We start from the raw sequence: 55,269 nt of genomic DNA, 5'->3' as shown, positions 1-55,269 counted from the left end.
GGTGGCGCGGGCCCGCGGCGAGGAGCGCGAGCGTGCCTTCCATGACCTCGTCCGCCTCCTCGCGGTGCACGAGACCGTCGAGGAGGAGGTCGTCCATCCGTTCGCGCGCGAGCACATCGACGGCGGCGAGCTCGTCGTCGAGGACCGGATCGAGGAGGAGCGGCGGGCCAGGCGGGCCCTCGCCCGCCTCGACGACATGGATCCTGACTCACCCGAGTTCCTCGACCTGCTCGCGGCCCTGCGCCAGGACGTGCTGGCGCATGCCGAGAACGAGGAGCGGTACGAGTTCGCGCACTTCGACCGGGTCGCGGACCGCGGCAGGCTGGAAACGCTGGCCCGCGGCGTGCGGGCGGCCGAGGCCCTCGCCCCCACCCGGCCCCATCCCGGTCCCGACACCGCCGCGAAGGAGCCGGTGGCGGGTCCCGTCGGGGCCGTGGTCGACCGCACGCGGGACGCCGTCCGCAAGGCGATGGGCTGAGCGGGCGTGCGCCGGGGGTGGCCGGGGGGATCGGGTGAAGGGTCCTCCTCTGCCCCTGCCGCCCCAACTAGGCTCGCTCCCATGGACATTCTGGGTACCACGCTGCGTGTCTGCGTCGACGATCTCGAAGCCGCCGTCCCCTTCTACGAGCGCCTCGCCGGCACCCCGGCCCTGCGGTTCGGACGCGGCGGTGTGCAGGTGGCGGCGGTCGGCTGCTTCCTGCTGATGAGCGGGCCCGAGAGCGAGCTGGAGGTGCTGCGCAAGGTCGCGGCGACGATCGCCGTAGCGGACGTCGACGAGGCGTACAAGACGCTCACCGAGCTGGGCGCGGACGTGATCGCGGGCCCGGTGCCGACGCCGGTGGGCCGCAACCTGATCGCCCGGCATCCGGACGGGTCGGAGTACGAATACGCCGAACAGACCGACCGCCGTCAGCCGTGACGCGGGCGCCCGTCAGCCGCGGCCGAGGGCGCAGACGACGATGTCGGTGAGGAGCGCGCCCGCGGTGCCGTCCGGGTCCAGATCGGGGTCGTAGATGGTGACGTCGAGGCCGACGCAGTGCGGGGAGGCGAGCAACGGCCGAAGGAGTGCGACGAGTTCGTCGGGGAAAAGGCCGTCGGGGTCGGGGCTGTCGACGGCCGGCATGACGGTGGGGTCGAGGACGTCGGCGTCCAAGTGAACCCAGAATCCGTCGAGTTCGGGAATCTCGAAGGCCCGGGCGGTGGCCAGCGCGAGTGCCTCGGGGCCCCACTCGCGCAGCTCCCCGACCGTGACGACGGGCATCTTCAGGGCGACGAGTTCGGCGCGGTCGTCCGTGAACTCGTCACGGATGCCGAAGAACCGCACGTCCTCGTCGCGCAGATACGGCCGCAGCCCTTCCAGGTCGGTGAGGTCCTCCTGCCCGCGCCCGGTGGCGAGCGCGACCTCCTCCCCGCCCGCCGCGCCGACCCGGTCGGAATTGCCGGGATGCCGGAAGTCGGGGGACGCTCCCCCACTGCCTGAAGGGCGTGGGAGGTACCCCCATCCGCGGCCGGCCCGTAGCGGCCGATGCGGCGCAGGGCGAGGGAGGCGCCGAGCCCGATCGAGCAGTCCCCGCCGGGGACGACGAGGAAGTCACCGGCGCGCACGTGCCGCTCGATCCCGGTCGGCCGGCTTGCGCGTGTACCCGGCGAGGGCGGCCGCGTTGAAGACGCCGTCGCCCTCCTTCCCGTCCCCGCGGTCGTAGCGCGGCGGGACGACGACCCCGCCCTCGCGGGCGCCCAGCCTCTGCAGGATCCGCTGTTCCCGCAGGGCTCCGGCGAGCTTGTGGCAGCCGGGCACGGTGCCGGGGGCGGGCGGGCGCAGGCCCGGGTCGGAGGGAGCGTCGACCACCACGAAATTCCGCATGCGAGGCATCCTCGCCGACGTAGAGTCGGCCGTTCAACGGATTTCACGAGGGAGCGGGGAGCGCGCGTGAGTGAGCGGCACACCTACCGGGTCATCGTCCGGGGCACCTGGGACGGCCTCACCGACGGGGCCCGTGCGCGGCTGCTCGCCGAGGCGGCCGACCACGGCCTGACCAGCATGCGGTTCACCGAGGAGGGCACGTTGTCGTACGAGCCGTCGCCGCTGAAGCACTTCTCGATGCGGTACGCGGTGGTGTCGGACTCGGCGGACGGCGAGGAGATGGCGGGCGCGCTCGCCGAGGACCGCGCGGAGTCGACGCTGAGGGAGCTCGGCTACGGCTTCACCGGGCTGAGGTCGACCGTCACCGACCTCGACACGATGAAGATCAACCGGAAGGGCGCAAGGAGCGCATCTCGACGGTGAGCGCCCACCGCTCGTGGTCGCGCCAGGCCCCGTCGATGAAGATCATGTTCGGGGAGAAGCCCTCCAGGCGGAATCCGCAAGCACGGGCGAGGGCGATCGAGGCGGCGTTGCCGGGCTGCGCGTTGATCTCCAGCCGGTGCAGCCGCATCGGCCCGAACGCGTACGCCACCACCAGCTCGAGCCCCTCCCGCATCAGTCCGCGTCCGGCCGCGTGCGCGAAGGCGCCATAACCCAGCGCACCGCACTGGAAGCCGCCCTCGACGATGTTGTTGATGTTGATGAACCCGGCGACGGCCCCGTCGTCCAGGGTGCACACGAGGAAGCCGGCCTTCGTGGGGTCCTCGATCAGCCGGCCCGCGTACGCGGTGTACGCCTGGGCGGTGTCCGGCGGGAACAGCCAGGGGTGGTGCAGGTCCTTGCTCTCCCGCACACGTGCGGTGAACTCGGCCCCGTCCGCGTAGGTGAAGTGCCGTATGCCCACGCGGGGGCCCTCGGCGAGGTAGCGGGATGCGGTGTGCGGCATCCGCCCAGCGTACGACGGGGTCGGCGGCGGCGTGCCGGAAAGCCGGACGCCCCCTGAGCGGTCCCGGCCGCGCCGCCTCCTCCCGTGCGCGCCGATGATCCCCGTGGCGCGGAGTGCCGTCCGCAACGGCGTGGTCGCCCCGCACGGCGGGCTCTGCCCTCCGGGTGACCGGCCCGGCCGTCACCGCAGGGCGGGCGCGTCCAGGGTCAGCGTGCCGGCGTCGGCGTCCAGCTCGGCGCTCACGCCGAACGGCACGGTCGACGCGCCTTCGCAGTGCCCGAAGCCGAGTTCCTCGACGACGGGCACCCCGAGCCCACCGAGCCGGTCGGCGAACACGGGCCGCAGCTCCTCGTAGGGCCCGCACCGGTCCCAGGAGCCGAGTGCGACACCCGCGACGCCGTCGAGCCAGCCGGTGCGCAGCAGCTGGGTGAGCGCCCGGTCCACGCTGTACGGCGGCTCCCCCACGTCCTCCAGCAGGAGCAGCCCGCCGCGGGCGCCGGCCCGGGTGTGCGGGGTGCCGTGGCCGGTGGAGAGCAGGGTGAGGCAGCCACCGAGGGTGACGCCCCGCGCCCGGCCCGGGGCGAGGGCGGCGCCGGAGGCGGTGAGGGTGCGCACGCTCTCCGGGGCGAACAGGGTGGCCTTCAGGTGCTCCTGCGCCCGGGTGCTCTTGACGAAGTCGACACCGGCGGCGACGGGCCCGTACAGCGTGACCAGACCGAGGCGGACGGCGAACGCCTCGTGGAGCGTGGTGGCGTCGCTGAAGCCGACGAACACCTTCGGTCCGGCCGCCCGCATCGCGTCCCAGTCGAGCAGGTCCACCATGCGCTGGGCGCCGTAGCCGCCCCGCGCGCAGATCACCGCGTCGACGGCCGGGTCGCACCAGGCCCGCTGGAGGTCGGCGGCCCGGTCGGCGTCCGTGCCCGCCAGATGGCCCAACTCGGCGTGCCGGTCCAGCACATGAGGTGCGGGCACCGGGTCGAGGTCCCAGCCGCGCAGGAGGTCGAGACCGGCCTGGAGCCGCTCCTCGGCCACCGGTCCGCTGGGCGCGACGACCGCGACCCGGGCGCCGGGGGCGAGCCGGGCGGGCCGTACGAGGTCCTTCACGTCACGAGCTCCAGGGTGGGGATGCGGGGCGGGCGCGGCCCGGGACCCGAGCGTACAGGGACAGCCCGGCCACCCGGTCCCGCACCGTCGCCTCCGCCCGCCCGCACCTGCGCCTAGGCGGTGCGCAGGAAGCGGTCGAGGACGTCGACCCCGAAGCGGAGGGCCTCGACGGGGACGCGTTCGTCGACGCCGTGGAAGAGGGCCTGGTAGTCCAGGTCCGCCGGCAGCTTCAGCGGCGCGAAGCCGTAGCCGGTGATCCCGAGCCGCGAGAACTGCTTGGCGTCCGTGCCGCCGGACATGCAGTACGGCACCACGTACCCCTCGGGTGCGAACTCCTCCACGGCGGCCCGCATCTTCGCGAACGTCGGCGCGTCGACCGGCGCCTGGAGGGCGACCTCGCGGTGCTGGTACTCCCAGTCCACCTCGGGGCCGGTGAGCTCGTCGAGGGTCGCGCGGAACTCCTCCTCGCAGCCCGCCAGATAGCGCCCGTCGACATACGCGACGGCCTCGCCCGGAATCACGTTGATCTTGTAACCGGCGTCCAGCATCGTCGGGTTGGCGCTGTTGCGGACGGTCGCCTCGACCAGCCTGGCCGCCGGGCCGAGCTTCTCCAGGAGGCCGTCCACGTCCTCGAGGCCGGTCTCGATGCCGTACACGGCGGCGAGTTCGGTGAGCGCGGCCCGTACGGTCGGCGTCAGCCGCAGCGGCCACTCGTGGTCGCCGATCCGCGCGATGGCGGCGGCGAGGCGGGTCACCGCGTTCTCCTTGTTGACCTTGGAGCCGTGCCCGGCCCGCCCGCGCGCGGTCAGCTTGAGCCAGCCGGTGCCGCGCTCGCCCGCCGCGATCGGGTAGATCTCGCGCCCGCCGCCGTCGTGGAAGGTGAACGCGCCGGACTCGCCGACGGCCTCCGTACAGCCGTCGAAGAGGTGGGGATGCTCGTCGGCGAGGAAGCCCGCGCCGTCCTCGGCGCTGGCCTCCTCGTCGGCGGTGAAGGCGATCACCAGGTCCCGCCGGGGCCGGATCCCCTGGCGGGCCCAGGCGCGGACGACGGCGAGGATCATCGCGTCCATGTTCTTCATGTCGACGGCGCCCCGGCCCCACACCACCCCGTCGCGCACCTCCCCGGAGAAGGGGTGCACGCTCCAGTCGGCGGCCTCGGCGGGGACGACGTCCAGGTGACCGTGGACGAGCAGCGCGTCCGCGGACGGGTCGGTGCCCTCGACACGGGCGACGACGTTGGTCCGTCCCGGGGTGCGCTCCAGGAGCACCGGCTCCAGGCCCGCCCCCGCCAGCAGTTCGGCCGCGTACTCGGCGGCGGGCCGCTCCCGGCAGTCCCCGCCGCCCCGGTTGGTGGTGTCGATCCGGATGAGGTCGGAGGTGAACCTCACGACCTCGTCCCTCGCCTGCTCGTCAGCCATGCCGCTCCTCAGCCGTACTGCTCTTCGATCGCGGACGCGACGATCGTCGTGACCGCCTTGAACGTCCGGATGCCCTCGTACATGGTGCCGCTGGTGTAGGCGACCTTCCGCTCCCCGATCCGCGCCACGCCCGGGACGACGGTCGCGGCCATCGCCAGATGCTCGGCGTCGAACTCCACGGCGACGGTGAACGGCCCGCCCACCACGGGTTCCTGACGGACCGCCAGGCGGGCTGCCGCCTTCGCCGCGGCCCGGATGTCGGCGGCGGTCCGGGCGGGCGTGCGGCAGACGGCCGCGTACCGTGAGACGTGGTCCTTGACGGCCACCTTCAGCGCCTCGGGCGCGTACCCGAGGGCGTCCTCGCAGGCCACGTCGTCCCCGGTGACCAGCACCACCGGCACCCCGTACTCGACGACCACATGGGCGTTGAGCAGCCCCTCGCTCGCCCGTACGTCGTTCAGCCACACCCCGGTGACGGAGTTGGCGAGGTAGGTGTGGGCGAGGACGCCCTCCATGCCGGCGCCGGCGTGGTAGCCGACGAAGGCGATGCCGTCGACGTCGCCGTACTGGACGCCCTCCACCATGGACAGCGACTTGTGCCGCCCGGTGAGCATCTCCGCCCGCTCGTCGAGCTGTTCGAGGAGCAGGTTGCGCATGGTCCAGTGGGCCTCGTTGATCAGGACCTGGTCGGCGCCGCCGTCGAAGAAGCCGAGGACGGCGGCGTTGACGTCGGAGGTGAACATGGCACGGCACCGTTCCCACTCCGGCGTCCCCGGCAGCACGTCGGCCGGCCAGGTGACGCCGGTGGCGCCCTCCATGTCGGCGCTGATGAGGATCTTCATGCCCGGTTCTCGCCCTCTCCAGGAAATCGTCTGAGCTTAACGGCCGCCCACCGGGCGCCCGGACCACGACTCCGGCCGGTCGTCCGGCCGCGCCGGCCGGTGGACGGTCCCGCCTCGAACGCGGGGTTCGGTCGGCCGGCGGGGGGCCGTGACCCGCGGGCCACGGCCCCCGTGGGTTCAGGCCGCGAGCACGGCCTGCTCGTCCGCCTCCGTGAGCCGGCCGGCCAGCGTGGCGCGGGCACGGGCCACGCGCGAGCGCACGGTGCCGACGGGGCAGTCGGCGCGCGCCGCGGCCTCGTCGTACGGCAGACCGAGGATCTGCGTCAGCACGAACGCCTCGCGCCGGTCCCGCGGCAGCGCGGCCAGCAGGTCCAGCAGGACGACGCCGTCGTCGAAGCCCGGCAGACCGTGCGGCTGGGCCAGCTCGGCGGCCTGCTGCCAGTCCGGCACATGGGCGCTCCGGGGCCGGGTGGCGGCGTACCGGTAGCTGTCCATGACCGCCCGGCGCGCGATCGCCAGCAGCCACGCGCGCGCGGAGGAGCGGCCCTCGAACCGGTGCAGGCTGCCGAGCGCGCGCAGGAACGTGTCCTGGGTGAGATCGTCCACCGCCTGCGGATCGGCGCACAGATGGGCGACGTAGCGCAGGACGTCACGGTGCAGGGCGCGCACGAACCGCTCGACGGCGTCCGCGTCACCTCCGCGGGCGGCCAGTGCCAGCGCGGTGACCGGCTCGTCGGCGCAGGCCTGTCCGGCGGACGCGCGGCGGACGGTGGTCGGGGAAGGGTCCATCACCTGGTGTCCTTCTCGGGTCAGGGATCCGGACCGGCGGCGCGCGAGGGCGCGGCCGGTCCGGTGAACGGGAGACGGCCCTACGGCGATCGTGCGGCGCCCGAGGCGCCCCGTGTCGGCGTACGGCCGTGACCCGAGGCGCACAGGGGCGGCCTCGGGGGCACCGGCTGTCGTCAGAGGACAGCGGTCTCCGCGGGCGGACCCCGAGAAGTGATCGCGTGGACGAGGAGCAGCAGCCGCGGCGCCCGCTCGGCACCGCGGCGCCGTACGGGCACGCGGGGGCGCTCCGGCGCGACCGGCCGGGCGAACAGCAGCCGCAGCGGCGCCGCCAGCCATCCGGCGACGGCCCGCAGGATGCGGAACGCGGCCCGCTCCCCGTACGCCAGCCACAGTCCGCACAGCAGCGCGGCGAGCAGGTGGGCGGCGAGCATGCCGTACGACGAGGCGCCGAGGCCGGTCGGGGAGTGCGGGGCGTGCCCCATGGAGGCCATGTCCATGGCGTCCATGGACATGGAGCCCATGCCCATGCCCCTGCCCGTGCCCGTGCCCGGGTGCGTGTCGATGTTCATGAGGCGGGTGTCGCCGGCGGCCGTGGTCCCGGTCGCCGTCGACTGCGCGAGCGAGAACGCCGAGTGCAGGACGGTCTGCGCGGCGACCACGACGGTCACGATCAGCGGCAGTCCGCGCTCACGCCCGGCCAGGCACCAGCCCGCGGCGCCGGTCACGGCCACGCCGGCCCCCAGCGCCCACCAGGGCACGCCGCCGCCGGACATCAGGACGTGGCCCAGGGCGGCGAGCAGCACGCACACGGCCGCGAACACCGCGGCCCGTAAGGTGCGAGAACACCGCCCTGCTGTCATGGCGCCTCATCCTCGCATCCTGGCTCCGCCTCTCGGCCCTGGGTACGGAAATCGGCCCGGTTCCCCACTCAATCCCGGCCATGTGGCGCGCGTCACGCTCCGAGTCCGGGACATCCCCGAGGTCCCGGAGATCCGTTTCTGCTCTGATCTCCCAGGTGGAGTGCTTCCGCCCTTCGCCGAAGAAATGAACAGCGACCTGAACGGGGACCCCGGCCATGACCACGCCCACCCTGCGTCCGGAACGTTTCGAGGCCGACCGGGCCCGGCTGCGGGCCGTCGCCCACCGCCTGCTCGGCTCGCTCGCCGAGGCCGACGACGCGGTGCAGGAGACCTGGCTTCGGGCGTCCCGGGCCGACGTGGGCGAGGTGGAGAACCTCACGGCCTGGCTGACCACGGTGGTGAGCCGGGTCAGCCTGAACATGCTGCGCTCACGCCGGACGCGGCGTGAGGAGCCGTTGGAAGCGCGGGTGGGCGAGGAGGCCGTGGACGCGGGAGAGGGCGGCGATCCGGAGGAGGAGGCGCTGCAGGCCGACTCGGTCGGGGTGGCCCTGCTGGTCGTCCTGGACACGCTGAGCCCGGACGAACGGCTGGCGTTCGTGCTGCACGACCTGTTCGCGGTGCCGTTCGACACCATCGCCCCGCTGATCGAGCGCACCCCGGCCGCGACCCGGCAGCTCGCGAGCCGCGCCCGACGGCGGGTCAGGGGAGGAGCCCCGGCGCCCGCCGCCGACCTGGCCCGGCAGCGCGAGGTCGTCGACGCGTTCCTCGCCGCCACCCGCGGCGGGAACTTCGACGCGCTGCTCTCCCTGCTGCACCCGGACGTGGTCCTGACCGCCGACCGGTTCGTCGTCCCGACCCCGGAGCCGATCACGCTCAGCGGCGCCCGTCCCGTCGCCCACAGCGCGATGGCGGCGACCGGCCGGGCCCTGTTCACCGGCCTCGCCCTGCTCGACGGGCGGGTCGGCCTCGCGATGGCGCCTCGGGGCCGGCTGCGGCTGGTCCTCCTCTTCACGGTCACGGACGAGGGCATCACCCGGATCGACGTCGTCGCGGACCGGGAGCGGCTGGCCCGGATCGAGGTGGCGGTGCTCGGCGACCTCGGCGACCTCGGCGACTGAGGAAAAAGACCGAGGAAAAGGGGGAGCGGTGACCGGGATGCCCGGCCACCGCTCCCCCCGTGCTCGGAACCGCCCTGCTTCAAGCCGCCGTCCTCAGAACCACAGGACGAGCGAGGCCGCCGCCGGCGCCGCGTAGATCAGCGGGAACGGCACGTGCGAGAACCAGCGGGCCCGCAGCACGGTGCCGACCGCCCCGAGGAAGTACAGGACCAGGCCGGCCGCGGCCAGCACACCGATCACGGGCACGAGCAGCCCCACCAGCAGACCGGCCGCGCCGGCGGCCTTGGCGACGCCGAGCCAGGGCCACCACGAGCGGGGCACGCCGTAGTCGGCCAGCGGCTTCACGGTCCACTCGGCTCCGAAGAAGACCGAGGCGGCCGAGAACCCGGCCAGGACGGCTCCCAGGACGGTGACGACGACGTAGGTGGTGGACATGTCAGCAGCTCCTCAATCGGGGTGTCGCGGGCTTCCTTCACCTCCCTGACACCGCGCGCCGTGCGAGTGTGACGGGAAGAGGAGCTGCTTTCCGGTGTGACCGTGCTCACACCCCCCGGCCGGCCAGGATCCACTTCGACGGCAGCTCGATCCGGGTGCCGTCGGGGGTGTACTCGGTGGTGGTGAGCGGGAGTTCGCCGGATGCCAGGACGGTGAGGCCGGCGGCCGCCAGATACACGGGTACCGCCTCGTCGGCCACCTCGCCGGGGGCGATGCCGTGCCGGAAGACCGGCGCGAGCTTCCGGGGCGGTCCGTCGGGGCTCTGGGCGAGGCCGGTCAGGACGGGCCGGGCGGCCTCCGACAGCTCGACGAGGAAGGCCCGGCCGCGGTCGCCGAGGAGGGCGGCGATCCCGTCCACCATCGGCTGCCGGTCGTCGGGCTCGCACTGGTGCAGGACGCCCCTCATGTAGACGTTGGCATCGCCGAGCTCGGCGTGCAGCACCTCCGCCGCGCCCTTCTCGGCCGCGTCCAGCAGCCGGTACGTCGCCTGCCCGGCGGGGTCGGCCCGCCGGGCGTGGTCGAGGGCCGCGGCGGCCAGGTCGGCGCCGATCACGTGCGGGAAGCGGTCGGCGAGGAAACGGGTCTGGGTGCCGTTGCCGCAGCCGAGGTCGATCAACGGCAGCCCCGGGTCGACGAGTCGGGGCTCGAAGAAGGCGAGATGGAAAGCGGCGGTCACCGCGGGGTCCGCGTCCCAGAACACCGCGCCCGTCTCCTCGGGGGCCTCACGCCAGAAGGCCTCCCAGGCCTCCCGGTACCGACTCGTCACGCTCATGCCCAACTCCCCTGGTGCGACGCCGATCCGCCTTTAGTAACGGGCCAGTACGGTGTATCGCTCCCGGGTGGGACGGACAAGCGCGGTGCGCGTTCCTTCACCCCCCGTTCGGAAGACGTACGCCGCCCCCGTCCCGCTCAGCGCCTCGGCAGCGTCAGCTCGAACCAGACGGACTTGCCGCCGCCCGTACGGCTGGTGCCCCACTCGCGGGCCAGGGTGCTCACCACGCGCAGCCCCCGCCCGTACTCGTCGCCGGGCCCGGCGCTCAGCAGGGTCGGCAGCTCGTGGTCGTCGTCGTCCACCTCGCACAGCAGTGTGTCCCCGCGGACGAGCCGCAGCGCGACGGGCCGGCTGTGGGAGTGCCGTACGGCGTTGGTGACCAGCTCGCTCACCATCAGCTCGGCGGGATCGGCGAGCTTCGGCAGGCCCCAGTCGTGGAGCTGTTCGCGGACCACCGCGCGGGCGCGGCCGGCCTGGGCCGGGTCGAGGGGGAAGGTCCACTCGGCGACGTCGTCGGGTGCGATGCCGCCCAGGCGGGCCATGAGCAGGGCCACGTCGTCCTTGCGGCCGCCGCGGCCCGCTTCCGAGAACGTCGCGGCGAGTGCGCGGATGATGGTGTCGCAGGCGTCGTCCATGGAGGCGGCCGGGTGGGCGGCGGACTCGCACAGCGTCGCGAGCCCCACCCCTATGTCCTCGCCGCGCACCTCGACCAGCCCGTCGGTGCACATCACCAGCCGGTCGCCGGGCTCCACGCGCACGCGTACCGCCTGGAACGGCACCCCGCCCACGCCGATCGGCGCGCCGGTGGGCAGGTCGAGCAGCTCGCTGCGGCCGTCGCCGGCGCGGACCAGCACGGGCGGGATGTGGCCCGCGTTGGCGAGGTGCAGCTCGCTCGCGATCGGGTCGTAGACGGCGTACAGGCAGGTCGCGAGGTAGGTGTCGCCGAGGCGCTGGGCGAGGTCGTCGAGGTTGCGCAGAAGCTGGGCGGGCGGCAGGTCGAGGGCGGCCATGGTCTGCACGGCCGTCCGCAACTGGCCCATCATCGCGGCGGAGTTGAGGCCGTGTCCCATGACGTCACCGACGACGAGGGCGGTGCGGGCGCCGGGCAGTTTGACGCAGTCGAACCAGTCGCCGCCGACACGCCCCAGCAACGTACCCGGGAGATAACGGGTGGCGATGTCGCAGCCCGCCATGCGCGGCGGGATGTGCGGCAGCATGCTGTCCTGGAGGGTCTCGGCGACGTTCTCCTGGTAGGTGTACATGCGCGCGTTGTCGAGCACGAGGCCCGCGCGGGCGGCGAGTTCGGCACCGGTGACCCGGTCCATGTCGTTGAACTCGGCCCGCTCGGGGTGGCGCAGCAGGATCATGAAGCCGAGGACGACGTCACGGGCCTTCAGCGGGACGACGAGCATGGAGCGGCCCGTGATCAGGGGCCGGATGTCGCGCTTGTCGAACTGCGAGGCGATGGCGTGGCCCAGCTGCTCGCTGATGCGCGGCACCAGGACCGGCTCGCCGGTGGTCATGCACTGGAAGAACGGGGTGTGCGCCGGAAACGGCATCGCCTCGCCGACGGGGACGACGTCGTCCCAGCGGCCGGGTTCGTCGGTGTGCTCGACGGCGACCCGGTGCCACATCGTCGTCGTGTCCGGCACTCCCTCCGGGAAGCCCTCGCCGGCGACGACCTGTTCGCGCAGATAGGTGCCGGCGACGTCGGTGAAGCGGGGGACGACGGCCTTGCTGACCTCGATGATGGTCCGGGAGAGGTCGAGGGAGGTGCCGATCTTCCCGCTGACCTCGTTGAGGAACTCCAGGCGCTCGCGGACGGCCGCGTACTCGAGGTCCTCGCCCTCGTCGTCGAGGTCCGACCGGGGTGAGCCGTCGGCGGCGGCCCGGGAGGTCCGCTCGCGGCGGGCTCTGCGCTCGACGCGCCGGGCCACGCCCCAGTCGGGGGTCACGGGCACCCGGTCGTTCTGGCTGAACTCCAGGACGGGATAGCCGAGTTCGAGGACCTGCGCGACGATGCGGGAGCTCTCGCCGACACTCATGCTGGGCAGGATCTCGGGGAGGCCGCGGGCGAGTTCCTCGGCGCCGGGGAAGTCGGTGTGCAGCGCGAAGCCGGGCGCGATGCGCTCGACGACCCGGCGGTCGTCCTGCTCGGGCCGGCGCAGGGCCTCGGCGTCGGCCGCCAGCACGAGCAGCCGCTCACGCCCGGGCCCGACGAGCGGGTACGCCCACCACAGGACGTCGACGCGGTCCCTCTCGGGCACGGTCAGCCGGGCCCGCCCGGCGGCCGGGTAGCTCAGCCCGCCGTCGAGGGAGGTCTCCAGGCCGGGCCCCAGTCCGTCGTAGGCCGCGTGGTCGCCGTACGGCAGGTCGTCGTCCACCTCGGGGAGGGCGCCGGAGACGGGTAACAGGTCGATGGCGGCCTGGCCGATCGCCTCGTCCTTGGCGACGCCGAAGAGCCGGCGGGCGCCGGTGCTCCAGTGGGAGACGAGGCCGTCGCGGTCGACCACGACCACGGCGAGCGGGACGCGCCCGGCGTCGGCGGATCCGGCCGCCGCGCCGCCCCCGGCTCCGCGGCTGGGAGGTGTGTCCCTCTCGGTGCCACGGTCCATGGCCCAGGCCCTCTCTCCCCAGAGCTACGCAAGATCTGTCCCGCAGGCCCCCACCGTACGGCGCGTGCCGCTCGCGATGTGCGGCAATTCTGGAATTGGTTTCACCTGGGCGGCGCCGGGCGACGCCCGCCCGGCGCCGCGTCGGTCCTCGCGGCCGAGCCGCAGGTCACGCTCGGTGCGGCCGCCGCCCGCGACGGGGAGCGGGAGGGCGTCGGGCGGTCAAGGGCCGTGAGGCCCTCGACCCGGGTGGACTACTTCTCGACCTCGGTGGCCAGGTTGGCGAGGATCGCGTCGTAGATCCGGCCGAGGCCCTTGGGGGCGAAGGTCTTCTCGAAGAAGCCGCCGATGCCGCCGGCGCCGGTCCAGGTGGTGGTGACGACGACCCGGGACCTGCCCTCCCCGGCCGGGGTGACGCGCCAGACGGTGACCATCGAGGAGTTGCGGTCCTTCTCGACGAGCTCGCCGTCGGTGGGCTCGGTGACCTCCAGGAGGCAGTCGCGCACGCGCTTGCTGGTGGCCTGGAGCTTCCAGTGGACGAGGGTGCCCTCGCCGTCGCCGCCCTCGCGCACCTCGTACTCGCTGAACTGCTCGGGCAGCAGCCGCGCGCGCGTGCCGCTGTAGTCGGCGATCGTGTCGAACACCGTCTCCGGGTCCGCCGCGACGACGCGCTCGGTGGTGGCTTCGACCTGCGCCATGGGGTTCCCTCCAGGTCTTTGTCTCTCGGGGTCGGGGCAAGCCAACCACCCCGGTGCCCGGCCGCCCAAATCGGGGTTCCGCAAGCGGTCGCGGGGCGATCGAAAAGAACCGCCGCACGATCATGGGAACAGTTGTTCTATTGTGGGGGCAGCGCTACCGAGGAGGCGTCATGCGCTGGGAGAACCTCACAGCCGATTCCCGTCACGACCGGGCGGCGGACGCCGCGTTGTTCGGCGCGGACGCGGTCACGACCAGGACCTTCGACACCCCCGAGTTCCGCGGGATCACCTTCCACGAGGTGCGGGCCCGTTCGATCCTCAACCGGGTGCCGGGCGCCTCCCGCATGCCGTTCGAGTGGACGGTCAATCCGTACCGGGGCTGCACGCACGCGTGCGTGTACTGCTTCGCCCGCAAGACGCACAGCTACCTGGACCTGGACACCGGGATCGGCTTCGACACCCAGATCGTCGTCAAGGTGAACGCGCCCGAGCTGCTGCGCCGCCAGCTGGCCTCGCCCCGCTGGCACGGCGAGCACGTCGCGATGGGCACCAACGTCGACTGCTACCAGCGCGCGGAGGGCCGCTACCGGCTGATGCCGGGCATCCTGGCCGCCCTGCGCGACCGCGCGAACCCCTACTCGATCCTGACCAAGGGCACCCTGATCCTGCGCGACCTCGACCTGCTGAAGCAGTCCGCCGAGGTGACCGACGTCGGCATCTCCGTCTCGGTCGGCTTCGTCGACACCGAGCTGTGGCGCACCGTGGAGCCGGGCACCCCGGCCCCCGAGCGCCGTCTGGACGTCGTACGGACCCTCACCGAGCACGGCATCGGCTGCGGAGTGCTGATGGCGCCCGTGATCCCCTTCCTCGGCGACGAGCCGTCCCAACTGCGGGCCACCGTACGGGCGATCGCGGCGGCCGGGGCCACCTCCGTCACCCCGCTGGTGCTGCATCTGCGGCCCGGCGCCCGCGAGTGGTTCATGGCCTGGCTCGGGCAGCACCACCCGCACCTGGTGCGCCGCTACGAGCGGCTGTACGCGGACGGCGCCTACGCGCCGAAGTGGTACCAGCGGCGGATCACCCGTCAGGTGCACGACCTGGCCGAGGAGTACGGGATCGGCCCCACGCGCGCGGGGATGCCCCGCAGGCCCCTGCCGCCCGAGCCGGCGGAGGAGCCGGAGCAGTCCGGGCCGACCCAACTGACGCTGATCTGAGCGCGTTCGAGGGCATCCCGCGACCCAATCGGGTCAAGTATCACCAGAACAGGTTCTTTCGGACGATCTTTCCGGGACGATGCGGCGAGGGCCGTGATCCACGCGGTCCGTCGACCTCCGTCCTGGGAGGACTCCATGAGAAAACGCGCAGCCGTGCTGTGCGCTGCCGCCGTCGTCGTGGCCGGGACCTTCACCGCCGTACCCGCCGGCGCGAACCCGTCGCACGCCCCGCAGGCCGGCCGAGCGGCGAAGCTCAGCTGGAAGACGTGCGCCACCGCCGACTACCCGACGCTCCAGTGCGCGTCCCTCGAGGTGCCGCTCGACCACGGCGACCCCGGCGGGAAGCAGATCACGCTCGCGCTGTCCCGTGTCCCCCACACCGCCAAGACGTACCAGGGGCCGCTGCTGGTCAACCCGGGCGGCCCCGGGGGCAGCGGGCGGACGCTCGCCGGATTCGTCGCGAAGTCGCTGCCGAAGAAGGTGACGGCCCAGTACGACATCGTCGGCTTCGACCCGCGCGGGGTGGGCCGGAGCACGCCCGCGCTGACCTGCGAGCCGGGCCACTTCTCCTCGGTGCGCCCGGAGTCGGTCCCGGCCACCGAGGCTATCGAGCGGGCCAACCTCCGGCGCGCCAGGTCCTTCGCCGAGGCCTGCGGCAAGAAGTACGCGAGCGTGCTGCCGCACATCAGCACCCTCAGCGCCGTACGGGACATGGACGCGATCCGCCGGGCCGTCGGCGCGCCGAAGCTGAACTACTTCGGCTACTCGTACGGCACGTACCTGGGCGCGGTCTACGCGAAGCTGTACCCGGAGCGGGTGCGGCGTCTGGTCCTCGACTCGATCGTCGACCCCACCGGCGTGTGGTACGAGGACAACCTCGGGCAGGACCCCGCCTTCGACGACCGGCACCGGGCCCTGATGGCCTGGATCGCGAAGCACCACGCCACGTACGGGCTGGGCACCGATCCGGGGAAGGTCGAGGCCCGGTGGTACGCGATGCGGACGGCGCTGGCGAAGAAGCCGGCGGGCGGCAGGGTGGGCGCCGCCGAGTTGGAGGACACGTTCCTGCCGGGCGGCTACTACAACGGCTACTGGCCGCACCTCGCCGAGGCGTTCGCCGCGTACGTCAACGCCAAGGACGCCGAGCCGCTGGTCGAGGCGTACGAGAACTTCGCGGCGGTCGACGCCTCCGGGGACAACGGCTACAGCGTCTACATGGCGGTGCAGTGCCGTGACGGCTCCTGGCCGCGCGACTGGGAGGAGTGGCGGGCGGACCACTGGTCGGTGTACGAGAAGGCGCCGTTCATGACCTGGAACAACGCCTGGTACAACGCGCCGTGCGCGTTCTGGCCGACCCGCTCCCCGGGGCCGGTGAGCATCACCGGCGCCAAGGTGCCGTCGGCCCTGCTGTTCCAGGCGACGGGCGACGCCGCCACCCCGTACGAGGGCGGCGCCACGATGCACGAGGTGCTGCGCGGTTCGCGGCTCGTCGTCGAGCAGGGCGGCGGCAACCACGGAATCACGCTGAGCGGGAACTCCTGCCTGGACAAGCACCTGGCGAGGTATCTGACCGACGGGACGGTGCCGCGCGGCACCGGCGGGGTCGACGCGGTGTGCAAGGCGCTGCCCGACCCCGAGCCGCTGAGCGAGAAGGTCGCCTCGGGCACGGCCCACGGCTCGACGCTGCACGGTCTGCTCGGCTTCCGCGGCTGAGGGCCGCAGCGGCCGGCGACCCCGTCGGGGGCGGTGTCGGACCCATGGTCCACCATGGACGCATGAGTGAGCTGACCAGGATCCCCGCCCCCGACGGCGTCGCCGCCGCGGCCCAGTACGCCCATGTCGTGCTGGGCACCGGCCGTTTCGTGGCCGTCTCCGGCCAGCTCCCTCTTGACGAACTCGGCGGGCTGGTCGGTGAGGGCGACCCCGAGGCGCAGGCCCGCCAGGTCTTCGAGAACCTGCGGCGCTGCCTCGCCGCCGCAGGAGCGACCTTCGACGACGTCGTCAAACTCACCTACTTCGTCACGGACATGGCCGACCTGCCGGCGATCCGCGCGGCCCGCGCCGCGCACATACCCGACGACCGCCTTCCGGCCTCCTCGGCCGTGCAGGTCGCCGCGCTGGTGCGCCCCGAGTTCCTGATGGAGATCGAGGCGTTCGCGGTGGTGGCCGGGTGACGGCCCCGCTCGTCCGTGAGATGACGCTCGCCGACTGCGAGCGTGTCTCCGAGATCCGTGTCCGCGGCTGGCGGACCGCCTACCGGGGCCTGATGCCGCAGTCGTACCTCGACGCCCTCAGCGTGACCGAGGACGCCGAGCGGCGCCGCGCCTGGTTCACCGAGGGCGACGGCAGCGTGGTGAACCTGGTCGCGGAACACGCCGGCGAAGTGGTGGGGTGGGCCGCCCACGGCCCGTACCGCGAGGGCGAACTGCGCACGGACGACGCCGAGTTGTACGCGATCTACCTCGACCCCGGGCACATCGGCACCGGCATCGGCCGGATGCTCCTGACGGAGGCGATCCGCCGGACGACCGCCCGCGGCCACCGTCGCATGTACCTCTGGGTCCTCAAGGAGAACACCCACGCCCGCCGCTTCTACGAGCGCGCGGGCTTCCACGCCGACGGCGCGGAGGAGCCCTTCGAGGTGGCGGGCGTGGCGGTGCCGGAGGTGCGGTACGTGGGGGACCTGACGGGTCGGCGGTGACCTCCTGACCGGGGCGCGGGGCGACGCCCTCGGGGGGCCTCACCGCTGGTGGGGGATCCGCGCCAGCGCCCGTACCGCCGCCTCCGCGAGGGTCGGGTGGGCGAGCGCCTCGTTCAGTACGGGGCGGGCCCGGTGGTCGCCCAGGGCGCCGAGGCCGTCGACGCAGGCGAGGGCCACCCGCCGGTAGGGGTCGTGCGGGCTGAGCCGCCGCCGCAGGGTGGTGATCAGCGCGGGCACGGACTCGGGGGCGCGCAGTTCCACCAGGAGCCGGACGGGGTGCAGGGCGTAGGCGACGCGCAGTTCGTTGGTGGCCAGGGCGGCCGCGGCGCGGGCGGTGCGGGGGTCGCCGAGGCGGGCCAGGGCGTGGGCGGCGGAGGCGCAGCGCGGTGGGTCGCGGTGGTTGAGCAGCAGGACGAGGGACTCGAAGGCGCGCCGGTCCCCGGCGAGTCCGAGCCGGAACGCGGCGAGTTCCCTGGCCCACAGCGGCCGTCCCGACTCGGTGAGCACGCCCGCCAGTTCGTCGTGGTCGGCGGTGCCCGCCAGCCGCTCGTACGCCGCCGTGCCGCCCGACTCCCGTCGTAGACGCTCCGTGAGCGCTCGCAACTCTTCGTCCATGGGTCGAGGGTAGGGGCTGGGACCCACCCCGCGGGGCCGGGCGGCGCGCGGCGGCGCACGGAAGCACAACCAGCGCACTGCCCAAGGGTTCGTATGCGCCCGCGGTGTCCGCGCGCCCGTCCCCGCGTGGGCTCACGGCGCCCGCCCGTGCGGTCCCTTCTCCCCCAGTGACGTGCAGCGATGTCGTGCGACCCGGACAAGGGACGCGACTCCAAGGCCAACTCCGTTCACCGACAGTCGTGTTCGGTGAGTTTTCGAAGGAAGTTAATTCGCAGGAGTGAACTTGTGGGGCGGAAAGGGATCGCTGCCCACGTCAGTACGATGACGCACCCAACAGGCCGAGAAGCGGCTGCCGTTGGCGTATTCCCGCACCCACCACGGCCATGAGCGGTGGTCTACCCAAGAACGATCACAAGGCGTTGCTACTGGTAAGTAATGAGTCGTCAGATGGACAGCGAGACCGACAGGAAAGGGTCCGCGGCCTCACCCCTGATGATGTGTGCCGTCGATGCGGAGCCGGTGGGCTCCTGCACCGAGGCGCCCGGCGGCGCCGTCGTTTTGTCCGAAGGGCCTTGAACAAATGAGTCCGACTTTGTCCCTCGATCCGTCCCGCCGCATGGAACTGATCCACGGTCTGTTCCACAAGGTGCAGTTCGACACGTTCGAGGCCTACGACGACCCGCGCTGCAACGTCACGGCCATCACCCAGGAGGCCTTCACCAGGACCCTGCCCCGCCTGCCCGCCGGAATCCGCGTCGAGGAGGCGTACGAGAGGCTGATGGACGTGAGCATGCAGCTCGCGGCCGACGACGTGAAGGCCCGCGAGAACCACTGCGGCCCGCACGAGGTGCACCTGATCCCCCTCGTCTCCCTGTACGGCTTCAGGTTCGGCGAGGTGGACGACGGGTTCCGGCCATGGCTGGTCGAGGTCGACGCCCTGCCGCAGTCCGAGCGGGCGGTCTACCGCCTCATCGCCTTCCTGGGGTGGACCAATGCCAGGACCGCCGAGGTGCTGGGCCGCTCGCCGGGGTGGACCAGCAAGCTCATGAAGCGGGCCAGGGGCCGCCTGACGTCCGCCGGCGTCTCCGTGGAGGAGCTCCAGAAGGGCTTCTTCGACGTAGAGATCGAGAGAAGGAAGGAGAAGGCATGCCTCATATGACGGCATATCGCCGCAAGGCACGTCTGATCGACCATGCCGCTCCACCCACTCCCCAGCAGTGGTTGGAGAACGACGCCCGGTACTTCGAGGACATCGTGGCCGAGATCCAGCGGCGGGCCGCAGGAGGCGACCCCGGCGAGGCCCCTTGGGCGTCGCCGCTCTATTTCGACACGGCCGAGCGCGACGAGTCCACCGTGGGCCGGGCCCTGCTCGCCCTGCGGCACCTGCCCGCCGAGGCGGTCGCCCGCCTCACCGTCCTGAGCCGGATGTTCCAGGGGGAGAACATCCGGCCCGAGGCCGGCCCGGTGGCGGGGCGGCGGGAGGAGACCGACGCCGGCGCCGACGGCGCGCTTCATACCCGCACACGCCGCAAGGAAGGCACCGTCAGCCCGCCCGCCCGACCCGGCAGGACCATCGTGACGCCGCTGGAAAGCGCGGAGGCGCTGGCCGGCTGACGCCATGACGGAGCCGCCCCTCCCTGGGCCCACGGCCCACGGAGCGGCGGCCTCCGGCGCCCCACCGCACCACCCCACCCCCGCCGAACAGAAAGCGCACCACGATGGCGACCCACGACACCCCCCGGAAGAAGAGCGTCGCGAGGTGCAACGGCGTGCCGAAGGCGCGCCGGGAGACGGCGATACCCAGCCCCCGCCCGGCGGCCGAGGCCGAGACCGAGCCCCGGACCGCGTCCGGTCCGGTGGACGAAGCCGTCGCGGCAGGCGGCCTGCCGGCGGCCCGCCGTCCGCGCCACGCGCTCCTCGCCGTCAAGGCCACCATCATCCTGCTGATCGTCGGCTCCCTCACCTCCGTCTGTCTGGCCATCCACCGGCTGGCCGGCGAGTCCCCCCAGGCCAACGTGTACGTCGGCCTGGCCGGTGTGGGCGTGGCCGGCGTCGGCGCCTGCGTCCCCGTCTACCTCCATCTGCGCCGCAAGGACCCCTCCGACGGCGGCTCCTGACGTGCCGGTCGGCGCGAAACAGGTCACACTCCACAGGGCTGGCGCGCTCGTTACCCACCGGTTAAGCTCATTCGAGCGAGTCACCCACTCGCTTCACCCCTCGCGGCGGCCTGGTGACGCAGTTGCCGCAAGGGAAGTCGGTTCGGTACCTCGTACCGCAGTACGACCCGGCCACGGGACAGGGCCGGTCGGAATCCCCCGTTCGTCCTCCGGGCGTGTGCGCGCCCGCGGCGACCGGCACCGGGCGTGTGCGCTCGCAGCCCGGCAACACCCGCACTCCTTTCCGCACCCGGTGCGCCCAGGCCCCAGCAGAGGCGTCCTCGGCGCACCCGGCGCGTTCCCAGTCGTCACCCTCTTTTCTGGAGTCCGCGATGGCCACTCCCCTGTCCCCCGCCCCTCAGTCCTCCCTGCGGACGATCGCCGTCGTCGGCCTGGGCACCATGGGCACCGGCATCACCGAGGTCCTGGCCAAGGCCGGCCGCGAGGTGATCGGCATCGACATCAGCGAGGCCCAGGCCGCACGCTCCGTCGCCGCCCTGGAGGCCTCCACCGCCCGCGCCGTGCAGCGCGGCAAGCTGACCGAACAGGAGCGCACGGACGCCCTCGGCCGCGTCCGTACCTCCACCGACCTGCGGGCGGCGGCCGACGCCGACCTCGTCATCGAGGTGGCGCCGGAGTCGTACGAGATCAAGCAGCAGATCTTCCGGGAGCTGGACGGGATCGTGCGGCCCGAGGCGATCCTCGCGACCGGGACCAACGCGCTGTCCGTCACCCGGCTCGCCGCCGACTCGGCGCGTCCCGAGCGGGTGCTGGGGCTGCACTTCTTCAACCCCGCGCCGGCGATGAAGCTGGTCGAGATCGTCTCCTCGGTGCTGACCGCGCCCGCCGCCGTCACCGCCGTCACCGGCCTCGCCCTGGACCTGGGCAAGGAGCCGGTCGCGGTCGGCGACCGGCCCGGGTTCGTCGCGGACGGGCTGCTGTTCGGCTACCTCAACCAGGCCGCCGCGATGTACGAGGCGAAGTACGCCTCCCGGGAGGACATCGACGCCGCGATGCGGCTGGGCTGCGGCCTGCCGATGGGGCCGCTGGCCCTGCTCGACCTGATCGGCATCGACACCGCGCGCACGGTCCTGGACGCCATGTACGCCGCGTCCCACGACCGGCTGCACGCCCCCGCGCCGATCCTGAAGCAGCTCAGCGAGGCGGGCCTGACCGGCCGCAAGTCGGGCCGTGGCTTCTACACGTACGAGGCGCCGAACAGCCCGACGGTCGTCCAGGACGCCCTGACTCCCCTGTCCGGCGGGACCGGGCTCCCCGGCCGCACGGTGCGCGGCGTCGGCGTCGCCGGCTCCGGCACGATGGCCTCCGGGATCGCCGAGGTCTTCGCCAAGGCCGGCTACGACGTCGTCCTGGCCGCCCGCAGCGAGGAGAAGGCGCAGGCCGCGAAGGCCCGTGTCGGCAAGTCCCTTTCGCGCTCCGTCGACAAGGGCCGGCTCACCGCGGAGGCCGCCGCGCAGACCCTGGACCGGATCACCCCGGCGGGCTCCTACGACGCCTTCGCGGACGTCGACCTGGCCGTCGAGGCGGTCGCCGAGGACCTGGACGTCAAGCGGCAGTTGTTCGCGACGCTGGACAAGGTGTGCAAGCCGGGCGCGGTGCTCGCCACGACCACGTCCTCGCTGCCGGTCGTCGCGCTCGCCCGCGCGACCTCGCGTCCGCAGGACGTGATCGGGATGCACTTCTTCAACCCGGCGCCGGCGATGAAGCTGGTCGAGGTCGTCCGTACGGTGCTGACCGGCGAGGACGTCCACGCGACGGTCCACGAGGTCTGCGGCAGCATCAGGAAGCACGCCGTCGACTGCGGTGACCGCGCCGGTTTCATCGTGAACGCGCTGCTGTTCCCGTACCTGAACAACGCGATCAAGATGGTGCAGGAGCACTACGCGTCCCTCGACGACATCGACGCGGCCATGAAGCTGGGCGGCGGCTACCCGATGGGCCCCTTCGAGCTGCTGGACGTCGTCGGGCTCGATGTCTCGCTCGCCATCGAGAAGGTCCTGCACCGCGAGTTCCGGGACCCGGGCCTGGCCCCGGCGCCGCTCCTGGAGCACCTGGTGGCCGCGGGCTGCCTCGGCCGCAAGACGGGCCGCGGCTTCCGCGAATATGCCCGCCGCTGACGCGGTCGGCGACTGGTTCCGAGCCGGTGAGGACTGGGGCGGGCTGCTGGAACCGGCGGCCCCTCCCCCGCCCGCGTGGGGCGGGGGAAACCCCGGACATGCGCATCGAGCTGCGCACATGCAGTACGTTCGGGGCATGTCCCAGCCCGCCAAGTCCTCACGTACACCAGCCACGACCGACGCGCCGGAAAGTGCCGCGGGCTCCCGCGCGGCGGCCCAGCGGCTCAAGATGCGCCGGGAACTGGCGGCCGCGGCCATGGAGTTGTTCGCGACCAAGGGGTACGAGGCGACCACCGTCGACGAGATCGCGGCCGCGGCCGGGGTCGCCCGCCGCACCTTCTTCCGCCACTTCCGCTCCAAGGAAGAGGCGATCTTCCCCGACCACGACGACACCCTGATCCGCGCCGAGGCGGTGCTGAACGCCGCCCCCGCGCACGAGCATCCGCTCGACACGGTGTGCCGCGGCATCAAGGAAGTCATGAAGATGTACGCGGCCAGGCCGGAGATCTCGGTCGCCCGCTACAAGCTCACGCGCGAGGTGCCCACCCTGCGCGAGGCGGAGATCGCGTCGGTGGCCCGCTACGAGCGCCTCTTCACCCGCTACCTCCTCGGACACTTCGACGAGCACGCCCACGACGACGACGCCAACGACGACCCGCTGCTGGCCGAGGTCGCCGCGTCCGCCGTGGTCACCGCCCACAACCACGTGCTGCGGCGCTGGCTCAGGGCCGGCGGCCAGGGCGACGTGGAGGCGCAGCTCGACCACGCCTTCGCGATCGTGCGCAAGACGTTCGGGACGGGCATCGGGGCCGGGCGCGGCAGCGCCACCGCCGCCAGGCCGGCCCCCGCGGCGGTCTCCGCGCAGGGCGAGGTCCTGGTGACGGTCGCCCGCACCGACGCCCCGCTGGACGAGGTCATGCGGACCATCGAGCAGGCGCTCAAGGAGCGCTGAACCCGCTCCTCCGCAGCCGGAGCCCTGTGACGACGGCCACCCGCCCGGGTGGCCGTTTTGGCATGTCAGAGCCCCTTTTCGCGCGGATTTCAGCGGCCGTTCGATCGATCATCGCTCATTTGTTACGTAAAGATTTCAGCTGAGAGGAAGTTCTGGCACTCAGTGCCTTGCGGGGTGACACGCGGTGTCATACGTTGAAGGTGTCCGGGCGGCCGGCGTGCAGAGACCTTTCGTACGTCGGCTGTCCCCGCAAGCCAATGGCCTGCGCGCCCGGACGCCTGCGTCACAGGCAACCTCCCGCGCCACAAAGCGCTGCCGAACAGCACCACCGCCGAACCGACGGCACTTCCCCGAAAAACCCTCAGCAGCACCGACGTAACCCTCAGCGCCCCTCCCTCAGGGCGCACACCGCCGGAGGCAACACCGTGACCGTGAAGGACATCCTGGCCGCGATCCAGTCGCCGGACTCCACGTCCGCCGACTTCGCCGCTCTGCCGCTCCCCGAGTCGTACCGCGCGATCACCGTGCACAAGGACGAGACGGAGATGTTCGCGGGCCTCGCGACCCGCGACAAGGACCCCCGCAAGTCGATCCACCTGGACGAGGTGCCGCTGCCGGAGCTCGGTCCGGGCGAGGCCCTGGTGGCCGTCATGGCCTCCTCGGTCAACTACAACTCCGTGTGGACGTCGATCTTCGAGCCGCTGTCGACGTTCGGCTTCCTGGAGCGCTACGGCCGCACGAACGAGCTGGCCAAGCGGCACGACCTGCCGTACCACATCATCGGCTCCGACCTCGCGGGCGTCGTCCTGCGCACCGGCCCCGGCGTCAACGCCTGGAAGCCCGGTGACGAGGTCGTCGCGCACTGTCTGTCCGTCGAGCTGGAGTCGTCGGACGGCCACAACGACACGATGCTCGACCCGGAGCAGCGCATCTGGGGCTTCGAGACCAACTTCGGCGGCCTCGCCGAGATCGCGCTGGTCAAGTCCAACCAGCTGATGCCGAAGCCGGACCACCTGAGCTGGGAGGAGGCCGCCGCGCCCGGGCTGGTCAACTCGACCGCCTACCGGCAGCTGGTCTCCCGCAACGGCGCCGGCATGAAGCAGGGCGACAACGTCCTCATCTGGGGCGCGAGCGGCGGACTCGGCTCCTACGCCACGCAGTTCGCGCTCGCGGGCGGCGCCAACCCGATCTGTGTCGTCTCCAGCGAGCAGAAGGCGGAGATCTGCCGCTCGATGGGCGCGGAGGCGATCATCGACCGCACCGCCGAGGACTACAAGTTCTGGAAGGACGAGCACACCCAGGACCCCAAGGAGTGGAAGCGCTTCGGCAAGCGCATCCGCGAGCTCACCGGCGGCGAGGACGTCGACATCGTCTTCGAGCACCCCGGCCGCGAGACCTTCGGCGCCTCCGTGTACGTCACCCGCAAGGGCGGCACCATCGTCACCTGCGCCTCCACCTCGGGCTACAACCACGAGTACGACAACCGCTACCTGTGGATGTCCCTGAAGCGGATCATCGGCTCGCACTTCGCGAACTACCGCGAGGCCTGGGAGGCCAACCGCCTCATCGCCAAGGGCAAGATCCACCCGACCCTGTCGAAGGTCTACTCCCTGGAGGAGACCGGCCAGGCCGCCTACGACGTGCACCGCAACCTCCACCAGGGCAAGGTGGGCGTGCTGTGCCTGGCGCCCGAGGAGGGCCTGGGCGTGCGCGACGAGGCCAAGCGCGCCCAGCACATCGACGCCATCAACCGCTTCCGGAACATCTGAGGACCGCGGAGGCCATAGATGACTGAGCGTCAGAAGGACCGGCCGTGGCTCATGCGCACCTACGCCGGTCACTCCACGGCGGAGGCGTCCAACGAGCTGTACCGGCGCAACCTCGCCAAGGGCCAGACGGGTCTGTCGGTCGCGTTCGACCTGCCGACCCAGACCGGCTACGACTCCGACCACATCCTCGCCCGCGGCGAGGTCGGCCGGGTCGGCGTGCCGGTCGCGCACCTCGGTGACATGCGCCGGCTGTTCCAGGACATCCCCCTGGAGCAGATGAACACCTCGATGACGATCAACGCCACCGCCATGTGGCTGCTGGCGCTCTACCAGGTCGTCGCGGAGGAGCAGGGCGCGGACGTCACCCAGCTCCAGGGCACGACCCAGAACGACATCGTCAAGGAGTACCTGTCCCGCGGCACCCATGTGTTCCCGCCGGGGCCGTCGCTCCGTCTGACGACGGACATGATCGCGTACACGGTCTCCCACCTCCCGAAGTGGAACCCGATCAACATCTGCAGCTACCACCTGCAGGAGGCGGGGGCCACGCCGGTCCAGGAGATCGCGTACGCGATGTCCACCGCGATCGCCGTCCTCGACGCCGTGCGCGACAGCGGCCAGGTCCCGCAGGAGCGCATCGGCGACGTCGTCGGCCGTATCTCCTTCTTCGTGAACGCGGGCGTCCGCTTCATCGAGGAGATGTGCAAGATGCGGGCGTTCGGCCGCATCTGGGACCGGATCACGCGTGAGCGGTACGGCATCGAGAACCCCAAGCACCGCCGCTTCCGCTACGGCGTCCAGGTCAACTCCCTCGGTCTGACCGAGGCGCAGCCGGAGAACAACGTCCAGCGGATCGTCCTCGAGATGCTGGCCGTGACCCTCTCGAAGGACGCACGCGCGCGTGCCGTGCAGCTGCCCGCCTGGAACGAGGCCCTGGGCCTGCCCCGCCCCTGGGACCAGCAGTGGTCGCTGCGCATCCAGCAGGTCCTCGCCCACGAGAGCGACCTGCTGGAGTACGAGGACATCTTCGAGGGCTCGAAGGTCATCGAGGCCAAGGTGGCCGAGCTGGTCGAGGAGTCGCTCGCGGAGATCGAGCGGATCCAGGAGATGGGCGGCGCGATGGCCGCCGTCGAGTCGGGCTACCTCAAGTCGCAGCTCGTCTCCTCGCACGCCGAGCGCCGGGCCCGTATCGAGTCCGGGCAGGAGAAGATCGTCGGCGTCAACATCTTCGAGACGACCGAGCCGAACCCCCTGACCGCCGACCTCGACACGGCGATCCAGACGGTCGACCCGGCCGTCGAGGCCCGCGTGATCGCCTCCCTCCAGCACTGGCGCGACACCCGTTACCAACCGCCCTTCAACCACCCGCGCCCCTGCAAGGCGCTGGAGCGGCTGAAGGAGGCCGCCAAGGGCACCGACAACCTCATGGAGGCCACCCTGGAGTGCGCCCGCGCCGGCGTCACGACCGGCGAGTGGGCCGGGGCCCTGCGCGAGGTGTTCGGCGAGTTCCGCGCGCCGACGGGAGTCTCGTCGGCGCCGGTGGCGATTCCCGCCGAGGAGGGCTCGGCCCTCGCCGAGGTGCGCCGAAAGGTGGACCTGACGGCGAAGGACCTGGGCGTCGGCAAGCTGCGCTTCCTGGTCGGCAAGCCCGGCCTGGACGGGCACTCCAACGGCGCCGAGCAGATCGCCGTCCGCGCGCGGGACGCCGGCTTCGAGGTGGTCTACCAGGGCATCCGGCTCACGCCCGAGCAGATCGTGGACGCGGCCCTCGCCGAGGACGTGCACGCGGTCGGCCTGTCCATCCTCTCCGGCTCGCACGCCCAGCTGGTGCCGGACGTGCTGGAGCGGCTGCGTGTGGCCGGTGCCACAGATATACCGGTGATCGCCGGTGGCATCATCCCGAACGGTGATGCCGAGCAGCTCAGGGCAGCCGGAGTGGCCGCGGTCTTCACCCCGAAGGACTTCGACATCACCGGAATCATCGGCCGCATCGTCGACGAGATCCGGAAAGCGAACAAGCTCGACCCCCTGGAGGTCCCCGCATGACCGTCAACCGTCTCCGCCCGCGGCGCTCCTGCCTGGCGGTACCGGGCTCGAACCCGCGCTTCCTGGAGAAGGCGCAGGGCCTCCCGGCGGACCAGGTCTTCCTCGACCTGGAGGACGCGTGCGCGCCGCTCGCCAAGCCCGAGGCGCGGCACACCATCGTCAAGTTCCTCAACGAGGGCGACTGGACGGGCAAGACGCGGGTCGTGCGCGTCAACGACTGGACGACCGAGTGGACGTACCGCGACGTCGTCACGGTCGTCGAGGGCGCCGGCCAGAACCTCGACTGCATCATGCTGCCGAAGGTGCAGGACGCCCAGCAGATCGTCGCCCTCGACCTGCTCCTGACGCAGATCGAGAAGACCATGGGCTTCGAGGTCGGCCGCATCGGCATCGAGGCGCAGATCGAGAACGCCCAGGGCCTCAACAACGTCAACGAGATCGCGCAGGCCTCCCCGCGCGTCGAGACGATCATCTTCGGCCCGGCCGACTTCATGGCGTCCATCAACATGAAGTCGCTGGTCGTGGGCGAGCAGCCGCCCGGCTACCCGGCGGACGCCTACCACTACATCCTGATGAAGATCCTGATGGCCGCCCGCGCCAACAACCTCCAGGCGATCGACGGCCCCTACCTGCAGATCCGCAACGTCGACGGCTACCGCGAGGTCGCCCAGCGCGCCGCCGCCCTCGGCTTCGACGGCAAGTGGGTGCTGCACCCGGGCCAGGTCGAGGCCTCCAACGAGATCTTCTCGCCCTCCCAGGAGGACTACGACCACGCCGAGCTGATCCTGGACGCGTACGACTACTACACGTCCGAGGCCGGCGGGAAGAAGGGCTCCGCGATGCTCGGCGACGAGATGATCGACGAGGCCAGCCGCAAGATGGCCCTGGTCATCGCGGGCAAGGGCCGTGCGGCGGGTATGCAGCGCACCGGCAAGTTCGAGATCCCGGAGGCGTGACGACCATGCAGTTCGGACGCACCTACGAGGAGTTCGAGGTCGGGGCGACGTACAAGCACTGGCCGGGCAAGACGGTCACGGAGTACGACGACCATCTCTTCTGTCTCCTCACCATGAACCACCACCCGCTCCACATGGACACGAACTATGCGGAGAAGACGACGGACTTCGGCAAGAACGTCGTCGTCGGGAACTACATCTACTCGCTCCTGCTCGGCATGTCCGTGCCGGACGTCTCCGGCAAGGCCATCGCCAACCTGGAGATCGAGTCGCTCAAGCACGTGGCGCCGACCTTCCACGGCGACACGATCTACGGCGAGACGACCGTGCTCGACAAGTGGCCGTCGAAGTCGAAGAACGACCGCGGCATCGTGTACGTCGAGACCAAGGGCTACAAGCAGGACGGCACGCTCGTGTGCGTGTTCCGCCGCAAGGTGATGGTGCCGACCGAGACGTACATCAAGGAGCGCGGCGGCGAGCAGCCCGGCCGCCCGGAGCTGAACGCCCCTTCGGAAAAGACGGAGAAGTAATCATGGCGCGACTCGCCCAGACCGCCGGTCTGACCGACGTCCAGCAGGAGATCCTCTCCACCGTCCGCGACTTCGTGGACAAGGAGATCATCCCGGTCGCGACCGAGCTGGAGCACCGCGACGAGTACCCGCAGCAGATCGTCGACGGTCTGAAGGAGCTGGGCCTGTTCGGCCTGATGATCCCCGAGGAGTACGGGGGTCTGGGCGAGTCGCTCCTGACGTACGCGCTGTGCGTCGAGGAGATCGCCCGCGGCTGGATGTCCGTCTCCGGGATCATCAACACGCACTTCATCGTGGCGTACATGCTCAAGCAGCACGGCACGCAGGAGCAGAAGGACCACTTCCTGCCGAGGATGGCCGCCGGCGACATCCGGGGCGCCTTCTCGATGTCGGAGCCGGGCCTGGGCTCCGATGTGTCGGCGATCACATCGAAGGCGGTCAAGGACGGCGACGAGTACGTCCTGAACGGTCAGAAGATGTGGCTGACGAACGGTGGCACGTCCTCACTCGTGGCCGTTCTCGTGCGAAGTGACGAAGGACACCCCGAGGGCACCGCGCCCCACAAGTCGATGACGACCTTCCTCGTCGAGAAGGAACCCGGCTTCGGGGAGGTCCGCCCCGGCCTCACCATCCCGGGCAAGATCGAGAAGATGGGCTACAAGGGTGTCGACACCACCGAGCTCATCATGGATGGCCTGCGGATTCCCGCCGACCGGGTGCTCGGCGGGGTCACCGGCCGCGGTTTCTACCAGATGATGGACGGCGTGGAGGTCGGCCGCGTCAACGTCGCGGCGCGTGGCTGCGGTGTCGCTCAGCGTGCGTTCGAACTGGGTGTCCAGTACGCCCAGCAGCGGCACACCTTCGGCAAGCCGATCGCCCAGCACCAGGCCATCCAGTTCAAGCTGGCGGAGATGGCTACCAAGGTCGAGGCCGCCCATGCCATGATGGTGAACGCGGCACGCAAAAAGGACTCCGGGGAGCGAAACGACCTTGAAGCCGGGATGGCGAAGTACCTCGCCTCCGAGTACTGCAAGGAGGTCGTGGAGGATGCCTTCCGGATCCACGGCGGCTACGGCTTCTCCAAGGAGTACGAGATCGAGCGCCTCTACCGTGAGGCCCCGATGCTGCTGATCGGTGAAGGTACCGCCGAGATCCAGAAAATGATCATCGGCCGCAGGTTGCTCGAAGAGTATCGGTTCCAGGGCTAGATGTCAGGGTTGGGGGTGTTTTCTTCGAGAAGAAGATCACACCCCGTCAACCCCCTTCAGCCGCCGACTCGGCTTCCTGGCTTACCCAGTTGCGGCCCCGAACCGCTACGATCGCGTAAGGCCGCCGTCCCCCTGTCGAAGCGCGGCATCATCCGCTACGAAGGTCATCCATGCCCCACAGCCAAACCTCTGCACCTCGCGACAGCCTGGTCGGCGCACGCCTCGCGCGCGGAGCATCGCCGTGGCTCCTGCCGACCGTCGCCACCGCAGCCGTCAGCCTGGTCCGCGCCCGCCGCTCGGGTGTCGCCAAGGCCGTCGCCGTACCCGCCACCGCTCTCGCGGCGGGCATGCTGTGGTTCTTCCGCGACCCCGAGCGTGAGATCGCGCAGGGCCGGGTCATCTCCCCCGCCGACGGAGTGGTGCAGAGCATCATGCCGTGGAAGGACGGACGGACCCGGGTCGCGATCTTCATGAGCCCGCTCAACGTCCACGTCAACCGCGCGCCGCTCTCCGGCACCGTGACGTCCGTCGAGCACATCCCGGGCGGGTTCGTGCCGGCGTTCAACAAGGAGAGCGAGAACAACGAGCGCGTCGTCTGGCACTTCGACACCGAGCTCGGTGACATCGAGATGATCCAGATCGCCGGTGCGGTGGCCCGCCGTATCGTGCCCTACGTGCCGCAGGGCACGAAGGTCGAGCAGGGCGACCGGATCGGTCTGATCCGCTTCGGCTCGCGTGTCGACATCTACCTGCCCGAGGGCGTGGAGGTCGCGGTCGAGGTCGGGCAGAAGACCGTGGCAGGGGTGACTCGCATTGACCGTGATTGATCCTGACACCCAGGCGGGCTGGGTGCCCGAGGCGGACGAGGTGGACGAAGAGGAGGAGATGCCCCTCTCTCTCCGCCTCTCAATAGCGGACACCCTCACCCTCGGCAACGCCACGTGCGGCTTCATGGCGGTGTACTTCACCACCACCGGCATCCTGATCCCGGACCTCACCGGCAGCCCGGCGACCGGCATGACCCGCCACAGCGCGGCCACGGCGGTCATCCTGATGCTCTGCGCGGCGGTCTTCGACCTCTTCGACGGCCTGGTGGCGAGGAAGCTGCGCTCCTCCCCTATGGGCGCGGAGCTGGACAACCTCTCCGACCTGATCAGCTTCGGCCTCGCGCCGGCGTACTTCGTCCTGGTCTACGGCATGGTCGCCGACGACGCCCACCAGCGGGTGGCGGCGGTCGGCGCGATCGTCGTTCTGCTGGCGGTCGTCCTCAGGCTGGCGAGATTCTCCTGCGTGACGATGAAGGACGGCATGTTCCAGGGCATGCCCTCGCCGTTCGGCGCGCTGACGGTCGTCTCCATCGTGCTGCTGGAGCTGCCGTTCGTGGCGACGCTCCTCGCCATCCTCGGCACGGCCTGGCTGATGGTGAGCCGGGTCGAGTACCCGAAGCCGCGGGGCCGCCTCGCCGGCGCGATGCTCTCCTGGATCGTGCTGTCGATGGGCCTCCTGGCCGCGTGGGCCTTCGACGCCCCCAGCGGCCAGCTGCTCCTCCAGACCGGCTGCGCCCTGCAGCTCGTCATGGGCGCGGTCATCCCGCTGTTCGCCACGGCCCGCCGGGTGAACAACTTCCGCGACAACCGGCGGGAGGCACGGGCGGCGCAGCTGCCCTGACGCTCCACCGGATGGGCCCCGAACCCGGGTCGGGTTCGGGGCCTTACGCATGCCCGGCACGGGCCTTCGGCGCCTGTCTCGGAGTCGGTGCGGGTGCCGGTGCCGGTGCCGGTGCCGGTGCCGCTGGGGGCTCCGCCCCCAGACCCCCGGCCTATGCCCACCCACCACCCGACTCGCTCGGAAGAAAGGTGACCGATCCAGACCGCCCGGCGTTCCAGGACGAGGCCGCCCACGGCCGACAGCGGGGGTCCGGGGACGGCAGCCCCCAGGTAACCGTCGGGTCAGGGCCCCCAACACTTGCCCAGCACCAGCACCGATGCGGGCCTCACCGGGGGCTGCCGCCATCAAACGCCCGGCCTATGCCCACCCACCATCCGACTCGCTCGGGATGACGGTGACCGATCCAGCCCGTCCGGCGTCTGAGGACGGGGGCCGTTCGGGGCGGAGCCTCGTGTGATCCGCGCCGGTGCAGGCTGGCCGGGGTGGAGGGGGCGGAGCCGCCTCGTGGGGTCGTAGGGGCGGAGCCCCTGGGGATGGGAAGGGTAGGGGCGGCGGGGGCGAGGGACTCGGTCAGGTGAGGAAGTCCCGGGCGATGCGCTCCGCGACCCGCTCCAGGATCGGACCGGCGTCCGCGATGCACGTCGCCACGTCCGGCTCGACCTCCGTCAGAGGGTAGGCCCGGCGGATGCCGGCGCGGTCCAGCGCCTCCGGCGGCAGGGCGAGGCGGCCGCAGACCGCGACGACCGTCTTGCCGGCCGCGCGGGCGGCCGCGGCGACGCCTGCGGGCGCCTTGCCGTGGAGGGTCTGCTCGTCGAGAGAGCCCTCGCCGGTGATGACCAGCGACGCCCGCTCCAGCGCCGGCGCGAAGCCGAGGACGTCGAGCATGACCTCGATGCCGGCCCGGAAACGGGCACCGAGCAGGAGGGCGCCGTAGCCGATACCGCCCGCGGCCCCCGCGCCCGGCGCGGCGGCGTACTCCGCGGCCTTCGGGCCGACCGCCGCCTCCAGCGCCTTCGCGTAGTGCGCGAGCGCCGCGTCGAGCGTTGCGACGTCGTCCGGCGAGGCACCCTTCTGCGGGCCGTACACCGCCGCCGCGCCCTTCGGTCCGGTCAGCGGGTTGTCGACGTCGCTGGCCAGGATCAGCTCCACCGAGGACAGGCGCGGGTCGAGGCCGGTCAGGTCCGCGCGCCCCACGTCCGCGAGCCCGCCGCCGCCCGGGGCGACCGGCTCGCCGTCCTCGTCCAGGAAGCGGGCGCCCAGCGCGGACAGCATGCCCGCGCCGCCGTCGGTGGTGGCGCTGCCGCCCACGCCGAAGACGATCGTCCGCACCCCGGCGTCCAGCGCGGCGCGCAGCAGCTCGCCGGAGCCGTACGTGGAGGCCGTGAGCGGGGCGAAGACGCCGGCGGGGAGCCGTTGCAGACCGCTCGCCTCGGCCATCTCCACGACCGCGGTGTCGCCGCGCAGCGCGAACGCGGCGGTGACCTCGTTCCCGAGGGGGCCGGCGACCCGTACCTCCCGGCGTTCGAACCCGGCCGCGACCGCCGCGGCGACCGTGCCGTCGCCGCCGTCGGCGACGGGCAGGGCCTCGACCCCGACGTCCGGTACGACCCGGCGCAGCCCGGCCGTCACCCGCTCGGCGACCTGCACGGCCGTCAGCGACCCCTTGAACTTGTCCGCGGCCACGAGCACCCCGCGGGTGCCCTGCGCTGCAGCGTCCGCCACCTTGCATCCCCTTGCTCTCCGGGCCCGCGCACGTCAGGGCCAGTCGCGCCGCAGTGACCTTAACCGGAGGACGCCCCCGCCGTCATGCGCTCCCGGGCCCCGGAAGACACCGCGACGGCGCGGTCGTCCCCGGAATCGGGTAAACCGGAGCTATGACCCCTGTGGGCACCGATCAGGAGCTCGCCGACCGTGTCCTCGGCGGCTGGACGGGCCGGATCGCCGGCAACATGCTCGGCAAACCGGTCGAGCAGGGCGACCTGTGGACGCGCGAGCGTATCGACCGCTACCTGCGGCTGGCCGCCGCCCTGCCGCTCACCGACTATCTGCCCGAACCGGCCGCCGAGGACGACGGCCCGCCGCTGCGCCCCGAGTGGCGCGACTGCGTCCGCGGCCGTATCCACGGCAGCTGCCGCGACGACGACATCGACTACGCCATCCTCGGCCTGGACCTGCTGGAGACCCACGGTTTCGGCTTCAGCACCGAGCAGGTCGGCGACCTGTGGCTGCTGCGACTGCCGTATCTGCAGACGTTCACGGCGGAGCGGGCGGCGTACCGCAACCTCGCCAACGGGCTCAAGCCGCCGCTGACGGCCACCTACGACAACCCGTACCAGGAGTGGATCGGTGCGCTGATCCGCGCGGACGTCTACGGCTGGACCTGCCCGGGAGTCCCGCGCCGGGCCGCCTCGCTGGCCCGGCGGGACGCGGTGCTGTCCCACACCGGCAACGGCGTGTACGGCGCGATGTGGGCGGCGGCGCTGATCTCGGCCGCGTTCACGGCTCCGACGGTGCGCCGCGCCGTGGACGAGGCGCTGGCCGTGATCCCGGCGAGCAGTCGCCTCGCCCGCACCGTACGCCGGGTCGTCTCGCTCCACGACACCCGTATGACCTGGGAGGACACGCTCACCACGGTCGCGGAGGAGACGGCGGGCCTCGGCTGGATCCACGTGGTCCCGAACGTCGCCGTCCTCACCGCGGGGCTCCTGTACGGCGACGGCGACTTCACGCGCACCATCACCCTCACCGTCCGCGGCGGACTGGACACCGACTCCAACGGCGCGACGGCCGGGTCGGTCGTCGGCGTCCTGAACGGGGCGGAGGCGATCCCGGGCCACTGGAAGGAGCCCCTGGAGGACACCGTGCGCAGCGCCGTTTTCGGCTTCGACGGGGTGCGGATCAGCGAGTTGGCGGAGCGGACGGTGCGGCTGGTGGAGGAGGAGGTCTAGGTCTCTGGTCGCGCAGGTGACGCACCGGCGTCTGCGTACGACACTGTTGCTCATCCGGCCGTACTGTGACCTAATCGGATCGCTGGCGATACGGATCTTGGCGGTACTGCGCCGCGCCGGAGGGAGCGGCTCGTATGCACGGGGATGTGACCACGGGCGGCGACGAGGTGACCGCGGCGCCGGGCGGGCTGCTGGACCTTCTCAGGGTCGCGGCCGTGGTTCTCGACGGGCTCGGGCACATCGCGCTGTGGAGCCCCGAGATCGAGCACCTGCTCGGCTACTCCGCGGCCGAGGCACTCGGCCAGCGCGCCGATCTGCTGCTGGTCTCCCCCGAGAACCGGCCGCGGGGCAGGGAGCTCTTCGGCCAGGTCCGGTCGGGTGCCCGGTGGGCGGGTGTCTTCCCGCTGCGGCACCGGGACGGCACGGAACGCGCCGTCGAGTTCCGCACGATGCGGCTGCTGGACAGCGAGGGGCAGCCCCATCTGCTCGGGCTGGCGACGGACGCGACGACCGTGCGGGGTGTGGAGCGGGATCTGGCTCTCTCCCACAGCCTGGTCAACCAGACCCCTCTGGGCATCGCCGTCTTCGACAACGACCTGCGCTGGGTGGGCGTCAATCCCGCACTCGAACGCATGAACGGCGTTCCCGAGTCGGCCGTGATCGGCCGCCGGGTGCGGGAGGTGCTGCCGGATCTGGACGTGGAGGCCATCGAGGCCCGGATGCGGCATGTGCTGGAGACCGGCAAGCCCCTGCTCGACCAGCAGACCATCGGCCGTACGGTGGCGGACGCCGAGGACCGCGCGTACTCGGAGTCGTACCACCGCATCGAGGACACGAACGGCCGGGTGCTCGGTCTCGCGATGGCCGTCCTGGACGTCACCGAACGCCAGCAGGCCGCGGCCGAGGTCGCGCAGGCGCGGCGGCGTCTGGCCGTGATCGCGGACGCCGGAGTGCGGATCGGCACGACGCTGGACCTCCGGCAGACAGCCCGGGAGCTCACCGACGTGACGGTGCCGCACGTGGCGGACCTGGCGGCCGTCGACGTCCTGGAGTCCGTGGTGGCCCACGGCACGATCACGCCCGTCACGGGTGACGCGCCCGCCGAGTTCCGGGCGCTGGCCGTCGCGGCCGGCTATCCCACCGACGCCATCCACGCCGCCGACCCGGTCGGGGAGCTGGCCACCTACGGTTCCTCGCGGATCATCACCCAGTGCGTCCGCAACGCCCGGCCGGTCCTCGTCGAGCGGGTGGACGGGCAGATCATGCGGCGCATCGCCCGGGACGCCCGGGCCGCCCAGACGCTGCACGAGGCCGGCGTGCACTCCTATCTGGCGCTGCCGCTGATGGCGCGGGGAAGGGTGCTGGGCACCCTCAGCCTGTACCGCACCGTCAACGAGCGGCCCTTCGACGAGCAGGACCGTGTCCTCGCCTCGGAACTCGCCGCACGGGCCGCGATCTGCTTCGACAACGCCCGTCTCTACGGGCGGGAGCGCACCGCGGCCCTGACGCTGCAGCGCAGCCTGCTCCCGTCGGCGCCGGTCCAGCGGGAGGGGCTCGACATCGCCGCCCGCTACCGACCGGCGCTGAGCGAGGTCGGCGGCGACTGGTACGACGTGCTGGCGCTGGGGCCGGGACGCACCGGGCTCGTGGTCGGGGACGTGATGGGCAAGGGCGTCCAGGCCGCGGCGATCATGGGGCAGCTGAGCACCGCCGCGCGTGCGCTGGCCCGCCTCGATCTGCCGCCCGCCGAGCTGCTGGGCCACCTCGACGACATCGCCGGTTCCCTCGGTGACGCGATCGCCACCTGCGTCTACGCCGTGTGCGACCTGGGCAGCGGCACCTGCGCCCTGTCCAGCGCCGGTCATCTGCCGCCCGTCCTGGCCACGGCCGACGGCGCCGCGCGACTCGTCGACGTCCCCGGGGGCGTACCCCTCGGGGTGGGCGGCGTGGACTTCTCCACCGTGGAGCTGGAGCTCGCCCCCGGCTCGCTGCTCGCCCTCTACACCGACGGACTGGTCGAGAACCGCCGCGAACCGATCGACGCCGGCCTCACCACCCTGACCCGCCTCCTCCAGACCCCGGACCCCTGTCTGGAGAAGACCGGCGACACCCTCCTCAACGCCCTGCGCCCGGAACCCGACGACGACGTCGCCCTCCTCCTGGTCCGTGCCCGCGCCTGAGCGCGGGGCACCGGCACCGGCCCTCGTTCCCGTCCGCCTCAGGGGCGGGCTTCGGCGGCGGCCTTCAGGTCGCGCAGCCACGCCTCGAGGCCCGCGCCGAGGGCGGCGGTCGCGGTGGGGACGTCGGCCTCCACCTGGGCGCCGGTCCAGGTCTCCTCGGTGTGGACGCGGACGCCGCCCTCGACCTTGGTGAAGGTCCACAGGTGAACGCCCTCGTCGATGCGCAGCCCGTCGCCGGTCGCGGGTCCGCTCCACAGGACGCACTGCCGGTCCTTCAGTTCCCGGACGGTGGAGGTGATCTCCAGGGTGGTGGCGGGGGTCGTGGGGGTGGCGGGCGCGGGGGTGGTCCAGTGGAACCGCGAGCCCTTCCGGAGGCGGCCGGCGTCGAGGCGTTCGGCGGTGGTGACGGGCGGCTGCCAGGCCGGCCAGCGTTCGATGTCGGTCTGCAGCTTCCAGACGGTGCTGAGCGGCGCGTCGATCACGATGTCGGACCGGTAGCGGATCAGGGCGGTGGCGTCGACGCCTTCCCCGCGGCAGGAGGACGGACCGCTGTGGTGAGCGGGCCGGGTCTGGGCGGGTGCGGCCTGGGCGGCCGGGAGGGTGCTCCCGAGGACGCCGGCGACGGCGAGCGGGATCGTGAGGACGGCGGAGCGCGTCCTGAGCATGGTTTTTCTCCTGGGTGAGCGGTGGTGTGCGGCTGAGTGCGTGATCGGACGCGCTACGAGTTCAGTACGACCTTTCCGGCCACCGTGCCGGACTCCGCCAGTCGCAGGGCGTCGGCGACGCGGGTCAGCGGCAGCTGGGCGGCGATCCGGGCGTCGACGTCACCGCGCTGCAGGGCTGCGAACACCTCGGTGAGGTCGGCGCGCAGCCGGGCCCGGAACCGGTTCCTGGCCAGGGCCCGCCCGGCCCAGACGTTGTAGAAGTAGGCCCGGCGGCGGTTGGGCAGCGCGTTCCACAGCCACACCCGGCCGAGCAGCTTGAGCACGGGCCACTGCTTGGAGCCCTCGTCGTCCCGGGTGGAGGCGCTGCCGTACGAGACGAGCGTGCCGCCGGGTGCGAGGAGGCGCCAGGAGTCGACGATGCCCCGGCCGCCGACGTGGTCGAAGACGGCGTCCACGCCGCCGGGGGCGAGTTCGCGGATGCGCGCGGCGACGTCCTGCCTGCGGTAGTCGAGGGGGAGGACGCCCAGTTCCCGCAGGGCGTCGTGGTGGCGCGCGGACGCCGTGCCGATCACCCGCGCGCCCGCGGCCCGCGCCAGCTGGACCAGGACCGAGCCGACGCCGCCGTTGGCGCCGTGCACCACGATGGTCTGTCCCGCGCGGACGCGTGCCGTGCGGTGCAGCATCTGCCAGGCGGTGACGCCGTTGACCACCAGGGTCTCGGCCTGCGCCGCGTCGATCCCGTCGGGCACCGGCACCACGTCCGCCGCGTCGACGAGCACATGGCTGGCCCAGCCGCCGACCTTGACCAGCGCGGCCACCCGGGTGCCGGCCAGGCCCGGCTCGACGCCCTCGCCGGTCGCCTGGACGGTGCCGACGAGGTCGTAGCCGGGCACGAAGGGGAACGGCGGCTGGTCGTAGTACCGGCCGCGGCGCATCTGCTGTTCGGCGAAGGAGACGCCGGTGGCCTCCATGCGGATCACGACCTGTCCGGGCCCCGGCGCGGGAACGGCCCCGTGCCGGATCTGCAGCCCCTCCGGCTCCACCTTGCCGGGCAGGACGACCTCGACGAGTTCTTCGGTGTTCATGACGACCTCCACTGCTCAGGGCGCTGGGTTACTTGCTCTTGCGTTCGTTAGAAGTTGTAACTCATCACTGAGGGGAGGGTCAATAGCTTGCGTGATAGCCTCTAACTCAATCTTCAGGTCGTAGCGACGCAGGGAAGTGGCGGGAGGCCGGCAGAGCAGTGGCGGAGAAGACGGGCACGAAGACCCCGCGCGAGCGCTACCGCGGTCAGGTGCGCGCGGAGATCAAGGAACACGCCTGGGAGCAGATCGCCACGGCGGGGGCGTCCGCGCTCTCCCTCAACGCGATCGCCAAGCAGATGGGCATGAGCGGACCCGCCCTCTACCGGTACTTCGCCGGCCGCGACGAGCTGATCACCGAGCTCGTCAGGGACGCGTACCGCAGTCTCGCGGACACCTTCCGCACGGCCTCCGCCTCCGGCGCCGACGTCGCCGGGCTGGCGCACGCTCTGCGCGGCTGGGCGCTGGACGACCCCCAGCGGTACTTCCTCGTCTACGGCACACCCGTCCCGGGCTACCACGCGCCCGACGACGTCACCACGATCGCGTCCGAGATCATGGCGACCCTGCTCGACGCCTGCGCCGCGCTGCCCCCGGGCGACGCCGCGACGCCGTTCGAGACGTATCTCGAAGGCCACCGGCAGTGGGCGGACGGCCACCCCGCCCCGCCCGCGGCCCTCCACCGGGCCCTGAACTTCTGGACCCGGCTGCACGGGGTCCTGTCCCTGGAACTCGCGGGCCACTTCACCGGGATGGGCTTCGACCCCCGGCTCCTCTTCGCAGCCGAACTGGACGCCCTGCTCGCACAGTGAATCCCCGTGCCCTCGCCGGCGGCGCCGGGACCGGCCACGGTTCGCCGCCAGCCGCGCCGGGCGACGAGCCGGGGGCGGCCGCGGAGCTGGTTACCCTTCCAGGATGACCACTGCTGACTACGCCGCGTACATCGCCTCCCTACCCCGTGTTCTCGCCGGCGCCGCCGCGCTCTTCCGGGACGCCGAGGGACGGGTACTGCTCGTGGAGCCCAACTACCGGGAGGGCTGGGCGCTTCCGGGCGGCACCATCGAGTCCGACGACGGTGAGACCCCGCGCCAGGGTGCCCGCCGGGAGACGCTCGAGGAGATCGGCCTCGACCGCGAGCTGGGCCGGCTGCTCGCGGTGGACTGGGTGCTCGGCGCACACCGGCCGCCGCTGGTGGCGTACGTGTACGACGGCGGGGTCCTCGCCGAGGAGGACCTCAAGGCGATCCGGCTGCAGGAGGAGGAGCTGCTGTCCTGGCGGCTGGTCCCGCGCGAGGAGATCCCCGACCATCTGCTGGGCTCGCTCGGCCACCGGGTGCTGGCCGCGCTCGACGCGCTGGCGGACGGCTCGGTGACGGCCGAGCTGGAGAACGGCCACCGGGTGGCCTGACCACCGGCGGCGTCAGCCCTCCACGTCGCGCGGCTTGGCGTCCACCGTCCGCAGCGCCTCGTCGCGCGTGGCCGTCCGCGCCTCGGTGCGGTGGCCGCGCTCGATGTAGTCGCGGACAACGAGCTCGACGGCGTCCTGGGGGCTGCCCACACCGGTGAGCACCATGACCTCGACGACGAGTTCGGCGTCGAGGGAGACAGTGACCTTGGCCATGGCCGGACGGTAGCACCGGCCGCGGCCGTTCGATATCCGTTCGCAGGTGGCCGATACCGCGTCCTACCCTCGATCACATGACCAAGCCCCTCGTCGCCATCCTCAGCGGCGCCGGTATCTCCACCGACTCCGGCATTCCCGACTACCGCGGGCCGAACGGACTGTGGCGGCGGGATCCGCAGGCGGAGAAGCTCGTCACCTACGAGTACTACATGGGCGACCCGGAGATCCGGCGGCGGTCCTGGCAGATGCGGCGCGAGAACCGCACCCTCCAGGCCGAACCGAACGCGGCACACCGCGCGGTGGCCGAACTGGAGCGGGCCGGCGTACCGGTGCGGGTGATCACACAGAACGTCGACGGGCTCCACCAGCTCGCCGGAATGCCCGCCCGCAAGGTCCTCGAACTGCACGGCACGGCGCGGAGCGTCGTGTGTACGAAGTGCCACGCCCGCGGGCCCATGGAGGACGCGCTCGCCCGGGTCGCCGCCGGTGAGGAGGATCCACCGTGCCTGGAGTGCGGCGGCATCCTGAAGTCGGCGACGGTGATGTTCGGCGAGCGTCTCGACCCGGTCGTGCTCGGCGAGGCACTCGCCGTCACCAAGGCCTGCCAGGTGTTCATCGCCGTCGGCACCAGCCTCCAGGTACAGCCGGCGGCAGGACTCGCGGGCGTCGCCGCCGACCACGGCGCCCGCCTGATCATCGTCAACGCCGAGCCGACACCGTACGACGAGATCGCCGACGAGGTCGTACGGGAGCCGATCGGTACGGCCCTGCCGGAGCTGCTGCACCGGCTGGGCGCCGAAGGCGACCGGTGAGCCCCGTGCCTGCGGTCTGACGCCCCCGCACGCGCCTCCGCGCCTTCCTCGGCCTCTCCCCTTTGTGCTCAGTCGGCCAAGACCCGGCCAAGACACTGTGTCGACTATCCCGCGGGCGGAGTGGGAGGTTTCGGTACGCGCCGCTCCAATGGCATGATCGATTAGCTGTTCGAGGCAACGAACTGGAGGGGGAACAGGTTGTCTTTCGAGGAGGAGTGGGCCCAGTTGAAGGCCGACGCGCTGGCGCGTCAGCAGACCGGCATGCAGATCGACCAGCTGCCGGCGGACGGAGGCGGAGGGGCCGTCGCGCCGGCCACCGGGTCCCTGGTGGCCAAGGCGGAGTCGATCAACGGCAACTCGAATCTGCTGATCGAGATCGCGGGCTTCCTCCACGAGGGCCGCCCCGACGCCGAGTTGACCACCATGGCCCGGGAGCCCCGGACGCCCGAGGACGTGGCCAGGCAGGTGGCGCGGTTCGCCGGCTTCGCGGACGACCAGTACCTGGACGCGGTCGCCCTGTTCGCGGCGCTCTCGACCCGCCTGAGGACGACCGGCAGCAACTTCGTGAAGATCGACGACGACACGGCTCGGCACTTCCTCGACGACGTTCTGGAGTACGGCCAGTACGTCGCCCCGGAGGCACGATGACCAGCGGCATCAGTCACCGCAAGGACGTCGAGTTCCTGGAGAGCTGCAACCCGCCCCTCGTCGAACGGAACGCCGACGAGTTCCAGCGCCTGCACGACATGCTCGTGGCGGTCGACCCCTCGGCTGAACGGGCCGAGAAGCACACGCAGTGGAAGAGCGAGGGCAGTCAGCACTACGAGGCCCGGCTCACCGAGGCACGCAAGCTCATCACGCAACTCGCGGAGGGCTACGACAAGGCCGCGAGTGCCCTGCGCAGCTACGCCTTCGCGCTCGAGGTCGCCAAGGCCCACTACTCCAACGGCAAGGCCAACGAGCAGATCCTCGCGGACCTGATCCACACCAAGGGCACGGCGATCACCCGTGAGGCGCAGGAAGCGGAACCGATGCGCCAGTGGGAGGACATGCGGGCCACCACCGGCGTCATGGACTACTTCGCCGAACTGACCATGGACGTCGACGACATCCGCGACGACGCGGACCGGCTGCACGACGCCGCCGGCGGGGACTTCCACCTGGCCAAGACGACGGAGCACGAGGCGCGGGAGATCTGCGTCCACGAACTCAAGCAGGCCTACGACCTCCTGCCGGACTTCCGGATGGGTTTCATCCAACGTGTCGACATCGCCTCGGCGATGTCGGAGTTGCGGCGAGAGGCGGCCGAGGCGAGTGCGAACCCGTTGACGCGACTGCCCGGAAGCGGCCCCAAGCAGGACTACTACCCCATCGCCGGGAACGAGATCGTCTCCCCGACCCTGCGCGACATCCGGCTCCAGGTGGCCAACCTCCCCACCGGTAAGGACAATTACTGGAACCCGCCCTCGAACGCCGAGGAGCGCGCCGACTGGATCGCGGCGAACAAAGAGATCATCAAGGCGGCGGCTCGGAACTCGGGACTGCCCCCGGACATGATCGCCGGCATCGCCTGGCAGGAGATCGGCGGGCAGTTCGGCGCGTTCGACGACGCCACCGACACCATCCGCGAACAGGCCGACTCCCCGCTCAGCCCGATCGCCCCGGAAAGCCTGCCGTGGCGTCTCGGCGGTGACCCCGACAACACGTCGTTCGGGCCCATCGCCATCCAGGTGCGACGCGGTGCCGAGGTCCTCGGATACGACCCCGACAACCTCAGCGACCAGCAGCGTGGCATGGTGGAGCAAGCTCTCCAGGACCCTGCGCAGAACATATTCATCGCGTCGGAGTACCTTGCCCAGCTCAAGGCGGAGAGTGAGTTCGCCGACGTACCCGCCGAAGAGATGACGCCCGCCCAGTATCAGGAGCTCGCCGCGCGCTACAACGGCGGACCGTACTGGGAGACCGACGACGCCCAGGCCTACGGGCGTGGCTTCACGAACGATCTGAACGAGGCAAGGAACGCACTGCGCTGATGACCCGCCCTTATGACCCTGCCGACGACCGCGGTTGCCTGCGCCTGGTGCTCGCCGTACCACTCACCCTCCTCACCCTCATCGCCGCGCTCTGCTGCTGGGCGGCACTCACGATGCGTCCGTCCGGCCCCTGGGACGACGAGGCGTACGCCGGCATCGTCCTGGCGTGTGTCTTCACCATCGGAGCCGCCGCAGCTGCGATGGGGCTGTGGCTGTTGCCATCGGTGCGTCGGGTCATGGGGTGGGGCTGGGTGGTCCCCGCTCTCCTGCTGGGAGTTGTCGCCGGGGTGCGCTGGGTGTTCGTCGGTTGAGAACCGCATGGGACGGTCGGTGCGTTGCCCAGCCCCTGGATCGAGCGAGGAGGGCGGCGGCTGGAGCGGGTGGTGCGAGGCGTCCCGGGCCCCGGCGGACGCGACGGCGGCCGGGGCCCGGGGGCGGTCACTGTGACGCCTGGTTGCCGCCGAAGGTCACGACGAGGCGGCCGTCCGTGGCGAAGGACCAGTTGAGGGCGCCCGCGGAGGAGGAGCAGCGGGATCCGTTCGAACCGGACCAGAACTGGTTGGAGTTGTCGGCGTTGCCGATGATGCGGTCGTTCGTGCCGCTGCCGCTGCGGCACGAGGTGTTGTTGCGGAACACCGAGGTTCCGGCGTCGAAGTTGAAGTTGCGCTGGCCGTTGTCGATGCTGATGTTGTCCGACACCGTCATCGTGCCGGGGTTGCTGTTGTAGGTGAACCCGTGCTTGCCGTTGTGGTAGGCGATGCTGCGCCGGACGATGTGGTCGACCCCGATGTCCTCGCCGCCGAGCTTGTAGCCGTTGCGGTCGCCGTTCCCGGCCTGGGAGCCGTCGCTGAGGGTGCCGTTGTCGTAGGCGAGGGAGTCCTCGATGGTCACCGGGCCGATGGCGCCCGTGTCCGGCTTGGTGTAGAGGTCCCAGCCGTCGTCGATGTTGTTGTGGGACACGGCGTAGCGGAAGACGTTCCCGGGGCCGGAGGTGAGCTTCGCGGCGAAACCGTCGGCGTCCTCGCCGTCGGAGTCGGCGTTGTCGTGCGACTCCGCGCTCAGGATGAGGTTGTTGGACGGCCACTGGTCCTTGGGGGTGGTGGAGGCCATCCGCGAGAGCTGCAGCCCGGTGTCGCGGTTGTAGCGCGTCACCGTGCGCTCGAAGATGTTGTTGCTGCCGCCGACGAAGATCCCGTTGTCACCGGCCCGTTCCACGACGAGGCCCTTGACGTGCCAGTACGACCCGTTCACGGCGAGTCCGCGGTTCGACGAGGACTCGGTCTGCGCCGAGAAGTTCAGCACCGGGGTCTCCCCCGGGTAGGCGGCCAGCTCCGTGCGGTCGCTCGCCGTGCCGTTGTTGCCCGCCGGGATGGTGATCGTCTGCGCGTAGCGGTAGGTGCCGCCGCGCAGGTAGATCGTCCCGCCGGGTGTGATGCGGCTGATCGCCGAGGTGAGCGTCGTCGGGGCCGACTGTGTTCCGGCCGCGCCGTCCGTGCCGTTCGGCGCCACGTACAGCGCGGTGCTCGACGGCGGCGGGGTGGTGCCGCTCGTCTCGACGCCCAGGTAGTCGATGTTGGGCAGGCCCGCCGAGGTGGTCGGGTTGAACCGGATGGTGTTGCTGCCCGCGTTCAGCGACACGGTGAGGGTCTTGGTGACCCAGGTCGACCAGGCGCCCGTGGCCTCGAAGGACGGTGTCTGCACCGTCGACCCGTTGACGATCAGCCCGGCCGGGCGCGCGGTGGTGGCGCCGTTGGCGAAGCGGACGCTCAGCGTGGCCGTGCCCGCGGCGGGGGCGTTCACCGTGAACTGGGCGTAGGCGCCGGTGGCGTTGGTGGCGTTGCAGAACCCGCTGCCGGAGTAGCCGGACCAGTCGGAGTCGATGGTGCCGGTGCAGACCGCCGGGGAGCTCTCGGCTTCGTAGAGGGTGGACGCTGCCTGCGCCGTGTTGCCGGACAGCGCGACGAGCGCGCCGGCCAGCAGGCCGACGCACGCGATGACGGGGCTCCGTTGCATCGTTTGTCTCCAGGTGGGTGGGCTCGACCGACGAGGGGCTCAGCGCCCCCTTTCGCCGCGGCGGTCCCGGGTGTGACGATACGTTCGGTTCGACCATGTGAACGTGAACGGCAACCAGACACCGCGCGCGGATGACCGAAGTGCTTGTTTGGGAAGGTAAGCGCTTGCCATATACGCGTCAACGGTCGTGCATCTGATTGCCGTTCACAGTGATGAACAGTTGGCCGGTCTCGTCGCCGTGCCTGGAGGAGGTGCGCCGATCAGAAGAGCGCCGTTTGGCCTTCGAAGTCCAGCAGGCGCTGCTTGCGGTCGAGGCCGCCGCCGTAGCCGGTGAGGCCGCCGCCCGCTCCGATCACACGATGGCAGGGGACGACGATGCCGACGGGGTTCTTGCCGTTGGCGAGGCCGACCGCGCGGGACGCCGCCGGGTTGCCGAGGGCTTCGGCGAGCTCGCCGTAGGTGCGGGTCTCGCCGTAGGGGATCTTCCGGAGCTCGGACCAGACGCTCCGCTGGAACGGGGTGCCGTCGAGGCGGAGTTCGAGGGTGAACTCCTTCAACTCGCCTGCGAAGTACGCCTCCAGCTGTTCCTCGGCGGCGCCGAAGAGGGTTTCGTCACGCGGGCCGAAGCCTTCCTCCGGTGGGCGGTGGCGTTGTCCGGTCATGTAGAGACCGCACAGGACGCCGTCGTCGGCGACGAGGGTGAGCGGGCCGTAGGGGCTGTCGATGACGGTGTGCTGCTTCACGGTGTTCCTCACACGGGCAGGAAGTTGATCGGGTGGCTGTCGGTCGCCCACAGGTACTGGACCGCGTACGCCCGCCACGGACGCCAGGCCGCCGCGCGGGCAGTGAGCGCCGCCGGGGTGGAGGGCAGGCCCAGCTCCTGGGCGGCGCGCCGGATTCCGAGGTCGGTGGGGAGGAAGGCGTCGGGGTCACCGAGGGCGCGCATCGCGATGACGTCGACCGTCCAGGGGCCGAACCCGGGGAGGGAGAGAAGCCGGGCGCGGGCCTGAGACCAGTCGCTCTCCACCCCCAGGTGCAGGGTGCCGTCGGCGAGTTGGGAAACGACAGTGGTGAAGGTCGTACGGCGGGTGCGGGGCATCGCCAGGGACTCGGGGTCGAGCACGGCGAGGGCCTCGGGGGTGGGGAAGAGATGGGTGAGGCCGCCTTCCGGATCGTCGACCGGGTCGCCGTGCGCGGTGACCAGGCGGGCCGCGTGGGTGCGGGCCGCCGCCGTGGAGACCTGCTGGCCGAGGACCGCCCGGACGGCGAACTCGGCCTCGTCGACGGTGCGGGGCACCCGGCGGCCGGGGGCCTTGTCGACCAGGGGCGCGAGCTGCGGATCCGTGCGCAGCTGGTCGTCGATGGCGACCGGGTCGGCGTCCAGGTCGAGCATGCGCCGGCAGCGGCTGATGGCGACGGTGAGGTCGCGCAGGTCGCTGAGGGTGAGACGGCAGCCGATGTGGTCCGGATGGGGGGTGAGCGCCACGATCCCGTGCCCGTACGGCAGACGGAGGGTGCGCCGGAAGGCTCCGTCCCGCCACTCCTCCACACCCGGTACGCCGGTCGCGGCGAGATGGCCGAAGAGGTTGTCGGGATTGAGCGGGGCCCGGAACGGAAGGCGGAGAGTGAGCGTGCCGGGGGTGCCCGGAGCACCGGCGTTCGCCGCCGGGGTGGACCCGTTCCTCTTCGGGACACGGGACCGCAGTTCGCTCGGGGAGAGCGCGAAGACCTCGCGCACGGTGTCGTTGAAGGTGCGGACGGAGGCGAAACCGGCGGCGAACGCCACGTCCGCCATGGACAGTTCGCTGGTCTCGATGAGCAGCCGGGCGGTCTGGGCCCGCTGGGCCCGCGCCAACGCGAGGGGACCCGCACCGAGTTCGGCGAGGAGTTGACGCTCGACCTGGCGGGTGCTGTAGCCCAGGCGGACGGCGAGGCCGGGCACGCCCTCCCGGTCGACGACACCGTCGGCGATCAGCCGCATGGCACGGGCGACGAGATCGGCGCGCTGGTTCCACTCCGGGGAGCCCGGACTGGCGTCGGGCCGGCAGCGCTTGCAGGCCCGGAAGCCGGCCTGCTGGCAGGCGGCGGCGCTCGGATGGAAGGTCATGTTCTCCGGCTTGGGCGCCACCACCGGACAGCTCGGACGGCAGTAGATGCCGGTGGTCAGGACCGCCGTGAAGAACCAGCCGTCGAACCGCGCGTCCTTGGACTGCACGGCACGCACGCAGCGCTCGCGGTCGGTGTACATCCCGTTGTACGTCCCGTTGTGCATGCGTCCAGCATCGACCACCGGCCCCACGGGCGCTGGCGAGAATCCGACATCAACCTCGCCTGTCCAGCACCGCCGCAGATCGCCCCGGCCATCATCCCCGCCAGGCCCGCTCCCGCAACAGCCGCAGCCCGTTCAGCCCGACCAGCACGGTCGAACCCTCGTGTCCGGCCACGCCGAGCGGAAGGGGGAGATGACCGACGAGGTCCCACAGGACGAGGACGGTGATGAAGGTCCCCGCGATCACCAGGTTCTGCAGCACCAGCCGGCGGGCGGTCCGCGACAGCCGTACGACCGCGGGGATCGCGGTGAGGTCGTCGCGCACGACCACGGCGTCCGCCGTCTCCAGGGCCAGGTCGGAGCCCGCCCGGCCCATCGCCACTCCGGAGTGGGCGGCGGCGAGCGCGGGCGCGTCGTTGACACCGTCACCGACGAACAGCACCTTGCGCCCGGAGAGTTGCAGCTCCCGGACGGCGTTCACCTTGTCCTCCGGGAGCAGCTCCGCCCGGACGTCCGTGATGCCGGTGGCGTCGGCGACACGGGTGGCGGCCTGTGCGTTGTCGCCGGTGAGGAGGACGGGGGTGGTGCCGGTGAGGGCGGTCAGGGCGGCGGTGGCCGCGGGGGCGGCGGGGCGGAGGCGGTCGGTGAGGGTGAGGGTGCCCGCCGGGGTGGCGTCGACGGTGAGGAGGACGGTGGTGCCGGGGGGTGGGGTGGGGGCGGGCGTGCGGTCGGCGGGATCCTGCATACCGTGGGCGGGGGTGGGTGTGGGTGTGCGGTCGACGACGTCCTGCATACCGTCGGCGGCGCCTGGAGTGCGGGCGACAAGATCCCGCATACCGTCGACGCCGGACCGACCGTCGGCGAGATTCTGCATACCATCGCCGTCCTCGCGGCGACCGTCGGCAGACTCCCGCATACCGTCGACGCCCTCACGCCCACGGTCGGCGGGATCCTCCACACGCCCGACCGTCACCTCACGCCCCTCGACCACCGCCGAAACCCCCCGCCCCGGCGTCGCCACGAAGTCCTCCGCCCGTGCGATCCGCAGGCTCCTCCCCCGTGCCGCTGCCACGATCGCGCGGGCCAGCGGGTGTTCGCTGGGGTGTTCGGCGGCCGCGGCCAGGGCGAGGAGGGTGTCCTCGTCGAGGTCGGAGCCGGGCAGCGGGGTGACGTCCGTGACCTCGGGGGCGCCCTCGGTGAGGGTGCCGGTCTTGTCGAGGGCCGCGGTGTCGATCTCGCCGAGGCGTTCCATGGCGACGGCCGACTTGACCAGGACGCCGTGGCGGCCGGCGGTGGCGATGGCGGAGAGCAGGGGCGGCATGGTGGCCAGCACGACCGCGCACGGGGAGGCGACGATCATGAAGGTCATGGCGCGCAGCAGGGCGTCGGTGAGGTCGGCGCCGAAGGCGAGCGGCACGGCGAAGACGGCGAGGGTGGCGGCGACGACGGCGACGGCGTAGCGCTGTTCGATCTTCTCGATGAACAGCTGGGTCGGCGCCTTGGTGCGGGAGGCCTCCTCGACGAGGGTGACGATGCGGGCGATCACCGAGTCGGCGGGGTCGCGTTCGACGCGGACGCGCAGGGCGCCGGTGCCGTTGAGGGTGCCGGCGAAGACCTCGTCGCCGGGGCGCTTGACGACGGGCAGGGGTTCGCCGGTGATGGTCGCCTGGTCGGCCTCGCTGACGCCGTCCTCGACCCGGCCGTCGGCGCCGATGCGCTCGCCCGGGCGGACCAGCAGCAGGTCGCCGACGGCGAGTTCGGCGGCGGGGACGGTCTCCTCGCCGTCGTCGGTCAGGCGGGTCGCGGTGTCGGGGGCGAGGTCGAGCAGACCGCGGACGGAGTCGGCGGTGCGTGCGGTGGCCAGGGCCTCCAGGGCGCCGGAGGTGGCGAAGATGACGATGAGCAGGGCGCCGTCGAGGACCTGTCCGATCGCGGCCGCGCCGAGCGCCGCGACGATCATCAGCAGGTCGACGTCGAGGGTCTTCTCGCGCAGTGCCCGCAGTCCTTCGAGGGCCGGTTCCCAGCCGCCGGTGACGTAGGCGACTGCATACGGGATCCCGTACACCCATGACGGCGCACCGCCGACGTCCAGGCCGAGGCCGAGCAGGAAGGCGACGGTGGCGGCGAGGGCCCAGCGGGCCTCGGGGAGGGCCAGGAGGCGGGTCCGGCGGCGGGATGCGGACACGGCGGACGCGGCGGTCGGCGGGGAAGCGAGAGTCGTGGACACGCGGTCACCATACAGGAACACATGAAGACTCATTCATCCATTCATATACGGTGGGTAAGATACGCCGCATGGGTCATGGAGCCGTCACCACCACAGCCACCGAGCGCGTACGCCTGGACGCGGGCAACGTGGCCAAGGTGGCCACCACCCTCCAGGCCCTCTCCACCCCCTCCCGGCTGCTGATCCTCGCCCGCCTGCGCGAAGGGCCGCTCCCCGCGACGGAGTTGGCCGCCGAGGTGGGCATGGAGCAGTCCGCCTGCTCGCACCAGTTGCGGCTGCTGCGCAACCTGGGACTGGTGGTCGGTGAGCGGCGCGGCCGGTCGGTCGTCTACGCGCTGCACGACCACCACGTCGCCGAACTCCTCGACCAGGCCGTCTACCACGTCGAGCATCTGCGGCTGGGCATCAGTGACAACACCGAGTGAGCCGGCGAGCGGGACGAGCGACGCTCGGCGCGGGCAGATGTGGCCGCTGTACGCGGCCGGTTTCACCACCGCGTTCGGCGCGCACGGCATCGCCGCGAACCTCGGCGGCGACACCGACGACGCCGTCACCTCACTGCTCGTTCTCGGCGGGCTGCTCGCGCTGTACGACGGCGCGGAGGTGCTGCTGAAGCCGGTGTTCGGCACGATCGCCGACCGCGTCGGCGCGCGCCCGGTCCTCCTCGGCGGCCTCGTCGCGTTCGCGGTCGCCTCCGCGCTGTACGTCGTCGTGGACAGCGCCGGCTGGCTGTGGGCGGCCCGGCTGGGTCAGGGCGCGGCGGCCTCGGCGTTCTCACCGGCGGCGTCGGCGCTGGTGGCGCGGCTCAGTCCGGCGGCGGGGCACGGGCGGGCGTTCGGAAGCTACGGCTTCTACAAGTCCGTCGGTTACACCCTGGGTCCGTTGCTGGGCGGGGTGCTGGCGTGGGCGGGCGGCCTGCGACTGCTGTTCGGGGTGCTCGCGGTGCTCGGCGCCTGCGTCGCCGTATGGGCGGCCGTCGCCGTGCCCGTCGTCCCGCCGTTGCCGCGGGCCCGGCAGACCGTCGTGGATCTGGCGCGGCGGCTGGCCGATCCGGTGTTCCTGGTGCCGACGGCCGCGCTCGCCGGGGCGACCGCCGCGCTCTCGGTGGGCGTGGGGTTCCTTCCGGTGTCCGGTGCGGCGGCGGGGCTCGGGACGGTGGCGACCGGGGCCGCGGTGTCGGTGCTGGCGGCCTGCGCGGCGGTCGTACAGCCGCGCGCGGGGCGGGCGTTGGACGCCGGGCGGCTCACCGCGCGGGGCGGTCTGACCTGCGGGACGCTCGTCGCGGCGGCGGGGCTGGCGTGCGCGATGCTGCCGGGGCTGACGGGGGTGCTGCTCGCCGCGGCGCTGATCGGGGTGGGCACGGGGCTGATCACCCCGCTCGGGTTCGCGGCCCTTGCCTCGTCGACCCCTCGTGAGCGGTTGGGGCAGACGATGGGGGCGGCGGAGCTGGGACGTGAACTCGGGGACGCGGGCGGCCCGTTGGTCGTTGCGGGCGTCGCGACGGCGGCGACGTTGACGTACGGGTACGGGGTGTTGGCGGTGTTGCTGGTGTGCGGACCGGCGCTGGCGGTGGTGGCCGCGAGGCGCCGCAAGGTCTCTACAAGGCTGTAGGTCTCAAGAAGGCCGTAGGTCTCACAAAGGTCGTAGGCCTCAGAAAGGCCCGTGGGCCTCATGGACGGCCCCTTGCCACCCCAGAAAGCCGCGTAGACCTCAGGAAGCCCCATAGACCTCAGGAAGCTCCCTGTAGGCCTCGGGGAGGAGGCCGCAGGTCTCACGGAGGGCCACAGGTCTCCGTGGGTCCCGCGGGCTCCCCGACCGCACGTCTTTCTTCCGGTTCCGGCCTCGCCCGTCAGGCGGGCGGCTGCGGTGCCGCACGGGTGACGGGCGAGGCCGGTGAGCGGCGGCGTTCCTGCGGTGGGCGCCGCTCAGCCGCTGACGGTCGTGCGGCTACTTGAGTTCGGCGGCGGTGTAGTAGCCGCCCGCGACCAGAACCAGGTCGTAGTTGGACTTGTCGACGCTCGTCGGCTGCAGCAAGAAGCCGGGCACGGGCTTGACGCCGTTGTTGTAGGCCCTTCTGCTGTTCAGCCTCGGCGTCTTGCCGTTGAGGATGTCGTCGGCCATTTCCGAGGCGACGCCGGCGAGCTCGCGGACGTCCTTGTAGATGGTCTGCGACTGCTCACCCGCGATGATCGACTTCACCGAGGCCAGTTCGGCGTCCTGACCGGTGACGACCGGAAGGGGTTTGCTGCCGGAGCCGTAGCCGTCCGCCTTCAGCGCGGACAGGATGCCGAGGGAGATGCCGTCGTACGGCGACAGGACCGCGTCGACCGTCTTGTTCCGGTACGACTCGGCGAGGATGCCGTTCATGCGCTTCTCCGCGGTGGGCCCGTCCCAGCGCAGGGTGGTGACCTTGCCGAGCTTGGTCTGGCCGGACCGGACCACCAGTTGCTTGCTGTCCAGGTACGGCTGCAGGAGCGCCATCGCACCGTTGAAGAAGTACTTGGTGTTGTTGTCGTCGGGGGAGCCGGCGAACAGCTCGATGTTGAACGGGCCCTTGCCGTCCTCCAGGCCGAGCTTGTCGATGATGTAGCGGGCCTGGAGCCGGCCGACCTGCTCGTTGTCGAAGGAGACGTAGTAGTCGACGTTCTTGGTGTTGAGGATGAGCCGGTCGTAGGAGATGACCGGGATCTTCGCGTCGGCGGCCTGCTGGAGCACGCCGTTCAGCGACTTGTTGTCGATGGCCGCGATGATCAGCGCGTCGACACCCTGCTTGATCAGGTTCTCTATCTGTGAGACCTGGTTCTTCGGGTCGTCCTCGCCGTAGACCAGCGTGGCCTTGTAGCCCTTGCCCTGCAGGTCCTGGACCATGCTCTTGCCCTCGGTGACCCAGCGCTCGGAGCCCTTGGTCGGCAGAGCGATGCCGATGGTGCCGCCACCCTTTGCGGAGCCGCCCTCACTGTTCTCGCCGCAGGCGGACAGGGTAAGGGCCAGGGAGACGGCTCCGGCGATGGTGGTGAGGGCGGCTCTTCGGTTGCGCATGGCGATCGTTCCTCGTACTTCTCGTCGTTGAGGTGTGACGTATCGGATGACGGTGCGACCCCAGGTGCCCTGGACGGACCGGAGCTCAGGCAGAGCGGTGTGCCGGGGCGGATCAGCTCGGCGACCTCGTGGATCCGCGCTCGGCCGCCGAGGTCGTCGGAGGTCCTGGGCGGCGTCCGGGTCTCGCCGGCTCTCGCGATCCCTGTGCCGGTGCGCACCTGTACGTACGTCAGGCTGTGCCACGGAGTCCCGGCCACGTGGGGACTGATACCGGTGATGCGCAGGGCACTGGCCTTTCAACCGTTCGAAATGTCGTCACCTGGTCGGAATGCTGGCGTGACGGTAAGAGTGAGGTGCGCGCAGTGTCAACGGGGTGTGCAGGAACGGTTGCGTAAAGGTGCCGGAGATCGCTCAGCCGACGCCCTCCTGGCGCGACGCCAGTGCCCCGATCACGAACACGTCGATCGCCATCACCACGATCGACCAGAGGGGTTCGTGGGGCAGGAAGAGGAACTGGGCGACGAGGCTGAGCGAGGCGAGGACGATGCCCGGGAGGCGGGCCCAGGGCGCGGACCCGAGCAGGCCGGCGCCGGTGCCGGCGGCGAGGACGCCGAGGACGAGGTGGACGGCGCCCCAGCCGGTGAGGGTCAGTGCGTAGACGTACGAGTCGACGCGGGCGTAGACGTCGTCCCCGGCGAGGGCCGCGATGCCCTGGAGGACGGCGAGGACGCCGCCGCACAGCAGCAGGACGCCGGCGAAGGTGGCGCCGCCGAAGGCCCGGGCGTCGCGTGGGGAGGGCGTGCGGGGGCCGCCGGGCGGCACGGACCAGGCGGTGCCGATCTCGCCCTGCGGGGAGCCGGTCGGGCGTCTCGGGTGGGAGGTCATGGCGGGGCGTCCCTTCTGTGGAGCTCCGTCGCCCTCGGTCTCCAGGACATCCCGGGTGTACGGCGGCGGCGAGCGCGGCGGGGCCGTACGGGTGAGCGGTGAACGACCCCGCCGCGGCCCTCACATGTTGATCATGTGGCCGGACAGGCCGTGGATCGCCTCCTGGATCGCCTCGCCGAGGGTCGGGTGGCCGTGGACGTTGCGGGCCACCTCGTGGACGGTGAGGTCCCACTTCTGGGCGAGGGTCAGCTCGGGCAGCAGCTCGGTGACCTCGGGGCCGATCATGTGGCCGCCGATCAGCTCGCCGTACTTCGCGTCGCTGATCAGTTTCACGAAGCCGGTGGTGTCGCCGAGGCCGTGCGCCTTGCCGTTGGCGGTGAAGGGGAACTTGGCGACCTTCACGTCGTAGCCGAGGTCGCGGGCCTGGGCCTCGGTGTAGCCGAAGCTGGCGATCTGGGGCTGGCAGTAGGTGGCGCGCGGGATCATGGCGTAGTCGAGCTCCATGGTCTCCGCGTCGGCGAGGGTCTCGGCGGCGATCACGCCCATCGCCTCGGCGGCGTGCGCGAGCATGAGTTTCGCGGTGACGTCGCCGATCGCGTAGATGTGCGGGACGGAGGTGCGGCAGCGGCCGTCGACGTCGATGGCGCCGCGTTCGGTGACCTTGACGCCGGTGTTCTCCAGGCCGTAACCGGTGACGTTCGGGGCGAAGCCGATCGCCTGGAGGACCTTGTCGGCCTCCAGGATCTTCTGGGTGCCGTCCTTGGCGGTGACGGTGACGCGGACCTGGGGGCCGGACTCGTCGATGGCGTCGACGCGGGTGGAGGTGAGGACGTCGACGCCCAGCTTGCGGTACTGGCGGGCGAGTTCGGCGGAGACCTCGGCGTCCTCCAGGGGGGCGACGCGGTCGAGGAACTCGACGATCGTGACCTTCACGCCGTAGTTGTGCAGGACGTAGGCGAACTCGATGCCGATGGCGCCGGCGCCCGCGATGACGATCGACTGCGGGAGGTCCTCGGCGAGGATCTGCTCCTCGTACGTCACCACGCGGGAGGTGCGGCGGGTGCCGGGGAGGAGCTTGGGGGTGGCGCCGGTGGCGATGATGCAGTGGTCGAAGCCGATGGTGCGGGTGTTGCCCTCGTAGTCGGTCACCTGGAGGGTGTGCGGGTCGAGGAAGGTGCCGCGGCCGTCGTACTCGGTGATCTTGTTCTTCTTCATCAGGTAGTGGACGCCCTTGACGCGGCCGTCCGCGACCTTGCGGCTGCGGCGGAACGCCTCGCCGTAGTCGAAGGAGATCTGTCCGTCGACCTTGATGCCGAAGGTCTTCGCCTCGTGGGTGACGATGTGGGCGAGTTCGGCGTTGCGCAGGAGTGCCTTGGTGGGGATGCAGCCCACGTTGAGGCAGACGCCGCCCCAGTACTTCTCCTCGACGACGGCGACGCGTTTGCCCAGTTGGGCGGCGCGCACCGCGGCGACGTAGCCGCCGGGGCCGGCGCCGAGGACCACGACGTCGAAGCGTTCGTCCTGCTCGACCATGGGAGGTTTCCTTTTCCGTGGAGTGCGTTACGGGTGATGCGTCGTTCCAGGTCCGATTGTTCCGCGTCGTCGGGGAGAATGCGCGAGTGATCGAACACTGTTGTGACCAAATGAACGAGCGGGTGGACTGGCGGTGCGTGGTGCACTCCGATGTCTTCGACTGCCCGGACGCGCTGGTGCGGTTCGTCCCGAAGTTCCGCGAGTACGGGCTGATCGTCCACGACGGGGGCACGGCGAGCATCCGGATCGAGTTCTGTCCGTGGTGCGGTGCGCGGCTGCCCGAGTCGCAGCGGGACCGGTGGTTCGACGAGCTGGAGGCGCGCGGGATCGATCCGTGGGAGGACGAGGTTCCCGCGGAGTTCGAGGACGGCCGGTGGCTGGAGGCGGACCTCGGCGGGCCCGCTCCGGCCGGGCAGAAAGGGGCGGGGGCGGGGGCCCCGGGGGGGGGGGGGCCCCGGGGGGGGCCGGGGTCAAGGCCCGTTGCGGGGG

At 71.7% G+C, this 55,269-nt stretch carries 53 protein-coding genes and 1 pseudogene (1 of these 54 only partly in view); 31 read left to right on the top strand and 23 right to left on the bottom strand.

The annotated features are described in order from the left end of the window. Positions 1–478, top strand: the 3' portion of a protein-coding gene (locus ACPT94_RS27630; protein WP_360330086.1) for a hemerythrin domain-containing protein. It extends 71 nt beyond the left edge of the window; the window shows 478 of its 549 coding nt (coding positions 72–549); its start codon lies off the left edge, out of view; the stop codon is at positions 476–478. 81 nt (positions 479–559) lie between these two features. Continuing rightward, a complete protein-coding gene (locus tag ACPT94_RS27625; protein WP_425247087.1) occupies positions 560–919 on the top strand; it encodes a VOC family protein in 360 nt (119 codons plus the stop codon). A gap of 12 nt (positions 920–931) precedes the next feature. Here ACPT94_RS27625 and ACPT94_RS27620 read toward each other — a convergent pair. Next, positions 932–1,864, bottom strand: a pseudogene (locus tag ACPT94_RS27620) (arginase family protein). A gap of 66 nt (positions 1,865–1,930) precedes the next feature. Here ACPT94_RS27620 and ACPT94_RS27615 point away from each other — a divergent pair. Beyond that, entirely contained in the window at positions 1,931–2,287 is a 357-nt protein-coding gene (locus ACPT94_RS27615; protein ID WP_360330091.1) for a DUF6204 family protein, read from the top strand. Here ACPT94_RS27615 and ACPT94_RS27610 read toward each other — a convergent pair. The 6 genes from ACPT94_RS27610 to ACPT94_RS27585 form a co-directional block, all read right to left on the bottom strand. Next, positions 2,250–2,810: a GNAT family N-acetyltransferase gene (locus ACPT94_RS27610; protein WP_360330093.1), complete on the bottom strand. Its 561-nt coding sequence runs from the start codon at positions 2,808–2,810 to the stop codon at positions 2,250–2,252. The genes ACPT94_RS27615 and ACPT94_RS27610 overlap by 38 nt on opposite strands. 180 nt (positions 2,811–2,990) lie before the next feature. After that, entirely contained in the window at positions 2,991–3,914 is a 924-nt protein-coding gene (locus ACPT94_RS27605) for a S66 peptidase family protein (protein ID WP_360330095.1), read from the bottom strand. A 113-nt stretch (positions 3,915–4,027) separates the two neighbouring features. After that, a complete protein-coding gene (locus tag ACPT94_RS27600) occupies positions 4,028–5,332 on the bottom strand; it encodes a M20/M25/M40 family metallo-hydrolase (RefSeq protein ID WP_360330098.1) in 1,305 nt (434 codons plus the stop codon). An 8-nt stretch (positions 5,333–5,340) separates the two neighbouring features. Then, positions 5,341–6,174, bottom strand: a complete 834-nt coding sequence (locus tag ACPT94_RS27595) for a M55 family metallopeptidase (protein ID WP_425247086.1) — start codon at positions 6,172–6,174, stop codon at positions 5,341–5,343. A gap of 177 nt (positions 6,175–6,351) precedes the next feature. Then, positions 6,352–6,963, bottom strand: a complete 612-nt coding sequence (locus ACPT94_RS27590) for a sigma-70 family RNA polymerase sigma factor (protein ID WP_425247085.1) — start codon at positions 6,961–6,963, stop codon at positions 6,352–6,354. Between the two features lie 173 nt (positions 6,964–7,136). Beyond that, a complete protein-coding gene (locus ACPT94_RS27585) occupies positions 7,137–7,823 on the bottom strand; it encodes a hypothetical protein (protein ID WP_425247084.1) in 687 nt (228 codons plus the stop codon). A gap of 215 nt (positions 7,824–8,038) precedes the next feature. Between ACPT94_RS27585 and ACPT94_RS27580 the strand changes: the two genes are divergently transcribed. Next, entirely contained in the window at positions 8,039–8,941 is a 903-nt protein-coding gene (locus ACPT94_RS27580; RefSeq protein ID WP_425247083.1) for a sigma-70 family RNA polymerase sigma factor, read from the top strand. A 93-nt stretch (positions 8,942–9,034) separates the two neighbouring features. Here ACPT94_RS27580 and ACPT94_RS27575 read toward each other — a convergent pair whose 3' ends face one another. The 4 genes from ACPT94_RS27575 to ACPT94_RS27560 form a co-directional block, all read right to left on the bottom strand. Continuing rightward, entirely contained in the window at positions 9,035–9,376 is a 342-nt protein-coding gene (locus ACPT94_RS27575) for a DoxX family protein (RefSeq protein WP_360330113.1), read from the bottom strand. Positions 9,377–9,482: 106 nt separating this feature from the next. Then, entirely contained in the window at positions 9,483–10,208 is a 726-nt protein-coding gene (locus tag ACPT94_RS27570) for a methyltransferase domain-containing protein (RefSeq protein WP_425247082.1), read from the bottom strand. 137 nt (positions 10,209–10,345) lie between these two features. Further along, on the bottom strand, positions 10,346–12,823 hold the full coding sequence (locus ACPT94_RS27565; RefSeq protein ID WP_425247081.1) for an ATP-binding SpoIIE family protein phosphatase: 2,478 nt from the start codon (positions 12,821–12,823) through the stop codon (positions 10,346–10,348). A 251-nt stretch (positions 12,824–13,074) separates the two neighbouring features. Then, a complete protein-coding gene (locus ACPT94_RS27560) occupies positions 13,075–13,518 on the bottom strand; it encodes an SRPBCC family protein (protein ID WP_360330123.1) in 444 nt (147 codons plus the stop codon). A 170-nt stretch (positions 13,519–13,688) separates the two neighbouring features. On the opposite strand from ACPT94_RS27560, the gene ACPT94_RS27555 reads away from it, so the two are divergent. The 4 genes from ACPT94_RS27555 to ACPT94_RS27540 all read left to right on the top strand — a co-directional run bounded on the left by ACPT94_RS27555 (position 13,689) and on the right by ACPT94_RS27540 (position 17,433). Beyond that, entirely contained in the window at positions 13,689–14,732 is a 1,044-nt protein-coding gene (locus ACPT94_RS27555) for an Rv2578c family radical SAM protein (RefSeq protein ID WP_360330126.1), read from the top strand. Between the two features lie 135 nt (positions 14,733–14,867). Beyond that, positions 14,868–16,445 carry an alpha/beta hydrolase gene (locus ACPT94_RS27550; RefSeq protein ID WP_425247080.1) on the top strand — a complete coding sequence of 526 codons (1,578 nt, stop codon included), beginning with the start codon at positions 14,868–14,870 and terminating at the stop codon, positions 16,443–16,445. A gap of 62 nt (positions 16,446–16,507) precedes the next feature. Next, positions 16,508–16,906 (top strand): RidA family protein, encoded by a 399-nt coding sequence (locus ACPT94_RS27545; protein WP_425247079.1) that lies wholly within the window; start codon positions 16,508–16,510, stop codon positions 16,904–16,906. Beyond that, entirely contained in the window at positions 16,903–17,433 is a 531-nt protein-coding gene (locus ACPT94_RS27540) for a GNAT family N-acetyltransferase (protein ID WP_425247078.1), read from the top strand. The genes ACPT94_RS27545 and ACPT94_RS27540 overlap by 4 nt, the downstream gene beginning before the upstream one ends. Before the next feature lie 39 nt (positions 17,434–17,472). Here ACPT94_RS27540 and ACPT94_RS27535 read toward each other — a convergent pair whose 3' ends face one another. Continuing rightward, the gene (locus ACPT94_RS27535; protein ID WP_360330138.1) at positions 17,473–18,048 is read right to left on the bottom strand and encodes an adenylosuccinate lyase; all 576 of its coding nucleotides are present in this window, start codon (positions 18,046–18,048) and stop codon (positions 17,473–17,475) included. 580 nt (positions 18,049–18,628) lie between these two features. Here ACPT94_RS27535 and ACPT94_RS27530 point away from each other — a divergent pair. The 12 genes from ACPT94_RS27530 (at position 18,629) to pssA (ending at position 31,471) form a co-directional block, all read left to right on the top strand. Further along, the gene (locus tag ACPT94_RS27530) at positions 18,629–19,207 is read left to right on the top strand and encodes an RNA polymerase sigma factor (RefSeq protein WP_360330140.1); all 579 of its coding nucleotides are present in this window, start codon (positions 18,629–18,631) and stop codon (positions 19,205–19,207) included. Beyond that, the gene (locus ACPT94_RS27525) at positions 19,195–19,662 is read left to right on the top strand and encodes a hypothetical protein (protein WP_425247077.1); all 468 of its coding nucleotides are present in this window, start codon (positions 19,195–19,197) and stop codon (positions 19,660–19,662) included. The genes ACPT94_RS27530 and ACPT94_RS27525 overlap by 13 nt, the downstream gene beginning before the upstream one ends. A gap of 155 nt (positions 19,663–19,817) precedes the next feature. Next, complete coding sequence (locus ACPT94_RS27520; RefSeq protein WP_425247076.1) at positions 19,818–20,165, top strand: hypothetical protein; 348 nt, start codon at positions 19,818–19,820, stop codon at positions 20,163–20,165. A gap of 371 nt (positions 20,166–20,536) precedes the next feature. Continuing rightward, positions 20,537–22,342, top strand: a complete 1,806-nt coding sequence (locus tag ACPT94_RS27515) for a 3-hydroxyacyl-CoA dehydrogenase family protein (RefSeq protein WP_360330148.1) — start codon at positions 20,537–20,539, stop codon at positions 22,340–22,342. Between the two features lie 136 nt (positions 22,343–22,478). After that, positions 22,479–23,294, top strand: a complete 816-nt coding sequence (locus ACPT94_RS27510) for a TetR family transcriptional regulator (protein WP_360330151.1) — start codon at positions 22,479–22,481, stop codon at positions 23,292–23,294. Positions 23,295–23,725: 431 nt separating this feature from the next. Beyond that, a complete protein-coding gene (gene ccrA, locus ACPT94_RS27505; RefSeq protein ID WP_360331104.1) occupies positions 23,726–25,063 on the top strand; it encodes a crotonyl-CoA carboxylase/reductase in 1,338 nt (445 codons plus the stop codon). Positions 25,064–25,081: 18 nt separating this feature from the next. Further along, a complete protein-coding gene (locus tag ACPT94_RS27500) occupies positions 25,082–27,109 on the top strand; it encodes a protein meaA (RefSeq protein WP_425247075.1) in 2,028 nt (675 codons plus the stop codon). Beyond that, on the top strand, positions 27,106–28,065 hold the full coding sequence (locus ACPT94_RS27495; protein WP_360330157.1) for an HpcH/HpaI aldolase/citrate lyase family protein: 960 nt from the start codon (positions 27,106–27,108) through the stop codon (positions 28,063–28,065). The genes ACPT94_RS27500 and ACPT94_RS27495 overlap by 4 nt, the downstream gene beginning before the upstream one ends. A gap of 5 nt (positions 28,066–28,070) precedes the next feature. Then, complete coding sequence (locus ACPT94_RS27490) at positions 28,071–28,595, top strand: MaoC family dehydratase (protein WP_425247074.1); 525 nt, start codon at positions 28,071–28,073, stop codon at positions 28,593–28,595. Positions 28,596–28,597: 2 nt separating this feature from the next. Continuing rightward, positions 28,598–29,803, top strand: coding sequence for an acyl-CoA dehydrogenase family protein (locus tag ACPT94_RS27485; protein ID WP_100829130.1), 1,206 nt, complete (start codon positions 28,598–28,600; stop codon positions 29,801–29,803). Between the two features lie 170 nt (positions 29,804–29,973). Continuing rightward, complete coding sequence (locus tag ACPT94_RS27480) at positions 29,974–30,630, top strand: phosphatidylserine decarboxylase (protein WP_360330160.1); 657 nt, start codon at positions 29,974–29,976, stop codon at positions 30,628–30,630. Positions 30,631–30,652: 22 nt separating this feature from the next. Next, entirely contained in the window at positions 30,653–31,471 is an 819-nt protein-coding gene (pssA, locus tag ACPT94_RS27475) for a CDP-diacylglycerol--serine O-phosphatidyltransferase (protein ID WP_360331107.1), read from the top strand. A gap of 570 nt (positions 31,472–32,041) precedes the next feature. On the opposite strand, the gene ACPT94_RS27470 is transcribed toward pssA, so the two are convergent. Further along, complete coding sequence (locus tag ACPT94_RS27470; protein ID WP_425247117.1) at positions 32,042–33,160, bottom strand: glycerate kinase; 1,119 nt, start codon at positions 33,158–33,160, stop codon at positions 32,042–32,044. 185 nt (positions 33,161–33,345) lie between these two features. Between ACPT94_RS27470 and ACPT94_RS27465 the strand changes: the two genes are divergently transcribed. Both ACPT94_RS27465 and ACPT94_RS27460 read left to right on the top strand, forming a co-directional pair. After that, a complete protein-coding gene (locus ACPT94_RS27465; RefSeq protein ID WP_360330163.1) occupies positions 33,346–34,419 on the top strand; it encodes an ADP-ribosylglycohydrolase family protein in 1,074 nt (357 codons plus the stop codon). A 134-nt stretch (positions 34,420–34,553) separates the two neighbouring features. After that, positions 34,554–36,599 carry a SpoIIE family protein phosphatase gene (locus ACPT94_RS27460; RefSeq protein ID WP_425247073.1) on the top strand — a complete coding sequence of 682 codons (2,046 nt, stop codon included), beginning with the start codon at positions 34,554–34,556 and terminating at the stop codon, positions 36,597–36,599. Positions 36,600–36,637: 38 nt separating this feature from the next. Here the strand turns inward: ACPT94_RS27460 and ACPT94_RS27455 are convergent, their stop codons facing one another. Together ACPT94_RS27455 and ACPT94_RS27450 are read right to left on the bottom strand one after the other, a co-directional pair. Continuing rightward, positions 36,638–37,264, bottom strand: a complete 627-nt coding sequence (locus ACPT94_RS27455; RefSeq protein ID WP_360330169.1) for an SRPBCC family protein — start codon at positions 37,262–37,264, stop codon at positions 36,638–36,640. A 53-nt stretch (positions 37,265–37,317) separates the two neighbouring features. Continuing rightward, positions 37,318–38,349 carry a medium chain dehydrogenase/reductase family protein gene (locus ACPT94_RS27450; RefSeq protein ID WP_425247072.1) on the bottom strand — a complete coding sequence of 344 codons (1,032 nt, stop codon included), beginning with the start codon at positions 38,347–38,349 and terminating at the stop codon, positions 37,318–37,320. A 158-nt stretch (positions 38,350–38,507) separates the two neighbouring features. On the opposite strand from ACPT94_RS27450, the gene ACPT94_RS27445 reads away from it, so the two are divergent. Together ACPT94_RS27445 and ACPT94_RS27440 are read left to right on the top strand one after the other, a co-directional pair. After that, complete coding sequence (locus ACPT94_RS27445; protein WP_425247071.1) at positions 38,508–39,158, top strand: TetR/AcrR family transcriptional regulator; 651 nt, start codon at positions 38,508–38,510, stop codon at positions 39,156–39,158. A 103-nt stretch (positions 39,159–39,261) separates the two neighbouring features. Continuing rightward, positions 39,262–39,753: an NUDIX domain-containing protein gene (locus ACPT94_RS27440; RefSeq protein WP_360330177.1), complete on the top strand. Its 492-nt coding sequence runs from the start codon at positions 39,262–39,264 to the stop codon at positions 39,751–39,753. A 12-nt stretch (positions 39,754–39,765) separates the two neighbouring features. On the opposite strand, the gene ACPT94_RS27435 is transcribed toward ACPT94_RS27440, so the two are convergent. Beyond that, positions 39,766–39,966: a type II toxin-antitoxin system VapB family antitoxin gene (locus ACPT94_RS27435; protein ID WP_360330183.1), complete on the bottom strand. Its 201-nt coding sequence runs from the start codon at positions 39,964–39,966 to the stop codon at positions 39,766–39,768. Positions 39,967–40,043: 77 nt separating this feature from the next. Between ACPT94_RS27435 and ACPT94_RS27430 the strand changes: the two genes are divergently transcribed. The 4 genes from ACPT94_RS27430 to ACPT94_RS27415 all read left to right on the top strand — a co-directional run bounded on the left by ACPT94_RS27430 (position 40,044) and on the right by ACPT94_RS27415 (position 43,125). Beyond that, a complete protein-coding gene (locus ACPT94_RS27430) occupies positions 40,044–40,781 on the top strand; it encodes an SIR2 family NAD-dependent protein deacylase (protein WP_425247070.1) in 738 nt (245 codons plus the stop codon). Between the two features lie 198 nt (positions 40,782–40,979). Next, complete coding sequence (locus ACPT94_RS27425; protein WP_360330189.1) at positions 40,980–41,429, top strand: hypothetical protein; 450 nt, start codon at positions 40,980–40,982, stop codon at positions 41,427–41,429. Then, on the top strand, positions 41,426–42,814 hold the full coding sequence (locus ACPT94_RS27420) for a hypothetical protein (RefSeq protein ID WP_425247069.1): 1,389 nt from the start codon (positions 41,426–41,428) through the stop codon (positions 42,812–42,814). Before ACPT94_RS27425 ends, ACPT94_RS27420 begins: the two co-directional genes overlap by 4 nt. After that, positions 42,814–43,125 (top strand): hypothetical protein, encoded by a 312-nt coding sequence (locus tag ACPT94_RS27415; RefSeq protein ID WP_360330195.1) that lies wholly within the window; start codon positions 42,814–42,816, stop codon positions 43,123–43,125. Before ACPT94_RS27420 ends, ACPT94_RS27415 begins: the two co-directional genes overlap by 1 nt. Before the next feature lie 127 nt (positions 43,126–43,252). On the opposite strand, the gene ACPT94_RS27410 is transcribed toward ACPT94_RS27415, so the two are convergent. The 4 genes from ACPT94_RS27410 to ACPT94_RS27395 form a co-directional block, all read right to left on the bottom strand. Next, the gene (locus ACPT94_RS27410) at positions 43,253–44,827 is read right to left on the bottom strand and encodes a right-handed parallel beta-helix repeat-containing protein (protein WP_360330198.1); all 1,575 of its coding nucleotides are present in this window, start codon (positions 44,825–44,827) and stop codon (positions 43,253–43,255) included. Between the two features lie 260 nt (positions 44,828–45,087). Further along, on the bottom strand, positions 45,088–45,570 hold the full coding sequence (locus ACPT94_RS27405) for a methylated-DNA--[protein]-cysteine S-methyltransferase (RefSeq protein ID WP_425247068.1): 483 nt from the start codon (positions 45,568–45,570) through the stop codon (positions 45,088–45,090). Between the two features lie 8 nt (positions 45,571–45,578). Beyond that, complete coding sequence (locus ACPT94_RS27400) at positions 45,579–47,075, bottom strand: AlkA N-terminal domain-containing protein (RefSeq protein ID WP_360331112.1); 1,497 nt, start codon at positions 47,073–47,075, stop codon at positions 45,579–45,581. A gap of 115 nt (positions 47,076–47,190) precedes the next feature. Beyond that, positions 47,191–49,356, bottom strand: coding sequence for a heavy metal translocating P-type ATPase (locus tag ACPT94_RS27395; protein ID WP_425247067.1), 2,166 nt, complete (start codon positions 49,354–49,356; stop codon positions 47,191–47,193). Positions 49,357–49,391: 35 nt separating this feature from the next. On the opposite strand from ACPT94_RS27395, the gene ACPT94_RS27390 reads away from it, so the two are divergent. Together ACPT94_RS27390 and ACPT94_RS27385 are read left to right on the top strand one after the other, a co-directional pair. Beyond that, positions 49,392–49,748, top strand: coding sequence for an ArsR/SmtB family transcription factor (locus tag ACPT94_RS27390; RefSeq protein WP_360330207.1), 357 nt, complete (start codon positions 49,392–49,394; stop codon positions 49,746–49,748). 37 nt (positions 49,749–49,785) lie between these two features. Beyond that, positions 49,786–50,934, top strand: coding sequence for an MFS transporter (locus ACPT94_RS27385; RefSeq protein WP_425247116.1), 1,149 nt, complete (start codon positions 49,786–49,788; stop codon positions 50,932–50,934). Between the two features lie 336 nt (positions 50,935–51,270). Here the strand turns inward: ACPT94_RS27385 and chvE are convergent, their stop codons facing one another. The 3 genes from chvE to lpdA form a co-directional block, all read right to left on the bottom strand. Next, on the bottom strand, positions 51,271–52,362 hold the full coding sequence (chvE, locus tag ACPT94_RS27380) for a multiple monosaccharide ABC transporter substrate-binding protein (RefSeq protein WP_425247066.1): 1,092 nt from the start codon (positions 52,360–52,362) through the stop codon (positions 51,271–51,273). Between the two features lie 411 nt (positions 52,363–52,773). After that, positions 52,774–53,247, bottom strand: coding sequence for a DUF7144 family membrane protein (locus tag ACPT94_RS27375; RefSeq protein WP_360330213.1), 474 nt, complete (start codon positions 53,245–53,247; stop codon positions 52,774–52,776). 120 nt (positions 53,248–53,367) lie between these two features. Further along, on the bottom strand, positions 53,368–54,780 hold the full coding sequence (gene lpdA, locus ACPT94_RS27370; RefSeq protein WP_360330216.1) for a dihydrolipoyl dehydrogenase: 1,413 nt from the start codon (positions 54,778–54,780) through the stop codon (positions 53,368–53,370). Positions 54,781–54,890: 110 nt separating this feature from the next. On the opposite strand from lpdA, the gene ACPT94_RS27365 reads away from it, so the two are divergent. Next, positions 54,891–55,269, top strand: a 379-nt coding sequence (locus ACPT94_RS27365) for a DUF6980 family protein (RefSeq protein ID WP_425247065.1), incomplete at its 3' end; no start/stop codon positions are given.

Origin of the sequence: Streptomyces aurantiaciflavus (assembly GCF_049808595.1) — a bacterium.
Taxonomy (GTDB): Bacteria; Actinomycetota; Actinomycetes; order Streptomycetales; family Streptomycetaceae; genus Streptomyces.
Note: the sequence above shows the minus strand (reverse complement) of the source record. Positions and strands in the feature narration are given on the sequence as shown.

What these genes read in the sequence shown, in the direction of transcription:
- ACPT94_RS27600 (WP_360330098.1), bottom strand. Translation starts at nt 5,332, where the DNA reads ATGGCTGACGAGCAGGCGAGGGACGAGGTCGTGAGGTTCACCTCCGAC.
- ACPT94_RS27390 (WP_360330207.1), top strand. Translation starts at nt 49,392, where the DNA reads ATGGGTCATGGAGCCGTCACCACCACAGCCACCGAGCGCGTACGCCTG.
- ACPT94_RS27420 (WP_425247069.1), top strand. Translation starts at nt 41,426, where the DNA reads ATGACCAGCGGCATCAGTCACCGCAAGGACGTCGAGTTCCTGGAGAGC.
- ACPT94_RS27430 (WP_425247070.1), top strand. Translation starts at nt 40,044, where the DNA reads ATGACCAAGCCCCTCGTCGCCATCCTCAGCGGCGCCGGTATCTCCACC.
- ACPT94_RS27550 (WP_425247080.1), top strand. Translation starts at nt 14,868, where the DNA reads ATGAGAAAACGCGCAGCCGTGCTGTGCGCTGCCGCCGTCGTCGTGGCC.
- ACPT94_RS27415 (WP_360330195.1), top strand. Translation starts at nt 42,814, where the DNA reads ATGACCCGCCCTTATGACCCTGCCGACGACCGCGGTTGCCTGCGCCTG.
- ACPT94_RS27625 (WP_425247087.1), top strand. Translation starts at nt 560, where the DNA reads ATGGACATTCTGGGTACCACGCTGCGTGTCTGCGTCGACGATCTCGAA.
- ACPT94_RS27610 (WP_360330093.1), bottom strand. Translation starts at nt 2,810, where the DNA reads ATGCCGCACACCGCATCCCGCTACCTCGCCGAGGGCCCCCGCGTGGGC.
- ACPT94_RS27395 (WP_425247067.1), bottom strand. Translation starts at nt 49,356, where the DNA reads ATGAGTCTTCATGTGTTCCTGTATGGTGACCGCGTGTCCACGACTCTC.
- ACPT94_RS27525 (WP_425247077.1), top strand. Translation starts at nt 19,195, where the DNA reads ATGCCTCATATGACGGCATATCGCCGCAAGGCACGTCTGATCGACCAT.
- ACPT94_RS27590 (WP_425247085.1), bottom strand. Translation starts at nt 6,963, where the DNA reads ATGGACCCTTCCCCGACCACCGTCCGCCGCGCGTCCGCCGGACAGGCC.
- ACPT94_RS27595 (WP_425247086.1), bottom strand. Translation starts at nt 6,174, where the DNA reads ATGAAGATCCTCATCAGCGCCGACATGGAGGGCGCCACCGGCGTCACC.
- ACPT94_RS27385 (WP_425247116.1), top strand. Translation starts at nt 49,786, where the DNA reads ATGTGGCCGCTGTACGCGGCCGGTTTCACCACCGCGTTCGGCGCGCAC.
- ACPT94_RS27460 (WP_425247073.1), top strand. Translation starts at nt 34,554, where the DNA reads ATGCACGGGGATGTGACCACGGGCGGCGACGAGGTGACCGCGGCGCCG.
- ACPT94_RS27440 (WP_360330177.1), top strand. Translation starts at nt 39,262, where the DNA reads ATGACCACTGCTGACTACGCCGCGTACATCGCCTCCCTACCCCGTGTT.
- ACPT94_RS27485 (WP_100829130.1), top strand. Translation starts at nt 28,598, where the DNA reads ATGGCGCGACTCGCCCAGACCGCCGGTCTGACCGACGTCCAGCAGGAG.
- ACPT94_RS27500 (WP_425247075.1), top strand. Translation starts at nt 25,082, where the DNA reads ATGACTGAGCGTCAGAAGGACCGGCCGTGGCTCATGCGCACCTACGCC.
- ACPT94_RS27570 (WP_425247082.1), bottom strand. Translation starts at nt 10,208, where the DNA reads ATGAGCGTGACGAGTCGGTACCGGGAGGCCTGGGAGGCCTTCTGGCGT.
- ACPT94_RS27410 (WP_360330198.1), bottom strand. Translation starts at nt 44,827, where the DNA reads ATGCAACGGAGCCCCGTCATCGCGTGCGTCGGCCTGCTGGCCGGCGCG.
- ACPT94_RS27435 (WP_360330183.1), bottom strand. Translation starts at nt 39,966, where the DNA reads ATGGCCAAGGTCACTGTCTCCCTCGACGCCGAACTCGTCGTCGAGGTC.
- ACPT94_RS27515 (WP_360330148.1), top strand. Translation starts at nt 20,537, where the DNA reads ATGGCCACTCCCCTGTCCCCCGCCCCTCAGTCCTCCCTGCGGACGATC.
- lpdA (WP_360330216.1), bottom strand. Translation starts at nt 54,780, where the DNA reads ATGGTCGAGCAGGACGAACGCTTCGACGTCGTGGTCCTCGGCGCCGGC.
- ACPT94_RS27400 (WP_360331112.1), bottom strand. Translation starts at nt 47,075, where the DNA reads ATGTACACCGACCGCGAGCGCTGCGTGCGTGCCGTGCAGTCCAAGGAC.
- ACPT94_RS27560 (WP_360330123.1), bottom strand. Translation starts at nt 13,518, where the DNA reads ATGGCGCAGGTCGAAGCCACCACCGAGCGCGTCGTCGCGGCGGACCCG.
- ACPT94_RS27575 (WP_360330113.1), bottom strand. Translation starts at nt 9,376, where the DNA reads ATGTCCACCACCTACGTCGTCGTCACCGTCCTGGGAGCCGTCCTGGCC.
- ACPT94_RS27530 (WP_360330140.1), top strand. Translation starts at nt 18,629, where the DNA reads ATGAGTCCGACTTTGTCCCTCGATCCGTCCCGCCGCATGGAACTGATC.
- ACPT94_RS27565 (WP_425247081.1), bottom strand. Translation starts at nt 12,823, where the DNA reads ATGGACCGTGGCACCGAGAGGGACACACCTCCCAGCCGCGGAGCCGGG.
- ACPT94_RS27495 (WP_360330157.1), top strand. Translation starts at nt 27,106, where the DNA reads ATGACCGTCAACCGTCTCCGCCCGCGGCGCTCCTGCCTGGCGGTACCG.
- ACPT94_RS27580 (WP_425247083.1), top strand. Translation starts at nt 8,039, where the DNA reads ATGACCACGCCCACCCTGCGTCCGGAACGTTTCGAGGCCGACCGGGCC.
- ACPT94_RS27490 (WP_425247074.1), top strand. Translation starts at nt 28,071, where the DNA reads ATGCAGTTCGGACGCACCTACGAGGAGTTCGAGGTCGGGGCGACGTAC.
- ACPT94_RS27375 (WP_360330213.1), bottom strand. Translation starts at nt 53,247, where the DNA reads ATGACCTCCCACCCGAGACGCCCGACCGGCTCCCCGCAGGGCGAGATC.
- ACPT94_RS27455 (WP_360330169.1), bottom strand. Translation starts at nt 37,264, where the DNA reads ATGCTCAGGACGCGCTCCGCCGTCCTCACGATCCCGCTCGCCGTCGCC.
- ACPT94_RS27585 (WP_425247084.1), bottom strand. Translation starts at nt 7,823, where the DNA reads ATGACAGCAGGGCGGTGTTCTCGCACCTTACGGGCCGCGGTGTTCGCG.
- ACPT94_RS27545 (WP_425247079.1), top strand. Translation starts at nt 16,508, where the DNA reads ATGAGTGAGCTGACCAGGATCCCCGCCCCCGACGGCGTCGCCGCCGCG.
- ACPT94_RS27450 (WP_425247072.1), bottom strand. Translation starts at nt 38,349, where the DNA reads ATGAACACCGAAGAACTCGTCGAGGTCGTCCTGCCCGGCAAGGTGGAG.
- ACPT94_RS27480 (WP_360330160.1), top strand. Translation starts at nt 29,974, where the DNA reads ATGCCCCACAGCCAAACCTCTGCACCTCGCGACAGCCTGGTCGGCGCA.
- ACPT94_RS27535 (WP_360330138.1), bottom strand. Translation starts at nt 18,048, where the DNA reads ATGGACGAAGAGTTGCGAGCGCTCACGGAGCGTCTACGACGGGAGTCG.
- ACPT94_RS27465 (WP_360330163.1), top strand. Translation starts at nt 33,346, where the DNA reads ATGACCCCTGTGGGCACCGATCAGGAGCTCGCCGACCGTGTCCTCGGC.
- chvE (WP_425247066.1), bottom strand. Translation starts at nt 52,362, where the DNA reads ATGCGCAACCGAAGAGCCGCCCTCACCACCATCGCCGGAGCCGTCTCC.
- ACPT94_RS27510 (WP_360330151.1), top strand. Translation starts at nt 22,479, where the DNA reads ATGTCCCAGCCCGCCAAGTCCTCACGTACACCAGCCACGACCGACGCG.
- ACPT94_RS27555 (WP_360330126.1), top strand. Translation starts at nt 13,689, where the DNA reads ATGCGCTGGGAGAACCTCACAGCCGATTCCCGTCACGACCGGGCGGCG.